The sequence below is a fragment of the Pedobacter sp. Bi126 genome (assembly GCF_918698245.1).
Classification (GTDB): Bacteria; Bacteroidota; Bacteroidia; order Sphingobacteriales; family Sphingobacteriaceae; genus Pedobacter.
Genome location: NZ_CAKKMS010000011.1, coordinates 1 through 57,671 on the forward strand (window position 1 = coordinate 1; position 57,671 = coordinate 57,671).

40 protein-coding genes (1 of these 40 running past the window's edge) are annotated in these 57,671 nt (G+C 38.2%); 22 read left to right on the forward strand and 18 right to left on the reverse strand.

What is annotated here, in order from left to right; genetic code table 11:
• Positions 1–743 precede the first annotated feature (743 nt).
• The 11 genes from LQ201_RS24755 (at position 744) to LQ201_RS24805 (ending at position 14,530) form a co-directional block, all read left to right on the forward strand.
• The gene (locus LQ201_RS24755; RefSeq protein WP_230146532.1) at positions 744–1,691 is read left to right on the forward strand and encodes an outer membrane protein assembly factor BamD; all 948 of its coding nucleotides are present in this window, start codon (positions 744–746) and stop codon (positions 1,689–1,691) included.
• A gap of 3 nt (positions 1,692–1,694) precedes the next feature.
• Complete coding sequence (locus LQ201_RS24760) at positions 1,695–2,021, forward strand: DNA-directed RNA polymerase subunit omega (RefSeq protein WP_025145617.1); 327 nt, start codon at positions 1,695–1,697, stop codon at positions 2,019–2,021.
• Positions 2,022–2,093: 72 nt separating this feature from the next.
• Positions 2,094–3,290, forward strand: a complete 1,197-nt coding sequence (gene coaBC, locus LQ201_RS24765; RefSeq protein ID WP_230146533.1) for a bifunctional phosphopantothenoylcysteine decarboxylase/phosphopantothenate--cysteine ligase CoaBC — start codon at positions 2,094–2,096, stop codon at positions 3,288–3,290.
• Positions 3,287–4,180, forward strand: coding sequence for a DUF4835 family protein (locus LQ201_RS24770; protein ID WP_057934614.1), 894 nt, complete (start codon positions 3,287–3,289; stop codon positions 4,178–4,180). The genes coaBC and LQ201_RS24770 overlap by 4 nt, the downstream gene beginning before the upstream one ends.
• A gap of 463 nt (positions 4,181–4,643) precedes the next feature.
• Positions 4,644–5,015: a BlaI/MecI/CopY family transcriptional regulator gene (locus LQ201_RS24775; RefSeq protein WP_029279745.1), complete on the forward strand. Its 372-nt coding sequence runs from the start codon at positions 4,644–4,646 to the stop codon at positions 5,013–5,015.
• Between the two features lie 97 nt (positions 5,016–5,112).
• A complete protein-coding gene (locus LQ201_RS24780) occupies positions 5,113–7,212 on the forward strand; it encodes a M56 family metallopeptidase (RefSeq protein ID WP_230146534.1) in 2,100 nt (699 codons plus the stop codon).
• A 100-nt stretch (positions 7,213–7,312) separates the two neighbouring features.
• Entirely contained in the window at positions 7,313–8,965 is a 1,653-nt protein-coding gene (recN, locus tag LQ201_RS24785) for a DNA repair protein RecN (protein ID WP_230146535.1), read from the forward strand.
• A gap of 392 nt (positions 8,966–9,357) precedes the next feature.
• Positions 9,358–10,599 carry a carboxypeptidase-like regulatory domain-containing protein gene (locus tag LQ201_RS24790; protein ID WP_230146536.1) on the forward strand — a complete coding sequence of 414 codons (1,242 nt, stop codon included), beginning with the start codon at positions 9,358–9,360 and terminating at the stop codon, positions 10,597–10,599.
• Positions 10,600–11,104: 505 nt separating this feature from the next.
• Positions 11,105–12,343, forward strand: a complete 1,239-nt coding sequence (locus LQ201_RS24795; RefSeq protein WP_230146537.1) for a carboxypeptidase-like regulatory domain-containing protein — start codon at positions 11,105–11,107, stop codon at positions 12,341–12,343.
• 103 nt (positions 12,344–12,446) lie between these two features.
• Positions 12,447–13,514: a PA0069 family radical SAM protein gene (locus LQ201_RS24800; protein WP_230146538.1), complete on the forward strand. Its 1,068-nt coding sequence runs from the start codon at positions 12,447–12,449 to the stop codon at positions 13,512–13,514.
• 143 nt (positions 13,515–13,657) lie between these two features.
• Positions 13,658–14,530, forward strand: coding sequence for a RimK family alpha-L-glutamate ligase (locus tag LQ201_RS24805; protein ID WP_230146539.1), 873 nt, complete (start codon positions 13,658–13,660; stop codon positions 14,528–14,530).
• 110 nt (positions 14,531–14,640) lie between these two features.
• Here the strand turns inward: LQ201_RS24805 and LQ201_RS24810 are convergent, their stop codons facing one another.
• Both LQ201_RS24810 and LQ201_RS24815 read right to left on the reverse strand, forming a co-directional pair.
• The gene (locus LQ201_RS24810) at positions 14,641–17,193 is read right to left on the reverse strand and encodes an ATP-dependent Clp protease ATP-binding subunit (RefSeq protein WP_057934605.1); all 2,553 of its coding nucleotides are present in this window, start codon (positions 17,191–17,193) and stop codon (positions 14,641–14,643) included.
• 676 nt (positions 17,194–17,869) lie between these two features.
• Positions 17,870–18,367: a BLUF domain-containing protein gene (locus LQ201_RS24815; protein ID WP_230146540.1), complete on the reverse strand. Its 498-nt coding sequence runs from the start codon at positions 18,365–18,367 to the stop codon at positions 17,870–17,872.
• A 526-nt stretch (positions 18,368–18,893) separates the two neighbouring features.
• Between LQ201_RS24815 and LQ201_RS24820 the strand changes: the two genes are divergently transcribed.
• From LQ201_RS24820 to ettA, 3 genes are all read left to right on the forward strand, one after another.
• Positions 18,894–21,818 (forward strand): TonB-dependent receptor, encoded by a 2,925-nt coding sequence (locus tag LQ201_RS24820; protein WP_230146541.1) that lies wholly within the window; start codon positions 18,894–18,896, stop codon positions 21,816–21,818.
• A 17-nt stretch (positions 21,819–21,835) separates the two neighbouring features.
• Positions 21,836–23,335, forward strand: coding sequence for a RagB/SusD family nutrient uptake outer membrane protein (locus LQ201_RS24825; RefSeq protein ID WP_230146542.1), 1,500 nt, complete (start codon positions 21,836–21,838; stop codon positions 23,333–23,335).
• Between the two features lie 450 nt (positions 23,336–23,785).
• Positions 23,786–25,465 carry an energy-dependent translational throttle protein EttA gene (gene ettA / locus LQ201_RS24830; RefSeq protein ID WP_057932811.1) on the forward strand — a complete coding sequence of 560 codons (1,680 nt, stop codon included), beginning with the start codon at positions 23,786–23,788 and terminating at the stop codon, positions 25,463–25,465.
• Positions 25,466–25,914: 449 nt separating this feature from the next.
• Here the strand turns inward: ettA and LQ201_RS24835 are convergent, their stop codons facing one another.
• From LQ201_RS24835 to LQ201_RS24855, 5 genes are all read right to left on the reverse strand, one after another.
• Positions 25,915–26,649 carry an SGNH/GDSL hydrolase family protein gene (locus tag LQ201_RS24835; protein ID WP_230146543.1) on the reverse strand — a complete coding sequence of 245 codons (735 nt, stop codon included), beginning with the start codon at positions 26,647–26,649 and terminating at the stop codon, positions 25,915–25,917.
• A gap of 45 nt (positions 26,650–26,694) precedes the next feature.
• The gene (locus tag LQ201_RS24840) at positions 26,695–29,391 is read right to left on the reverse strand and encodes an outer membrane beta-barrel protein (protein ID WP_230146544.1); all 2,697 of its coding nucleotides are present in this window, start codon (positions 29,389–29,391) and stop codon (positions 26,695–26,697) included.
• On the reverse strand, positions 29,375–29,608 hold the full coding sequence (locus LQ201_RS24845; RefSeq protein WP_029274124.1) for a DUF1456 family protein: 234 nt from the start codon (positions 29,606–29,608) through the stop codon (positions 29,375–29,377). The genes LQ201_RS24840 and LQ201_RS24845 overlap by 17 nt, the downstream gene beginning before the upstream one ends.
• A gap of 264 nt (positions 29,609–29,872) precedes the next feature.
• Positions 29,873–31,177 carry a DEAD/DEAH box helicase gene (locus LQ201_RS24850; protein ID WP_230146545.1) on the reverse strand — a complete coding sequence of 435 codons (1,305 nt, stop codon included), beginning with the start codon at positions 31,175–31,177 and terminating at the stop codon, positions 29,873–29,875.
• A gap of 50 nt (positions 31,178–31,227) precedes the next feature.
• Positions 31,228–31,446 carry a hypothetical protein gene (locus LQ201_RS24855; protein WP_230146546.1) on the reverse strand — a complete coding sequence of 73 codons (219 nt, stop codon included), beginning with the start codon at positions 31,444–31,446 and terminating at the stop codon, positions 31,228–31,230.
• 237 nt (positions 31,447–31,683) lie between these two features.
• Between LQ201_RS24855 and LQ201_RS24860 the strand changes: the two genes are divergently transcribed.
• The gene (locus LQ201_RS24860) at positions 31,684–32,157 is read left to right on the forward strand and encodes a ribonuclease H-like YkuK family protein (protein ID WP_057932807.1); all 474 of its coding nucleotides are present in this window, start codon (positions 31,684–31,686) and stop codon (positions 32,155–32,157) included.
• 656 nt (positions 32,158–32,813) lie between these two features.
• A complete protein-coding gene (locus LQ201_RS24865) occupies positions 32,814–33,281 on the forward strand; it encodes an SRPBCC family protein (protein WP_230146547.1) in 468 nt (155 codons plus the stop codon).
• Here the strand turns inward: LQ201_RS24865 and LQ201_RS24870 are convergent, their stop codons facing one another.
• From LQ201_RS24870 to LQ201_RS24890, 5 genes are all read right to left on the reverse strand, one after another.
• Entirely contained in the window at positions 33,282–33,860 is a 579-nt protein-coding gene (locus tag LQ201_RS24870; RefSeq protein ID WP_230146548.1) for a DUF4468 domain-containing protein, read from the reverse strand.
• A 96-nt stretch (positions 33,861–33,956) separates the two neighbouring features.
• Positions 33,957–34,982 (reverse strand): porin, encoded by a 1,026-nt coding sequence (locus LQ201_RS24875; RefSeq protein WP_230146549.1) that lies wholly within the window; start codon positions 34,980–34,982, stop codon positions 33,957–33,959.
• 36 nt (positions 34,983–35,018) lie between these two features.
• Entirely contained in the window at positions 35,019–36,425 is a 1,407-nt protein-coding gene (locus LQ201_RS24880) for an ammonium transporter (protein ID WP_230146550.1), read from the reverse strand.
• Positions 36,426–36,771: 346 nt separating this feature from the next.
• Positions 36,772–37,719: a TIGR01212 family radical SAM protein gene (locus LQ201_RS24885; protein WP_230146486.1), complete on the reverse strand. Its 948-nt coding sequence runs from the start codon at positions 37,717–37,719 to the stop codon at positions 36,772–36,774.
• Positions 37,720–38,646: 927 nt separating this feature from the next.
• Positions 38,647–40,089, reverse strand: a complete 1,443-nt coding sequence (locus LQ201_RS24890) for an APC family permease (protein ID WP_230146487.1) — start codon at positions 40,087–40,089, stop codon at positions 38,647–38,649.
• Between the two features lie 281 nt (positions 40,090–40,370).
• On the opposite strand from LQ201_RS24890, the gene LQ201_RS24895 reads away from it, so the two are divergent.
• From LQ201_RS24895 to LQ201_RS24910, 4 genes are all read left to right on the forward strand, one after another.
• Positions 40,371–42,617, forward strand: coding sequence for a sodium-translocating pyrophosphatase (locus tag LQ201_RS24895; RefSeq protein ID WP_230146488.1), 2,247 nt, complete (start codon positions 40,371–40,373; stop codon positions 42,615–42,617).
• A 130-nt stretch (positions 42,618–42,747) separates the two neighbouring features.
• Positions 42,748–44,205 (forward strand): amino acid permease, encoded by a 1,458-nt coding sequence (locus tag LQ201_RS24900; RefSeq protein ID WP_230146489.1) that lies wholly within the window; start codon positions 42,748–42,750, stop codon positions 44,203–44,205.
• 99 nt (positions 44,206–44,304) lie between these two features.
• Positions 44,305–45,636, forward strand: coding sequence for a porin (locus LQ201_RS24905; protein ID WP_230146490.1), 1,332 nt, complete (start codon positions 44,305–44,307; stop codon positions 45,634–45,636).
• A 78-nt stretch (positions 45,637–45,714) separates the two neighbouring features.
• Positions 45,715–46,281 (forward strand): MarC family protein, encoded by a 567-nt coding sequence (locus LQ201_RS24910; RefSeq protein ID WP_029274105.1) that lies wholly within the window; start codon positions 45,715–45,717, stop codon positions 46,279–46,281.
• 471 nt (positions 46,282–46,752) lie between these two features.
• Here LQ201_RS24910 and LQ201_RS24915 read toward each other — a convergent pair whose 3' ends face one another.
• The 5 genes from LQ201_RS24915 to LQ201_RS24935 all read right to left on the reverse strand — a co-directional run bounded on the left by LQ201_RS24915 (position 46,753) and on the right by LQ201_RS24935 (position 53,018).
• On the reverse strand, positions 46,753–47,922 hold the full coding sequence (locus tag LQ201_RS24915) for an RsmB/NOP family class I SAM-dependent RNA methyltransferase (RefSeq protein ID WP_230146491.1): 1,170 nt from the start codon (positions 47,920–47,922) through the stop codon (positions 46,753–46,755).
• 32 nt (positions 47,923–47,954) lie between these two features.
• Positions 47,955–49,166 (reverse strand): ABC transporter substrate-binding protein, encoded by a 1,212-nt coding sequence (locus LQ201_RS24920; RefSeq protein ID WP_230146492.1) that lies wholly within the window; start codon positions 49,164–49,166, stop codon positions 47,955–47,957.
• A 110-nt stretch (positions 49,167–49,276) separates the two neighbouring features.
• Complete coding sequence (guaA, locus tag LQ201_RS24925; RefSeq protein ID WP_230146493.1) at positions 49,277–50,806, reverse strand: glutamine-hydrolyzing GMP synthase; 1,530 nt, start codon at positions 50,804–50,806, stop codon at positions 49,277–49,279.
• A gap of 252 nt (positions 50,807–51,058) precedes the next feature.
• A complete protein-coding gene (locus LQ201_RS24930; protein ID WP_029274099.1) occupies positions 51,059–51,517 on the reverse strand; it encodes a dCMP deaminase family protein in 459 nt (152 codons plus the stop codon).
• Between the two features lie 64 nt (positions 51,518–51,581).
• The gene (locus LQ201_RS24935; protein WP_230146494.1) at positions 51,582–53,018 is read right to left on the reverse strand and encodes an MFS transporter; all 1,437 of its coding nucleotides are present in this window, start codon (positions 53,016–53,018) and stop codon (positions 51,582–51,584) included.
• A 143-nt stretch (positions 53,019–53,161) separates the two neighbouring features.
• Between LQ201_RS24935 and LQ201_RS24940 the strand changes: the two genes are divergently transcribed.
• On the forward strand, positions 53,162–53,788 hold the full coding sequence (locus LQ201_RS24940; protein WP_230146495.1) for a LysE family translocator: 627 nt from the start codon (positions 53,162–53,164) through the stop codon (positions 53,786–53,788).
• Between the two features lie 697 nt (positions 53,789–54,485).
• On the opposite strand, the gene LQ201_RS24945 is transcribed toward LQ201_RS24940, so the two are convergent.
• Positions 54,486–56,387: a class II glutamine amidotransferase gene (locus tag LQ201_RS24945; RefSeq protein ID WP_057932784.1), complete on the reverse strand. Its 1,902-nt coding sequence runs from the start codon at positions 56,385–56,387 to the stop codon at positions 54,486–54,488.
• Between the two features lie 222 nt (positions 56,388–56,609).
• Between LQ201_RS24945 and LQ201_RS24950 the strand changes: the two genes are divergently transcribed.
• Positions 56,610–57,671, forward strand: the 5' end (the start) of a protein-coding gene (locus tag LQ201_RS24950) for a carboxypeptidase-like regulatory domain-containing protein (protein ID WP_230146496.1). The gene runs 1,713 nt beyond the window's last position; 1,062 of the gene's 2,775 nt are visible here — the first part of the coding sequence; it begins with the start codon at positions 56,610–56,612; its stop codon lies beyond the right edge, outside the window.

The following is a 57,671-nucleotide window of genomic DNA, read 5'->3' on the forward strand; positions in this document are numbered from 1 at the left end:
AAAGGTAGCAATCTTTTCCGCTCCCGCAATATTTATTTTAAAATAAATCATGCCCTCCATCTCGCTCTGCCATCTTTTCAATCAAACCCTTCCTCCGAAGCGGGATGCAAAAGTAAGGATTTTTAATGCATATCCAAAGGTTTTCTGCCGATAACTGCAGGACTTGAGATAACAACATGGTTTTCAGACAGAAAAAGTTTTCCGCAGGGCAAAACTTTTTACAGGAACAGCTGTTTCTACCACCCGCCCCAACAAACCTATCAGTTTTTTAAACCCTGATAGGTTTAAATATGAAGCGCCCATTGCCTGAAACTTCCGAAGTTTTCCCTGCGCCCGGCCGTTTAAAACTTAGGAAACCCCTGCCAGCTAAACCCGACAGCAGCGGCAGCTCCCGATTCTTCATCGGGACTACAGCGTATGGCGGGAACATACCTATATAGTAGCACAGAACCTGCTTTGCTAAAAAACAAAAGCACTGTTAATATATAGTGTAAAAATAAATTCAGCGTGGCCTGAATAGACTTCCGAAGTTATCCAACGCCTATGCTTATTGAAACTTCGGAAGTCATCTACTGAAATCATACTATATATATAGTATAGGAATAAAAAAACTTTCAGATACATTGGGTATACCATATATATGTTAAAAATTGTTAACTGTTATATTGTACTGAATTGCTTTGCATAGCTTAGTGGCCAATTGTTTTTATTGATGTTATCGTATTATTAATTATCTTTGCAGAATGTTTAAAGTTAAACACTTAATTATTTTAGTATTTGTTGCCGCTCTGGGTATTGCGGGTTGTAAAAGTCGTTTCGAGAAATTGAGAGCGAGTAATGACGTTGCAAAAAAATATCAAGAGGCGCTTCGTTTGTATAATAAACGCGATTACAGTAAAGCATTGGTGCTTTTTGAGGATCTTTCTCAAAAATATCGTGGCCGTGCAGAGGCTGAGGATCTGAACTATTATTATGCTTATACTTTATATAGATTAAGTGATTACACAACTGCCAGATACCAGTTTAAAAGTTTCGCAGATACCTACCCAGCAAGTAAAAATGCCGAAGAAGCGAGATACATGGGTGCTTATTGTTTCTATTTAGAATCTCCAAATTTCTCTTTAGATCAGGAAAATACCTATAAAGCTATAGATGCACTACAATTATTCATCAACTTATACCCTACCAGCGATCGTGCTGCAGCCGCTGGCAAATATATTGCCACATTAAGGGGCAAGTTAGAAGATAAAGCTTTCGAAAACGCCAAGATGTACTTAACTACCGGGCCAAGCAACGTAGACAACTACAGGGCAGCGGTTATTGCTTTAAAAAATGCGCAAAGAGATTACCCAGATATAAAATATGCTGAGGAAATGGATTTCTTGATGATTAAAGCGCAATATTTATACGCAAAAAACAGTTATATCATCCGCCAGGAAGACCGTTATAATGAAGCACTTGCTTTATATACTGAGTTTACTGAAAACCATCCTGACAGTAAATACACTAAAGATGCAAAGCTACTTAAGGAAGATGTTGAAGCGGGGATTGCGGCTACAAAACAAGAATTGGCATTATATGCCGCTGATCAGGAAAAATACAAGCAGATGTTGATCAGAACTGGTAAATTAAAGGATACCGTTTCTACAAAACCAACTAATGCTGATAACACGAATATTAAAAACAAGTAATACATGAATACTAACAAACCTGCTGTACCAAATACTACAGTAACCAGAAACGTACACGATTTAGATAAAACTACAGATAACTTATACGAATCTTTAGTGGTAATTGCTAAAAGAGCAAATCAGATTTCGAACAACGTTAAAGAGGAGTTACACGGTAAATTGGCAGAATTTGCTTCAAGCAACGATAATTTAGAAGAAATTTTCGAAAATCGCGAGCAGATTGAAATCAGCAAACATTACGAGCGCATGCCGAAACCTGTTTTGGTTGCTATTGATGAGTTTTTGAACGAAAAAATTTATCACAGAAATCCTGCTAAAGAACAAAAGTAACTGGCAGAGGGCAAAGAGCATGGCGCAGTTTTATAAGCATATTAATGCTCTATGCCCCGTGCTCAACACGCTATGCTGAAACATAAAAATATAATCCTTGGCGTTTGCGGTAGCATTGCGGCATATAAGTCGGCTTTTTTAGTTCGGCTGCTTATAAAAGCTGGTGCAAACGTAAAGGTTATTCTTACCCCTGATGGTGCTAATTTCATTACACCACTTACCCTTGCTACGCTTTCTAAAAACCCTGTTTATACCCAATACTTCGAAGAAGAAACTGGCGTATGGAGCAACCATGTTGAGTTAGGCTTATGGGCCGATCTCATGATCATTGCCCCAATAACTGCCAACACACTGGCCAAACTGGCAACAGGCATCTGCGATAATTTATTAACGGCTGTTTATCTATCGGCCAAATGCCCGGTTTATGTTGCCCCGGCAATGGATCTGGACATGTGGAAGCATGAAACGACACAGGCTAATATCGAAAAGGTTATCAGTTTTGGCAATACAGTTATCGCACCTGCCAATGGCGAACTTGCCAGTGGACTTTGGGGCGAAGGCCGAATGGCAGAGCCTGAAGAAATTGTTTCCTTTCTAAATGATGCCATTAAAAGATCAATGCCTTTATTTGGCAAAAAGGTAATGGTTACTGCTGGTCCTACTTACGAGGCGATTGATCCGGTGCGTTTTATTGGCAATCACTCATCAGGCAAAATGGGTTTTGCCCTTGCTGATGAACTGGCCAGCCTGGGAGCTGATGTTACATTAGTTGCCGGACCAACTGCACAAAAATCTACTCAAATTTTAAAAAGAATCGATGTAGTAAGTGCCCAGGAAATGTTCGATGCCTGTTCATCGATATTCCCTGATATCGATATTACTGTAATGTGTGCCGCTGTGGCAGATTATCGCCCTAAACTGGTTGCCACAGAAAAAATCAAAAAGCAGGATAGCGGCCTGGCTCTGGAACTGGAAAAAACCACTGATATACTCGCTTCTTTAGGTACAACGAAAAAAGCGCACCAAATTTTGGTTGGTTTTGCTTTAGAAACCAATGATGAAGAGAATTATGCCAAAGGTAAACTAGAAAAGAAAAACCTAGATCTGGTGGTTTTAAATTCTTTAAATGATAAGGGTGCAGGTTTTAAATCAGATACCAATAAAATTACTATTTTTAACAAAGCTTTAGAACGGACTGTATTTGAAATGAAATCGAAAACAGAGGTTGCTAAAGATATTTGTGCGGCCATTTTAAAAATTGCAAAATGATAAAAAAGATTGTTTGGATATTGTTATTGGTTGGTTTCGGGAAACTGCATGCACAGGAGTTAAACGCGAGGATAACTTTGCTGGCTCCTCAGGTTTCGAACATCAGTAAGCCAACTTTAGATGCTCTGCAAAAAACAATCCGCGATTTTTTAAATAATAACAAGTTCAGCAACGAAAGTTATAAGCCGCAGGAACGGATTGAGTGTAGTTTTGTCATCACCATCAATTCCTGGGATGGTGGTTCCGGATACACTGCAGAAGCACAGATCCAAAGCAGCCGCCCGGTTTTTAACAGCTCTTACAATAGCACTTTGTTAAATATGAGCGATAAGAATTTCGATTTTAATTTCAATGATGGCGCTACAATCGATTTTTCTGATCAGAATTACATTTCCAATATCAGTGCCCTCCTCACCTACTACGCTTATACCATCATCGGAATGGATAAAGATAGTTTTAGCAAAATGGGCGGAACTCCATTTTACAAAAAAGCACAGAACATCATTAATCTGGCGCAAGCTTCGGGCAATACCGGCTGGCGTGCAGCTGATGGTTTACGCAATCGTTTTTGGTTTAATGAAAACGTTTTGAATCCTATTTTTAGCGAACTGCGCAATTTCATCTATAGCTACCATTTAAGCGGCCTCGATCAGCTAACCGATAATGATAAGGGTTTAACACAGATTGTTGCCGCCCTGCCTGCCCTTCAGCAAATGGATAAGCAGAAACTGGGTTCCATTTTCCCGAATGTTTATTTCGCATCAAAAGCCGAAGAAGTAACCAATGTACTTTCTAAACTAAACGGCCAGGAACGCATGAAAGCTTACAATATGTTGGCAGAAATCGATCCGGCGAATATTGGCAAGTACGAAGGACTGAAGAAAAATTAGTTCATTTGTCGATGGTTCATTGGTCAATAGTTTGATCGTTCGTCGTTCATTACTTAGGAATTGATTATTTTCTCGGCTAAACTACTTCGGACTCCGGACCGCCGACCTCGAACTATCCCATTAAGTAGTTTCTCCATTTGTCGTAATTAATTTTAAAAAAGCAGTCTCAGCGTTTCAATTAAAGCCAGTCCTGCTTTCGTTCATACGCCTGCAGGCCTTATCCACAGGCCGGTATCCACATCAATCAGGTTTAATAACCTAAGTCAGTTTCATATTTGGGGGTTTCCTTTCTAAAGCCAAGTAGGCATGCAACATTTGGCTTTCTCATGCGTCATATATCACAGTTAATTGGTTAACCAGTTTCCATAATTAACCAATAAAGTTAAAAATTTGTTAAAATATTTTGATCTTACGAATATCTTCGTACATTTGAATACGAAATAATTCGTACAACTTGTAACATATGACTAATCATAACATCAAACCAACAGAAGGTGAAATGGAAATCCTCCAGGTGCTTTGGCAAAAGGGGAATGCAACGGTAAGAGAAGTTCATGAGGCATTGAATAAAAAAGACTCTGGGTATACCACAACTTTAAAACTGATGCAGATTCTGCACGAGAAAGGAATGGTAGAAAGAGATACCAATCAAAAAACGCATATCTATAAAGCGCTTGTTAGTCAGGATAAAACCGAAAAACAATTGGTAAACAAAATGATCGATAACGTATTTAACGGATCGGCAGCGAGATTGGTAATGCAGGCTTTGGGTAACCACAGTGCAAGTGCAGATGAAATTGACGAAATAAAAAAGTATTTAGATAGCCTAAAGTAAGGTTAGCGTTGAAGGTTGAAAGGTGTAGGGTTTGGATCCCTAATTAGACATTAACATTTTCGGATTGTCCCCGGTATAAAGAATTAAAACCACCGTTATGGAAACTTTATTACAACAGTTCATCAAAGCATTTGGCTGGAGTATTTTAAACTCACTTTGGCAAAGCGCCATTATTTATGGCATCCTATTTATTGTAATGCTCAGCATTCCGAAGCTGGCGGCAAAACATAAGCACAACCTTGCTTTTGGCGCCATCATTTTAATGTTTATTGGCTTTGGCTATAATTTCATTCATCAGTTAACATTGAATGTAAATAATCAGGCTCCCACAATCAATGCGCAAAATATACAGGTTTACCAATACTTTAACAACCTACCGCCAAGTTTTAGCAGCAAGGCAGAGCAGTATTTCCCTGTTGTAGTCGTATTTTACATTATTGGTATTTTGCTTCAGTTATTCGTAATCATTAAAGGCTATGGTCAGCTTTCAAAACTAAAGAAAGAGAGTTTGAGTGCCATTCCAGATAGCTGGAAAGCCATTTTTGAGCAGGTAACGGCCCATCTTAAAATCAATAAAGTTATCCAGTTCCATCTGTCTTCTATTGTTAATGTGCCTTTGGTTATCGGTTATTTAAAACCCGTAGTATTATTTCCATTGGCCCTGGTAAACCAATTAGACAACGACCAGGTAGAAGCAATATTAATCCATGAGTTATCACACATCAGAAGAAACGATTTCTTATTGAACCTGATTAAAACAGCCATAGAAACCTTATTATTCTATAATCCGTTTGTGTGGATGGCGGGTAGATTTATACACATTGAGCGCGAGCATGCCTGTGATGATCTGGTATTAAAAATTACCGGAAAACCATTGAATTATGCCCATGCCCTACTCAAACTCGAATTATTAAAAGATAAAAACAGTCCGGCTTATGCACTGGCAGCAACCGGCAAGACCCAGAATTTGTATCAACGCATAAAAAGAATAACCAACATGAAAACAAATTATTTAAACGCCAAACAACAAATGGCAGCCCTAACTTTAGGAATAGCCTGCTTGTTTTCTATTGCCTGGATCAATCCAACAGAAAAGAAAAAAGAAAATAAAAAAACGCCTAAAATTGAGGTTTTAAGTGTGATCAACCACCATGATGTTAAAACGATTGTTTGCACTGATACCACTAAAAAACGTAAAATTAAAATTGTAACCATTGATGCGGATGGTAAAAAAACCGAATATAATTCAGTAAAAGAAATGCCTGATAGCCTGAGAAAAGATTTTTACAGGGATGAGCTTTTTGCAGGGAAAAATATCTACAGACTGCATACCGACAGTAATTTCAAATTTAAGTTCAGCGATTCGCTATTGCTTGCAAAAATAAATAAAGAGTATAATTCACCGGAAGCACAAGCTAAATGGAAAAAATTTGGAGAGGATATAGCCAAACAATATAGCTCGCCAGAAGCCCAGGCTAAGTGGAAAAAATTTGGAGAAGATATTGCCAAACAATACAACACACCAGAAGCACAAGCCAAATGGAAAAAATTTGGAGAGGAAATGCAAAAGAAAATGAATTCTCCTGAAGCCCAGGCAAAATGGAAAAAAATGGCTGAAGATATGAACAAAGAATTCGGTTCACCAGAAGCACAGGCCAAATGGAAAAAAATGGGCGAAGATATGGCTGCCAAAATGAATACGCCAGAATTTAGAGCACAAATAGAGAATATCAGGGTACATGCTTTAAAATCAGGAGAAATCGCTAGATTATCTGGCTTAAGCATATTACATGCTGATTCTCTATTTAAAGCCAAAGGTTATCAACGCTCTCCGGATGGTCTAATTTTTAAATACAATGATAACTCGAACAGCAAGGTTAGACAAACTGAAGAGTACAAGAAATTGAAAGAAAAATTCGACAACGAAGTGAAAGAGCTGAAAGAGAAAATAGAGAAGAAAGAGAAAAAGGAAAAGGTAGAAGGTGGTAACAAAAGTTCACAGGTAACTCCGGCAGTTATGTTATACAATAATCAAGATTTTACCAGTGCTGTTAAAGCCCTGAACACACTAAATGCTGTAGTAACGTATAAAAAATCTGATTTTACCAGTGCCGATCAAACAGCTATAAAAAGTTATGTTCAGGCAGCCAACTTAAAAATTGCTGAAGATAATGCAATTGGTATTTCGATAAAATAACAACACAAAAACCAAACAGATCATGAACAGCGAAGATTATTCTTCGCTGTTTTTGTTTTGTATTCACCCGTTGAATAAATTTTAATATTTTTGCTTAGCTATGCTACAAAAACTTTCTATACGTAATTACGCATTAATTGACAGTCTCGATATCGAATTTGATAAGGGCTTAAATATTATAACAGGTGAAACTGGCGCTGGTAAATCCATCATTTTAGGTGCATTGTCGCTAATTTTAGGCCAGCGCGCAGAAAGCAAATACTTTTTTAACCAGGATAAAAAATGTGTTATTGAAGGAAGTTTTGCACTGGCAGATGAAAACCTGAAAGAACTTTTTGAAGAAAACGATTTAGATTTCTCGAACGAAAGTATACTGCGTAGAGAAATATCTATAGACGGTAAAACCAGATCGTTTATTAACGATACACCGGTTAATTTATCAATCCTGAAACAAATTGGTGAAAAGTTGATCGACATCCACTCCCAGCATGCCACCCAAGAGATTAACGATGCCGATTTTCAACTGTTAATTGTCGATTCTTTAGCTAACCACCAATCGCTATTGTTTAATTACCGCAGCGGGTTTAAAAAACTAAGACAAGACACCAACTTGTTGAAGAAATTGGTTAGTGAGGCAGACGAAGCGAGAAACAAGCAAGATTATGAGCAATTTCTATTTAACGAACTCGAGCAGGCGAAATTACAGGAAGGTGAACAAGAAGATTTAGAGCAAGAGTTAGAACGTTTAACACATGCTGAAACCATAAAAAGGGCTTTACTTACCGCTTCCGGTTTAATTAACGAAAGTGAACCTTCTGCTCTCCAGATATTAAAAGAAGCTTCGTTACAACTTCAAAGTATAGAAAAGTTCGATCCTGCAATTAATGTGCTTTACGAACGTTTACGCTCGTCGATTATTGAAATAAAAGACATTACCGATGAAGTTTCTACAATAGAGGGAAATACCATACACAGTGTCGATCGGTTAGAAATTGTAAACCAAAGATTGGATCTGTTTTATACCCTGCAACAAAAACATAGGCTTGCCAATAATACAGAATTGCTGGCATTTCAAAATCAGTTGGAAGAAAACCTGAACAAGCTGTTATCTTCTGATGAGCATATCGAAAAACTGCAGAAAGAAATCGATCAGCTTAAAATAGAACTGCATAAACAGGCCGACCAATTGAGTGCCAACCGCAAGAAAGCAATTAAAGTGGTTGAGGAACAAACCGGTATTACCTTGAAAAAAGTAGGAATGCTAAATGCCAAATTGGTTTTAGACCAAAAAGTGTTGAACGAATTGAATAAAGATGGTTTAGATGAAATCAATCTGCTCTTTACAGCCAATGCAGGCCAAGCCCCTGCCCCGGTAAATAAAGTAGCATCTGGTGGTGAGCTATCGCGACTGATGCTGGCCATAAAAGCTTTATTGGCGAAACACACTTCGTTACCGACCATTATTTTCGACGAGATTGATACCGGAATTTCTGGTGAAACGGCATTAAAAGTTGGAGAAGTAATTGCCGATTTAGGACAGAACATGCAGGTAATTTCGATAACGCACCTACCCCAAATCGCGGCTAAAGGCATATCGCATTACTTTGTTCATAAAAATGAAGATCGCGGAAAAACCACAACAGGCATCCGTAAACTTAAACAAGAAGAACGTATTGGTGTAATCGCTGAAATGTTAAGTGGGAAAAACCCAGGTGCATCAGCAATTGAAAATGCACGGGAGCTGCTCGCTTAGTTTATCAATTGCTCGTCACCCTGACCTGTAGCGCAGCGGAAAGCTAGGCAGTAAACCGAGCCTTAGCGAGCTCAACGAAGGTAATTTATTTCAGGGTCTTGTCATTTGCAAATGTAATGTTAGATGTTATCATAGCGCTATTAAATAAATAGTTATTCGAACAAGTTGATCTCCCATAAAAAATTGAGTTCTGTGTCAGCTAGCAATAGCTGACACCACGATATAATTAACCCGCAATTCCTCAATTGATGTGTTGTCAGATGTTACCATCTAACTGATTGTAAATGGATTATTGTAAATTTGCATCATCCAATCTGACAGCTAAAAGGAACGCACCAATAATTTTACGTCAGGCATTAAACAAAACTAAATAATTAGTTTATATTTAATCAATGAAATCTTTTCTACTTCTACTTTCATTATTAACTATCGGTAAATTTTGTTCTGCACAACAAAGTTATATCCTTTCGGGTATGGTAAAAGATAAACGTGGTGAGCCTTTACCAGGAGCTGGTGTATATGTAAGCGGTTATAAAATTGCAACAGTTTCTAACAATGACGGCACCTACACACTACCGCTAAAACCTGGTAACTACGATATTTTAGTACAATTAATCGGCTATAAAGCTTTAAACAAAAATGTAGTGATTGCTGATAAAGCTGTAAAACTGGATCTTATCCTCGAAGAAAGTGTAACCCAATTGGCCGAAGTAACAATTAAACCCGATCCGAACAGAGAACAATATATTGCTATGTTTAAGGGGTATTTTATTGGCACAACCCCTAATGCAGAACAATGTAAACTCATCAATCCGAACGTACTGATTATTGATTACGATAAAGAGGAACATAAACTTACAGTCAAAACCACCCAATTTCTGATTATTGAAAACAAGGCGCTTGGATACCGCATTAAGTACCTGCTGAACAATTTTGAATACGATAGCAAAACCAGGATCATTTATTATGAAGGTTTTCCGTATTACGAAGATTTAAAAGGATCGGCACGCCGAAAGAAAATTTGGGAGCAAAAGCGGATTACTGCTTATTTAGGTTCTCCTCAACACTTTTTTAGATCCATTTATCATCACCACGCCACTGAAGAGGGGTTTATTATCAATAAACTGATAAGTATACCAAATCCGGATAAACCTTCAGACAGTATGATTAACGCCAACATTAAACGCTTAACAAAAGTACAGGATGGCTTAACACGCACATTAACTTTTACACTTGGAGATTCTTTGAACTATTGGATAAAAAAGAAAAATCTTCCAAATGGGATTTCTATTTTAAGCCGTGCTCCGGTAGCGCAGGATACATTGGTGCATATAAAGAATCAAAGTATCAAAAGCTTCAATTTTACTGATCAACTTTATGTTGTTTACACCAAAGAAAGGGAAGATCCTTCTTACGCCAACCGGATCGGCCTGTCTATTGCACGGCCATTAGACATGCCAGATTACCAAATTTCGACCATCACCTTACAAGTTGTTCCGGTGTATTTTTACGAAAACGGATCTATATACAACCCTCGTTCGATGATTTATTCTGGTTACTGGGGCTGGGAAAAAATTGCAGATAGTGTACCCATGGATTATTTGCCGCCCATTAATGTAGTGGAAAAAAAATAGAAATATCGTTAATACCTTAAGACAGTTAATTAGCAGAAGCCATTTTTTTGTTTTTTTGAAAAGCAAATACAGTGCTTTTTGGTTTCGAAAGTCCCGCCCTTCGTTACAAATCCTCGCCCTCATGCTTCGGGCTGTGGGTTTTTCACTTTGGTCGGGTTTAGCTGGCGAGGCCAGTAATACTATTGAGGGTTTTGGAACCACGCAGCACTTACCTTTGTTAAATAAACCCGACAGAGCGGGTAGCCCACAGTGAAGCGTAGCGCAACGAGGACTACAAGCGATGGCGGGACTGCGCTAGCCATGAAAAACAGACCTTTCGTTTCCAGAAAACAATATTTGTTATTCAACTGACTTATTTTGATCAAATTCTCTTCTTAAAGATCCTTCGCTCACTCAGGATGACAAATTCGTTGCATTCGAAATAACGATCACTATTAATGTTAAATTTGTTAAAAATCTTTTGCGTTTTTAATAAATATTACGCCTTTTGGTTACATTCGTCTCTATGATTAAAAGCCTTTTAGTAGCCCTTACGCTAATCTTGTTGGGTACTAATGCCATTGCTCAAAACACCTTCTCGATTAGTGGTTTGGTTAGGGATCAAAAAGATGGATTACCTGGCGCAAGTATCTATTTAAGTGGATATAAAATTGCTACAGTGGCTGATAACGACGGCCGATTTAAATTATCAAATTTAAAACCTGGCAGTTATGATCTACTCGTTCAGCTGGTTGGTTACCTCCCCTATTCTAAAAGTGTAATTATTTCCGATAAATCGGTGCAGGTAGAGCTGGTTTTGAAAGAAAATGTTGCGCAACTGGAAGAAGTTGTAATTAGGGCCGATCCAAACCGTCAGAAATATATTAACCAGTTTAAAGATTTTTTTATCGGTAAAACCCCAAATGCCTCACAGTGTAAGATATTAAATCCGCAGGTTTTAAATGTAGATTTCGACATAACCAAAAGTACCTTAACGGTTTCTACAACCGAGTTTCTGATTGTAGAAAATAAAGCTTTAGGTTATCGGCTAAAATATATGCTCGACCGTTTTGAGTATAATTCCAGAACGCACATTATTTACTATTCCGGGCATCCGTTTTTTGAGGAATTAAAAGCATCGGCAGCTAAAAAGAAGAAGTATATCGCCGCCAGAGAGGTCGCATATTATGGTTCTTCGCAACATTTTTTCCGTTCGCTTTATGCCAACAAAACAAATGAAGAAGGATTTATCATCAACAAGATGGTAAAAGTGCCTAACCCTAACCGCTATCCTGAATATTTAATTAATGCCAATTTAGAAAAAATTAAGGCCGTACCCGAGAAAACGGGCATCAGGCAGAATAAAGGTAAAATAGATACCGCACTGCTCGCCTTTTGGACCAAACAAAAAGAAATGCCGCGAACCATTGACAAATTTTCGAGAGCAGAGGTGCTTACCGATACCTTGGTGCACTATTTTAACCAGAACTTAAAATACCTTAGTTATACAGATGCATTGCTGATCCAGTACACCAAAGAAAAAGAATCTCTGGCTTATTCTAACACGGGATTTTGGATCTTCAGGCCTTTGGATGTACCCGAAAATGAAATTTCTGTTGCCAATTTAACCGGCGAAGGCGTGCGTTTCTATGAAAATGGCGGCATTTACGACTCCCGATCGCTTCTGTACGAAGGTTTCTGGGCTTATGAAAAAGTGGCCGATATGGTGCCGATGGATTATGTTCCGCTACCTAAGATTAAGTAATGTGAGATGGCTGAGGTGAAATGAGATTGATCTAAACTAAAAATGTTGAAAAGTAGCTAATCTGAGAAGTCAAAATTACTAATATTTTTAGTAATTTTAATCTATGATTGGCGAAGAAGAAAAACAATATTTTAAAGGACGAGGCGCTCAAGTTAATCCACATAATAAATTTTTAAAGGATGTTTATGTAAAGGAACATGATGAAGGAATAGACGATTGGGAGGAAAGCGATCGTAAAACCTCCTTTATTTTTGAAAATTCGAAAACCATTGTAAACAAAGTTGATAGCCCCGATGTAGGCATGGCTTATTCTTTAAATCCATACCAGGGCTGCGAACATGGCTGTACTTATTGTTATGCCCGTAACTCACATCAATATTGGGGTTATAGCGCAGGAATAGAGTTTGAGCGGAAAATAATTGTTAAAAAAGAAGCGCCTGCACTATTTAAAAAATTCTTAGAGAAAAAGGGCTGGGATGCCACCACCATTTCCCTTTCTGGTAATACCGATTGCTACCAACCTGCAGAAAGAAAATTTAAACTCACCAGGCAGTTGCTCGAAATTGCATTGGCCTATAAGCAACCCATTGGTTTGATTACCAAAAATTCGCTTATTCTTCGCGATCGGGATATTCTGCAGGAAATGGCGAAGTTAAATCTCTGCATGGTTTATGTTTCTATTAATAGCTTAAACGAAGATTTACGGCAGGTAATGGAACCCCGAACTACAACGGCCAAACAGCGGTTAAAGGTTGTAGAAGAACTGAGTAAAGATGGAATTCCTATGGGTGTTATGGTTGCCCCTCTTGTTCCTGGTTTAAGCGACCATGAAATTCCTAAAATTCTAAAAGCCGTAGCCAATGCCGGTGCGTTAAAGGCAGGCTATACCGTTGTACGACTAAATGGAGCTATTGGGCAGATATTTGAAGATTGGCTCCGCAAAAACTTTCCCGATCGTTTTGATAAAGTTTGGCACATGATTCAGAGTTGCCATGGTGGGCATGTTAACGATAGCAGATTTGGCGACCGGATGCGCGGAGATGGCAATATTTCGCAAATGATCAGGGATAATTTCAGGCTGCACTGTCGCTTAAATGGCTTAAATGTAAAGGATATAATTTTAGACCACTCTTTATTCAAGATTCCGAGTAATCAGGCAAGTCTGTTTTAAAAAGTTTTGAGGAGAAAGCCCTCAGCGCTCAGGGCCGTGGTTCTATCATCACGGCCATCTCAAAGGTTTTTTCACGTTTTGTAATCGCGACGCTTTGAACCTTAGATTTGTAATCCAGCTTGATAAAACTTAGTTTTAACGCCATGAACATTGCATTAGTAACTTATCTGGATAAAGGAGCTTATGATAGCACCACAGTTGAAAACGAAGATGATAAACTCCTAAATTTCCTGAAAAAAAAAGGACTGAACATTGAAAAAGTAATCTGGAACGATCAACAGATAAATTGGAAAGATTATTCGCTTGCCATTTTAAAATCGCCATGGGATTATTTTGACCTGATTGAGGAGTTTTACAGCTGGCTTAATCATTTGGAAGCAAAAAATATAAAATTGCTTAACCCCATTGGCGTAGTGAGGTGGAATGCAAACAAACAGTATCTGCAGGAGATTGAAGCTGCCGGATTAAAAATTACACCTAGTTTTTTCATTCAAAATAAAGAAAGTGTAAATCTTGAGCATTTCTTTGAGAAATTTAACACCAATAAGTTAATTGTAAAACCCTGCGTGAGTGGTGGTGCAAAAAATACATTTAAGGTAACTGTAGATAATGTAAACAAGGTTAATCAAAAATTAAACCTCCTTATTCAGGATGAAGATTTTATCATTCAGCCTTTTCTACCAGAGATTCTGAAAAACGGCGAATGGTCTTTCATTTTCTTTAATGGAGCATATAGCCATTCACTAATCAAACAGGCTAAACCTGGCGATTTTAGGGTACAGCCGGCGCATGGCGGATCTGTGCATCCGCAAAAACCGGGTGAAGAACTGATTGCTATAGCACAGCAATATGTAACGTTATTTGCTAAAGATTGCCTTTATGCACGAGTTGACGGCACTTTCGTTAATGGAGAATTTTTGTTGATGGAACTGGAATTGATAGAGCCTTTTTTGTTTTTGAATACCGAACCCGAAAGTTATGAGCGGTATTATAAGGCTTTAGCGGATTTGATGTAAAGTTGAAGTCGGATCATTAGCACACTCGTCATTGTCAAGCAAGTGAGAATTTAATCCACGGTACCTTAAATATTAAAAAAAACTCCCGATTTTCATCGGGAGTTTCTTATTTATTTACTTGAAGAATCTTCTTCTTTTTTCGGCTCTTCTTTTTTCTTTTCGCCTTTTTTGTGGTTGATTGAAATCAGTTCAGTAGTTTTATCGTAATCAATTTCTAAAACATCACCTTCGGCCAGTTCGCCTTTAAGGATCTCTTCAGCAATTGGATCTTCTAAATATTTCTGAATTGCTCTTTTTAACGGACGAGCACCAAAATTACTGTCAAAACCTTTATCAGCAATATATTCTTTAGCATTATCAGTTAATGCAATTTCATAACCAAGTGTATGAACGCGACCGAATAAAGCTTTTAACTCGATATCGATAATTCTGAAAATTTCATCTTTACCCAAGCTATTGAATACCACTACATCATCAACACGGTTTAAGAACTCAGGAGCAAAAGCACGTTTTAATGCACTTTCAATTACACCTCTACTGTGAGAATCGGCCTGGTTTGTTTTCGCTGCTGTAGAGAAACCAACACCCTGACCAAAATCTTTAAGTTGACGCGCACCAATATTAGAAGTCATGATGATGATTGTATTTCTAAAATCAACTTTACGGCCTAAACTATCGGTTAATTGTCCTTCATCCAAAACCTGCAATAAGATATTGAATACATCAGGGTGAGCTTTTTCAATCTCATCCAATAATATTACAGCATAAGGTTTTCTTCTAACTTTTTCAGTTAATTGTCCACCTTCTTCATAACCAACGTATCCTGGAGGCGCCCCCACTAAACGTGAAACCGCAAATTTCTCCATATACTCACTCATGTCGATCTGAATCAAAGAATCGTCACTATCGAACATGAAACGGGCCAATTCTTTCGCCAATTCTGTTTTACCTACACCTGTTGGACCTAAGAAAATAAATGAACCAATTGGTTTTTTAGGATCTTTTAATCCGGCTCTTGTACGTTGGATCGCTTTGGTTAATTTTTTGATCGCATCATCCTGACCAATAATTTTCTCGGCCACTTTATCGTACATATTCAACAGTTTTGCACTGTCTGTTTGTCCAACACGTTGTACCGGGATACCAGTCATCATCGAAACCACTTCGGCTACATTATCTTCTGATACCTCGTAACGTTTAGTTTTGGTTTCAGCTTCCCACTCTGCCTTAGCTTTATCTAATTCTTCAATTAAATTTTTCTCCGTATCGCGCAGTTTTGCAGCTTCTTCATACTTCTGGCTACGTACAACCTTGTTTTTCTCTAATTTGATATCTTCGATTTTAGCTTCGATATCAATAATATTCTGAGGAACGTGGATGTTGGTTAAGTGAACACGTGAACCTGCTTCATCTAAAGCATCAATGGCTTTATCTGGCAAGAAACGATCAGAAATATAACGCGATGTTAAAGTAACGCAAGCTAAAATAGCTTCATCAGTATAAGTTACACCGTGGTGTTCTTCGTACTTATCTTTAATACGTGTTAAAATCTCTACAGTTTCATCCGGTGTAGCTGGCTCTACCATTACTTTTTGGAAACGACGGTCTAAAGCACCATCTTTTTCAATGTACTGACGGTATTCATCTAATGTTGTGGCACCAATACATTGAATTTCGCCCCTTGCCAAAGCAGGTTTGAACATATTGGATGCGTCTAATGATCCCGATGCCCCACCAGCTCCAACAATGGTATGGATCTCATCAATAAATAAAATTACATCAGTAGATTTTTCAAGCTCGTTCATCACGGCTTTCATACGTTCCTCGAATTGGCCACGGTATTTTGTACCGGCCACCAATGATGCCAAATCTAATGTAACTACGCGTTTGCCAAAAAGCACACGCGAAACTTTACGTTGTACAATGCGTAGGGCAAGGCCTTCTGCAATTGCCGATTTACCAACACCTGGCTCTCCAATTAAAATCGGATTGTTCTTTTTTCTGCGGGATAAAATCTGCGATACACGCTCAATTTCTTTCTCGCGGCCTACAATAGGGTCTAAACGACCTTCTTCAGCAGCTTTTGTTAAATCACGACCAAAGTTATCCAAAACAGGGGTTTTAGATTTTATATCTGAAACCTTTTTAGGTGTACTAAAGCTTTCCTCTTCGCGATAATCGTCATCGCCTCCTGTAGAAGCACTGTTTGAGATATCATCTCTGAAACCATTTTTATTCACTTCAACCTCCTGTTTAAAAACATCGTAAGTAACACCATACTGCAATAAGATTTGTGAGGCGATGTTATCATCATCTCTCAAAACCGATAACAGCAAATGTTCGGTACCAATTAAATCGCTTTTAAATATTTTAGCTTCTAAGTAAGTGATTTTTAAAACTTTTTCTGCCTGTTTTGTTAATGGAATATTGCCTAAGTTTACTGTAACACTCGAAGTACCGCGAACGGCATCTTCAATTGAGCGGCGCAATTTACCGGTATCAACCCCTAACGATCGTAAAATTTTTATAGCCATGCCATCGCCTTCGCGGATGAGGCCCAATAATAAATGCTCGGTTCCGATGTAATCGTGCCCTAAGCGGAGCGCTTCCTCCCTACTAAAAGAGATTACATCTTTAACCTGTGGTGAAAATTTTGCTTCCATAATACCTTTCTTAACAGCTACGTCCCTAAACTATAAAATAACTTTATAAAAACGAGCGTACTGTTTTCTTTATTTTATCAACAATTGCGCCATATGGGTGGATAAAGAGGCTTTTGAATGCCTGAGAACCCAAAATTCAATGTAAGATTATCGTTTCGATAAATATTATTTTATTTATATCTATCTACGTAATAAGTATTCTAAAGGTTTTAAAGGGACATTTGCCAAAAACATCCGGTTGCAGATATTTTATTGTCGGTTTATTGTAAGGATTTTTTCGCAATTAAAAACTGACAATTTGTATCTTTTTACTTAGGCAATTTACAAGTTTTGACAGAAAAACAAAAAGAACGTGACATCATTTAACAATTTCATTAGATAAAAATCAACAAACTAATCCGATCAACCATACCTATTATAACCCTATTACGAAGTTAACTGTAATTAGGTTGTTTTTGTTTTCTAACATCGTAATTTATTGTAATCCATTTATCATAAATATTAAGCCTTGACTAGAGGCAACAACGCCCCCAGTTAAGCCATTCTGTAAAAACAATTTAACCATAGATAAAAAGGATGCGCACAGATATGAAAATCCGCGTTATCTGTGTGCATATGTGGGTTAAAACCCTTAACTTAACGACATGGACAATGCTTCAAAACTGTTTTAACAATTTCAGCCATAAAGCGCTTCGGCAAATTGCTGTTTATTATTTGAAGAAAACTTCTGTAAAAACTGTAACGGAACATCGGCAACACCAAGTTTATCGCATTTTGAAACTACATCATTTAAATCGAAATGACCAGATAACGATTGATAAAATTCTCCATCAGTCTGCTCAAACCCCATGCTCCAATCTGTAAAACAACGCTGCTCATATTTGCCAATTTGCAGTAAAACAACCGATTCATGACGTTCGTCATTTACGATTTTGTTAAAAAGTCTGCGGATGATACGTTCATCTCCTTCAAGCAATTGCATAAACCTCCCTTTACTCTTTGTAATCTGTAGCCTTCTTACATATAATAATACCCCGGTAATGTTATTCCGATTATTAAAATCTCTGCACTGATTAAGCAAGGCTTTAAGTTCATCATTGTTCAACAAACCGCTCTCTACGCTTGTATAAATTAAATAAAAAATGGGTTTTAAAATTTCAATCTCTAATTCCATAAGGTAATTAACGCTAATTTTTCTGTTTTTCCCTAAAACGCGCCTATTATCTGATTATTTTCACAACAATCCCCTGTAAAACACGATTTTAACAGCTCAAATTAAATAAAAAATCGCCTACAAATCTATTACTTGCCCTAATACACTAATAATCTTAAAAACAACAAACATAACTCTTGCTTTTATTTTAGTTACTAAAAAAACTTAGCTCTTTTTTTCATAATGTACTACCAAACTATAGAGAAGCAAACGTTTGCGCTTAATAATATCGCCAATATAAGCATACAATATTTATCACCCTTCAAAAAAGGCTTAAATGGTAAGCACTCCATCCATTATATACAATTTAAAGCAAACGTTTGCGCTGCATTCGCGGTTTGATCTTGACTTTTATGGTTATAGTTTAGTAATAATCATTTTACTAAAAAGTATTATTAATGAACCTAAGAATAACTTCTAGCCCTCCCTAATCTGGTTAATGCTCCTCAACAGATAACAAAACAGTAACTAATCTAACCTAAAAAACATGAAGAAAATTCTTTTAATGATTTCCTTTATTGCGTGTATTTTCGTGGTAAAGGCACAAAACCGTACTATTTCTGGTACGGTAACCGACAGTAAAAAACTCCCGCTTCCCGGAATTACCGTAACCGTGCTAGGCACAAAAACTGCCGTACAAACAGATGCAAACGGAAAATATGCTATTAGCGCTGATGATAAGAGTACCCTGGAGTTTAAAGCCTTAGGTTTTACCACACAAACCATTAAAGTGGGCACAAATACTGCTGTAAATGTTTCTTTAGTAGATCAATCTACTGAGTTAGACGCCGTAACCGTTGTGGGTTATACCACAAAGAAGAAATCAGAAATTTCGAGTGCAGTAACTACCGTAAGTGGCTCGCAGCTTAATGATGTAACTTCTGTAAACCTCGGCAACTTGCTACAAGGTAAAGCGCCTGGTGTGGTGGCGAGTTCTGCTTCTGGCGACCCTACTTCTGGCTCGAATGTAGTGGTACGTGGCGTAGGTAGCATTAATGCCGGTACCGGGCCACTAATTGTAGTTGATGGAAACATTGGTGGTACGTATAACCCGGCTGATGTGGATAACATTACCATATTGAGAGATGCCGCAGCGACAGGTTTATACGGATCGAGAGCTGCCAATGGGGTTATTATTGTAACTACAAAAAAAGGAAAAGCAGGAGAAACCAGATTCAGTCTGAACGCTACCATTGGTATCGCAAAGGCCACAACTGGTAACTTTAAGCTAATGGATGCCCAACAACTTTACGATTACCAAAAATCTTTCTTTACTACTCCGCCAGCTACTTCGGTACTCAATACCAATACCAATTGGTGGAATGAGGCTTTTAGAACAGCAATGGTAAATAACCACACGTTAACCGCATCAGGAGGGAGTGAGAAAACGCAATTTTATATCTCAGGCAACTATTTTAAAGAAGAAGGAACTTTAATCAACAACGATAAAACCCAATATAGTTTAAGGGCTAACCTAACTTCACAGTTGACAAAAAAACTAAAATTAACGGCCTTATTAAGCGGAATTGTAATTAATGATAATTATAATCCTGAAAGTGCCGTTTACCAGGCTTATTTAAATATGCCATACGATCCTGCTTTTAATGCAGATGGCAGCCCTACTGACCCACGGAGTATTCCTTCCTGGAAAGGTAGAGACCGCTCGAACTTTTTACAGAGCTTGCAATACAATTACTCAAAAGCAAGAAGTTATACCACAACGGGTGATGTAAACCTGGATTATGACTTACTCAAAAACCTAACGGTTTCTAGTTATAACAGGGCCACAATTGCCAATGGCAGATCGAATAGTTATTATGACAGAAGAAGTCAGAGTGGGGCAACAAACCTCGGGACAGTATCATTAGGCAATACTTTCTCTACTACACTTTTATCATCGAACAGAATTAAGTACAATGTAAATTTAGGTAGCCATAACCTGAGCGTTTTAGGTGTTGCAGAGATAGAAGGTTATAAATATGATGAAAGCGGAATTACTGCTAAAGGTTTGCCAGCCGGACTGGATGCCATAAATACAGCAACTGAAATCACCAATAAACCCACAGGCAGATATGATCAGTATCAAAATATAAAATACCTTGCCCAGGCAGACTATAGTTATCAAAGCAAGTATTACTTAGTAGCTTCAATTGTAAATGAATACTCCTCGCGGTTTGGGAAAAACAATCCTGCCGCAACTTTTTATCAGGCAGGCGCATCATGGATTCTTTCTAATGAAGATTTTCTAAAAAGCAATACCACACTTACCTTTCTAAAATTACGCGCCAGTTTTGGTACTACTGGTAATCAACGTTTTACCACGAACGATAGTCCTGATGGTTTTTATCAATCGTTGGGATTGTATAATTTAAATGCCGGAGCTTCATATAATGGTCAAACGGGTGCCTTCCCTACCCAAATTGCCAACCCTGATTTGACCTGGGAAAAATCGAGAGCCTACAATTTAGGCCTTGATTTTGGTTTATTTAAACGTATCGACATTACTATTGATGCCTACGACAAACGTAACGCTGATCTGTTATTCGCTGTGCCACTTCCTGCAACAGTTGGTTATCAGATTGTTAGAAGAAATGTTGGTGCAGTAAGAAACAGAGGTCTTGAATTAACCATCAATTCAAAAAATATCCAGCAAAAAGACTTTAGTTGGGAAACCAGCTTTAATATGTCTTTTAACCGCAACAAAGTTATGGAGTTAAATCAGGGCCTGTTGGTGGTAAACACCAGTACTCAACCCATAGCTTTAGGCCATGATATGGATGAATGGTACATGCAAAAATGGGCGGGCGTAAATCCGGCTGATGGCAAACCGCTTTGGGAAAAATTAGATGATCCTACCGGTGTAACCAGCACTTACAACCAGGCTACCAGACAATATACAGGCAAATCATCGGCACCAAAATTTAGTGGCGGATTAACCAATACACTGGAATATAAAAACTTTACCCTTTCGGCTTTCTTAAATTTTGTATATGGCAACTGGGTGTATAACGATAGCCGTTTCTATTTCGATAACGACGGCGTGTACGAAAGTTATAATCAACAAGTATTACCTAAAGGATCAGTGCGATGGACAACCCCTGGGCAAACCGATGCAACCCATCCACAAGCTAAATTTGGTGGCAATCTTCAATCGCACCAAACCTCTACCCGCTTTTTAGAAGATGGAAGTTATTTAAGATTGAGAAATGTAACTGTAGGGTACAATTTACCTACCAACTGGTTAAAAAAAGCCTCAATAAATGCAGCCCGCTTATATGTGAGCGGCGACAACCTATTTACTGCGACCAAGTTTTCAGGTGTAGATCCTGAGGTTGATTTAACAGGAGGTATATCGTCTTTCAGATATCCAACCAGCAGAAGATTTGTTTTTGGCGTTAACCTAACATTCTAACAATTAATAAGATTACCATGAAAATATATCATAATCACATCATAAAAATCGCCATTGCAGCTAGTGTTATTCTTACCGCATCTGCATGTCGTAAAACTTTCTTTCCATCTGATAAAGCAGACGATATTGATCTCTTAGCTACAATTGAGGGTAAACGAACAGCTACATTAGGTAATTATGCTACCCTAAAATCATTAAATTACGAAAACAACTACCATTGGCTTGCCGAGCTCCCCTCTGATGAAGTAGCCCAAGGGCAGAACTCATCAAGCGATGTAACCAATTTATATAAATATACTCACCTGGTAAATTCTGCCAATGCAACTGCTTATTTTCAGCAAGCCTATTATGTTGCATCTGCAACAAATAAAATTATTAAGCTTATTCCAGATGGTTCATCTGCAGATTTACTGCAGATTAAAGGAGAAAACCTATTCATAAGAGCAATGTTACATTTTAACCTGGTACGCATGTTCGGAAGGCCTTATGTACAGAACCCTACCGCCAATGCTGGAGTTCCAATTTTGAGCGAAACAGTAAGTGAAACTGACGCTGCAATAATCAAAAGAAGTACAGTAGCCCAGGTTTACGATTTTGTAATTGCTGATCTATTAAAAGCTGCGCAATGTATTACCGTGGAGAAAAGCAATAGCTTTGCTACAAAACTGGCTGCTTATGCACTCCTCTCAAGAGTTTATCTTTACATGGATAATAATGCCAAGTCGATAGAATATGCCAATTTGGTTATCAGTTCGAACAAATATCAATTGATGCAGGATGCCGCCTATCAAACCTATTTTAGAGGCGATCCGGAAAAAAATACCGAAAATATCTTTGCCATCAAACACACCAAAACCGAGAACTACGATTATTCAGCAATTGGCTCTTTATACTATAGCGGCGATGCCAATGGTAATGCCTTAGGCCAGGGAGAAAGCGGATGGGGAGAAATATATGCTTCGGTAAAGTATTATAATTTCCTTAATAAATATCCTCAGGATAAAAGAAAAAGCTTTATTTCACCTTTAATCGTAAATGGCGTACAGCAGTTAAATACAAAACTAACCCCTGCTGCACCTATTTATTATGTAAATAAAAATAACCTACAAGAAGGCGTGATTAATTTAACATCACCTGTTTACCTCCGTTTAGCAGAAATGTACCTAAACAGAGCGGAGGCCAATGCCAAGCTGAACCATACTCAACTGGCTTTAGATGATGTGAATGTAATTAGAACCCGTGCAGGAATTCCAGTTTATACCTTGACAGATGTTACGCCAACACACAGCATTTTAGATATTGTACTGGAAGAAAGATGGTTAGAACTGGCTTTTGAAGGTCAACGTGCTTACGACCTGTTTAGAAATAACCGCCCCGTGGTAAGAGATTACCCAGGTACACACTCTACCATTAATGGCTCAGTTAATCAAACCATTAACCCTACTGATGCGCGGGTAATTTATTTTATCCCACAAACCGAAAGAGATAAAAATCCTAATTTATCTCAAAACCCATAATAAAAGACAAATTTCCTATTACCAAAAAGCAAAAGCCTTTCAATCCTGAAAGGCTTTTGCTTTAACTAATGTTTACGGTATCTACTAAGAATTATCCGCTAGCTAAATGTAAAACTTTTGTATTGCGTTACCCAACAAGATATATTTTATGAACGAATTATGATAATTACATTAAAACAAAATTAGAATTGGGATTATTGGTTGATTAGTTCATTTGTCATTGGTTCATTAGTTACCATGGTGTAGAAAACCATTCCGTGTTAATCCGTGGCTAAAAGTTTATTAAAGTATAATCATAAAGCACTTTGTAATGGGCTTGTTGTTCTTATCTTTGTGAGCAATTTTGGCGTTGCCATTGTTTGGTTGGATAAGACAGTCTGTAAGAAAAACTGTTAACCTTCCTTTAATATCAATCTTAGCATTAAACTACTTTAAAAACAACACATTATAATGTCAGACGAGAAAATAATCTTTTCAATGGCAGGTGTAAACAAAATTTACCCTCCACAAAAACAGGTTTTAAAAAATATTTACCTTTCTTTCTTTTACGGTGCCAAAATCGGCGTTATTGGCTTAAACGGCTCTGGTAAGTCATCTCTTTTAAAAATCATTGCCGGTTTAGATAAATCTTACCAAGGTGAAGTGGTTTTCTCACCAGGTTATTCAGTGGGTTATTTAGCGCAGGAGCCGATCTTAGATCCTGAAAAAACCGTGCGCGAAGTGGTTGAAGAAGGCGTTGCCGAAGTAACTGCTATTTTAAAAGAGTATGAAGAAGTAAACGAAGCTTTCGGATTAGAGGAAAATTACTCTGATCCTGATGCCATGGATAAACTGATGGCCAGACAAGGCGAGCTTCAGGATAAAATTGATGCATTAGGTGCCTGGGAAATTGATTCGAAATTAGAAAGGGCTATGGATGCCTTGCGTTGTCCTGATCCTGACACTAAAATCGGTGTATTATCAGGCGGTGAGCGCCGTCGTGTGGCCATGTGCCGTTTATTGCTTCAACACCCTGATGTATTATTATTGGATGAGCCTACCAACCACTTGGATGCAGAAAGTATCGATTGGTTAGAGCAGTTCTTGCAAAATTACGAAGGAACCGTTATTGCAGTTACCCACGATAGGTATTTCTTAGATAACGTAGCCGGATGGATTTTAGAATTAGATCGCGGTGAGGGTATTCCATGGAAAGGAAACTACAGCAGCTGGTTAGATCAAAAAGCGAAACGTTTATCACAGGAAGAGAAAACAGAAAGCAAACGCCAGAAAACATTAGAACGCGAGTTAGAATGGGTACGTATGGCACCAAAAGCACGTCATGCAAAGTCTAAGGCACGTTTAGCCAACTACGATAAGTTAGCTTCAGAAGATGGCAGAGAAAGAGAAGATAAACTGGAACTTTTCATCCCTGCCGGGCCTCGTTTGGGTAATGTGGTAATTGAAGCAACGAATGTTACCAAAGCTTATGGAGATAAGGTATTGTTCGATAACTTAAACTTCTCCCTTCCGCCGGCAGGCATTGTGGGTATTATTGGTCCCAATGGTGCAGGTAAAACTACTTTGTTCCGTTTAATTACTGGTCAGGAAGAAGCAGATGCTGGTACTTTCCGTGTAGGCGAAACCGTTGAGTTGGGTTATGTAGATCAGATGCATAATGATTTAGATGCCGATAAAACCGTTTACGAAAACATTACCGATGGATTGGACAATATCCAATTGGGTACTAAAGCCGTTAACGGACGTGCCTACGTTTCAAAGTTCAACTTTAATGGTGGCGATCAACAGAAAAAAGTAGGCATCCTATCAGGAGGTGAGCGTAACCGTGTACACTTGGCCATTACCTTGAAAAAGGGAGCCAATGTATTGCTACTGGATGAGCCAACCAACGATATTGACGTAAACACTTTACGTGCACTGGAAGAAGCCTTAGAAAACTTTGGTGGTTGTGCCGTAGTAATCAGTCACGATAGGTGGTTCTTAGATAGGATCTGTACGCACATCCTTGCTTTCGAAGGTAATTCTGAAGTTTATTTCTTCGAAGGAAACTATTCGGATTATGAAGAAAACCGCAAGAAACGTTTGGGTGATGTTACCCCAAAACGCATCAGATATAAAAAATTAAATTAATACAAAGTCCCGATGAAAATCGGGACTTTTTTTGTTTTGAGAAGTGCAATTTGAAATGTCATAATGTTATTCTTTAAACCTGTCACGTTGAGCCTGTCGAAACGCTTACAATAAATCGATGTAGATCCTTCGACAGGCTCAGGATGACAAATTTTTCTTGCAACTTATAGAAAGATAAACCTCCTTTCGAGCGGAGTCGAAGTCCAATTTAATCTGCGTTTTTATCTTTTAAAATCTGCGGGAAAACTATCGCCCGTTTTTATTTCCCGCAGATTCCGCAGAAAAGGACTGTATATCGGATCAAGAAATTTTTAAACCTTTTCAGTAACACAGTTCAAAGATCTCTCCTCCGAAGGAGTTCCTTTGGAACATTCCGCGTTGCTCCGGTCGAGATGACGATTTTTCGGTCGGAGCCTGCAATGGTAGCGTACTCGGAAGGGCTTTATCAGTTAATGCCAGTTTTTTAAGGCTCTTTTGATTGCTGCATCTGTTACTTCTTCCATTATTTTATAACCTGCAAGGTTAGGGTGAACGCCGTCAACCGTTAGTTCGGCACGCTGTCCTTTTCGTTCATCTACCAGTGGTGTCCAATAATCTAAAATGGTATAATTTCTTTCTCTGGCGTAGGCCACAATCTTTTCATTTAAGTTCACAATGGAATCGGCAGCTTTAATGCCCTTATTCCATGGATATTCGTAAACAGGCAGGTATTTACAGAGTATCACTTTAATGTGATGCAGCCTCGCCAGTTCTGCCATCGATTTAATGTTATCCATAATTTTATCGTTGGTAACATGGCCTGTATTGCCGGCTATATCGTTGCTCCCCGCCAAAATGATCACTACCTTTGGTTTAAGGTTAATTACATCCTGCCGGAAACGGATGAGCAGTTGTGGCGAAATCTGTCCACTTATCCCCCTATCCAAGTAAGGTTTATCCTTAAAAAATTCAGGGTCTTTTTGCTTCCAGAATTCGAATATCGAACTCCCTAAAAAAACAACTCTTTTTTCTTTTCTGGTAGGTGGCGGTAAAAGTCCGTTTTCTTTCTGGTACTTGCTCAACGCAGCCCAATCATCGGCGAAATTCTCTTTTTCTGGTTTATTACTTAATAAATCTGTTTTCAGCTGTGCAAATGAACTGCTTGCAAAGACCAATAAAAAAAGGATTAGGATTTTACTTTTCATAGGATATTCGATTTGAAACAAAACGCTAAACTAATTAATTCCCGATTAATTAAATTCTACTCCGCTTAAATTTACATTCGTTCTGTTTCTTTTATTGCCAAACTGACTCAGGTTATAACCCAGTGTGGCCTGCACAAAACGGCTGATAAAGCGCGTCCTGTTTTCGGATATGGAATTGTTGCTAATACTGGTGCTAAAAAGTGAGCCTTGATTAAACAGGTCGTTCGCCTGGATAGAAAAAAGGAGTTTATTATCCTTTAAGAAAGAAGTGTTTAATCCCATGTTCACTAATAATGGATTACCAGCATATAGGTTATAACCAAAATTTAAGCTTTTAGATGCCGATGCATTTACCCTAAAACGTTTATTTGGAATCCAACTGGCACTGCCATTTAAAGCCAGAACCTGAATATTCTTAATGTTCTGGTTCATTACAGAATAAGTGTTTGAACTAAAACTATACGATACACTGCTATTGAAGGAATATTTTTTTTCATTCAGGTTAAACCTAAAAGCATTCGAAACGTTAATTCCACCACTCCGGTTTAATACATTCTCGGTATAAAAAACATTGCGGCTATAAGCAATATTTCCATTAACGGAAAGCGACAGTTTGTTGGTTAACAACCTCTTATTGAAGGAATAATTACCACCTATATTATAAACATCATTTACATTCTCGTAGGTGGTTTGTTGTTTTAAGCTGTTTAGCGTATCTCTCAGAAAAACCGTATTGCTTACTACACTGTTAAAAGCAAAGGTTCCTGATAAACCTGCCATAATACTCAATCCCGATTTGAGGTCAAATTGATTATAACTAAAATCAGCAGTGTGACTCGAAGTTGCTTTCAGATCTGGATTACCGATAATCAGATTCTGTACATCGTTATTGTTTCTAACGGGTTGTAGTTTATTAAAATCTGGCGAACTGGTGTAACCATTATAGCCAAAACTTAAATTCCCGTTGTCTTTAATCTGATAACTTAAATTGGCCGATGGCGAAAAGTTTAACTGATAGTTTTTTAGCTCCTGCCCTGTGTTCTGGTATTTACCGATAATAATACTGGGCGAAAAATTGAGCCCCAAATTATAACTGATCCGCTTTGCGTTGGTATTAAAACCGATACCAAAATTCTGATTGATAAAATTAGACACATAATCCTGCCCCAGCGAATCGACCACAAAACTGTTTCCCAGCGGATTGGTAACCGTTGTGGTTTGTAAATTGCGGCTCCTGCTAACTGAAAAACGGTAAGACAGGTTAATAAAACTATACCCTGTACTGTCGTTTGGCTTTTTTAATGAATTGGAAAATTGGAAATTGCCCCCAAAATTGGAGTTCGAAGTATTATTATCAACCAATCTGTTCAGTAAAGAATCTTTAACCAGGACGTTGGTGGTTTCGTTGTAGTACCTGATAATATCATTAATTGTACTGTTTGAGTTTCCTTCGCTTGTGCCGAAATTAAATCCCATAGATAACGACCGCTTATTATTAGCCAACCGCCTAGACCAATTGATACTTCCATTAACATTGGGATTACTGTTCTGTGAACCTGAATTAGACAGTAGATCCTGTTTGATAAAACCTGTTTTATTTGAAGTAGAAAACGCATCGTTACGGGTATTGGCCAAAGCCCCAGTCAGGGAAATATTAAAATAATTCTTTTTCGTGGCTCCGTTTAAGCCAAGATTGATGTTATTGTTTAGCGATCTGGAATTATTGGCACTTTCTCTTAAATCGAATATTGTTCCCTGCGGGTTAAACGTTTCGAGGTAATTACTCTGAATAGATTTATTAATTCCATTACTAAAATGATAGCCGCCATTAAAGCTAAATTCCTTCGAAATTTTGTCTCTGATATTACCATTTAAACCTCCATTGTTCATTTTGGTAAACTCATTATTCGTGATACCATAACGGCTTCCAAAACCAATTTGCTTCGTTTTTTTCCAGATACTACCATTACCGCCTAAATTATGTGCATTATTGGTGGCAGAACTCATATTCACGCCGCCAAAAACACCTTTGTCCATGCCAGGCTTAGTAACCAGGTTCAACATTTTTTGTGGCGTACCCACTTTAATGCCTGTAAAATTGGCTTCATCACCATAATCCTCAATTACCTGTAGTTTAGCAATAATATCGGCGGGCAACTGCCTGATGTAATCTTCTACGTTACTGGTAAAAAAATCTTCGCCATTTACCCGCAGCTTGGTCATCTTTTTGCCCATGGCGGTAACAGCGCCTTTTTCGTCAACCTCAATGCCTTGAAGCTGTTTTAACAGATCTTCCACTTTATCATTTTCTCTTACGGTATAGGCAGCAGCGTTATACTCAATCGTATCTTTCTTGATCTTAATGGGGTCTACCTTTACTTTAACCTCCACATCTTCGAGACGGATCGTTTCCATCTTGAGCATAATGGGTTCTAAAACAGAGTTTTTTTTCGAAGATTCGATTTCGTAGATAGAAGCAAACGGCTTGTAGCCCAATGCCGTAATGGTAAGGTAGAATTTATTTCGGGTTACTTTTGCGAATGCGAAGTTTCCCTTCACATCTGAATTTGAGCGGAGCGTATCTTTATCGGTAATCAATCGGATGCTTACGCCCTCAACAGGTTTCTTCAAAGAATCGATTACACTACCACTTATTTTAAACTGAGACTGAGCGAGAGCGTTAAAGGAAAGTGTGATCAGTATAAAAAATATTAAAAAGCATAAATTATTGCTTTTTTTCATCCCTCGGACCTCTTTTGTAAATCACAAGACCATTTAAAAAATTACGCAGAATCTGATCGCCGCAAGGTTTAAAATTCTCATGGTCTTCATTTCTGAAAATATCGCCCAGTTCTGCCTTGGTTACTTTAAATCCAACCAGGTCGCAAATGGTTATAATATCCTCTGTTTTTAATGATAGGGCTACTCTTAGTTTTTTTAATATATCGTTGTTGCTCATTTTTAATGTTTGAAATTAGAGAATGTCTGAATTAGTGAGTGATTGAGTTAGCGGATTATAGCGCGATTAAATTAGAAAATTTATGAATGAGTATATTGAACGATTGAGCTATTGAATAAACGGTTAAATAAATAAATTATTGAATGACTATAAAAATAAATCTAGAACTTTAATCCCTGTTTTTCCAATGAACCAATGAACCAATGAACCAATGAACCAATGAACCAATGAACCAATGAACCAATGAACCAATGAACCAATGAACTAACTCGCTACTTCTAATTTAAGTTTTTTTCCTTTAATTTTTTCGCCGCTTAATGCTTTCAATAATTGATCTACTTTGCTTCTTTTAACCGCCACATAACTGGTGGTATCTTTAACTTCGATCAGGCCAAGGTCTTCTTTTGTTAAATTACCTTTCTGCAAAAATAAACCTACAATATCAATTTTGTTAATTTTATCCTTCTTGCCATGTGCAATGTATAAAGTTACCCAATCGCTGGCTTCTGGTAATTTATACTTTTCGGATAAAACTTCCTCTTCAATATCTTCCGGTAAATACTTATAGTGTTCTTCTGAAGTTAAAATGGCATAGGCCGTTCCTTTTGCATGCATCCTTGCCGTTCTGCCATTGCGATGGATATAGGCATCTTCGGTATAAGGCAATTGATAATGTACAATATGTTCCACCTCAGGAATATCCAGACCACGGGCAGCCAGATCTGTTGTGATTAAAATCCGATGGCTACCATTTCTAAATTTAAGTAATGCCTTTTCACGATCGAACTGCTCCATCCCACCATGAAAAACATCATGACCTAGACCATTTTCGAAAAGTAAATCACTTATCCGATCTACCGTTTCCCTGTGGTTACAGAAAACCAATGTATTTTTACTGCCTATTTTACTCAGTAATCTGAAGAGGTAATCTAACTTATCGGCAGCAGGTGCTGTTATTTTTTTGAGCTTTAGATCTGGTTTTGCTTCGATATTTTTTGAAAAATCGACTTCAACCGGCACATTTAACTTTACAAAAGCCGGAACTTCTTCCATTTTGGTAGCAGAAGTAAGTATACGCTGTTTTAACGAAAGCAGTGAGCCAATGATATAAGACATGTCTTGCTCAAAGCCAAACTCCAGTGCTTTATCAAATTCATCTAAAACTAAGGTTTCGATAAAAGATTCGTCAAAGTTTTGATGCTCTAGATGGTAAGCTATCCTACCAGGTGTTCCGATCAGGACGGCAGGTGGATGTGCAAGATTATTCTTTTCTATCCGTACGGCATGACCACCGTAACAGCAGTTTACTTTGAATGAAGTACCCATTTGTTTAAAAACCTGCTCTATCTGTAAGGCGAGCTCTCTCGAAGGAACTAAAACCAAGGCCTGCACCCCTTTTACTCCGGTTTTTAGATTAGAAAGTAATGGCAATAAAAAGGCTAGCGTTTTCCCCGAACCCGTTGGCGCAATCAATATTACATCTTTACCAGTCTTGGCTGCTTTTACAGAAGACTCCTGCATCTCATTAAGTGCAGTAATATTTAATTTTTTTAAGGCATTTTCTATCATTCCGCTATAAAGGTAATCATTTCTCTTTACGCCCAGAACTACAGCCTTAGTTACGGTTTGAAAAATCTTTCCCTCAGTTTCCGCAGCGTAGAAAAATTTAATCTTTTCTCGAGCAACATTAACATGTTACCACGTTTAGACATTGATGATAGCACTTTTTCGTTAACGGCATCAACCGAAGATAAGATCTTGTCTGTCAGTTCATCTGCAAATTTATTCGCTCTGCTATTTTGCAATAACTGGAGCTCTTGAATTAATTCTGCTCTCATAATTAAGAATTTTTAATGAATGTACAAATATTAACGGACCGAATAATAATTTGTTTCAACAAATAATAAGTTCATCTAAACTATTATCACTAACTTGTTGATAACTAACTTTTTGTTAGCAAATAAACAACCTAACCTTAACACATATTTAATTTTTAGCACTTATTTTTATAAAAACCTGATTACCATTCGTCCCAAAGGGATTCCTTTGGAATTAACCTCAAAAAATACAAATGTATGACGTGGAAAAAATTTAGTGGTGAAATTATTCAATCTTCAATCCTCGAAGAAGTAGAAAACGCGATTATCAGAGAAAGCCAAAACGGCTTTAAGCTTAAAGTTTGCATCGGTACCGATTCGCAGGTAAAAGGCGCAGTAACCGATTTTGCAACCGTAATTGTGCTGTTAAGAGAACATCATGGCGGTTTTATGTACATCCATCAGGAAAAAAGCACACAACAGGTAAGCATTAAAGAAAGAATGTTAATGGAAGTGCAAAAATCAATCGAAACTGCCTATTCTATTTGTGATTTACTTGATATTTACGACGTGGCTTTAGAAGTACATGCCGATATCAACACCAGTCCGTCGTTTAAATCGAACAAAGCACTTAACGATGCCATGGGATATATTTTAAGCATGGGCTTTATTTTTAAGGCTAAACCGGAAGCATTTGCCAGTTCTACCTGTGCCGATAAAATGGTGCATTAGGTAGTCTGTCGGAAAGTCTGGAGCGAGAGGTCCGAAGCCGGTTACCGTCATTTCGAGGGTTAATTAATTGTTTAAAATCAACATGAGTGACGTATAATTAATTTCTTTGCCATACACCACGGTCTCGCCTCGGCTCACCGCCGCCGAAGGGCTCTTTCTTTTTGGCATCAAAAAGAAACAAAAAATGCCGGCTGAAAATTTTTCTTTCGAAGCTAGTGGGTTGGCTTGAGGAGTACGGCCCGAAAAATTTGCTAGGCCGGTTTAAGCAGAACGGGGATAAAGTGCTGCGGCCTAGTTGGGCGGAAATACAAAATCTGTTAAGAGGTTGATTAATAATACCTTGTAAAATAACATCAATGGTAGCACAGCCGAGAACCACGAAGTGCTCAGCGAAGCCAAATCTGTAAGTCATGTTGATGATCAATATTCTTAATGGATCCCTTCCATTGTGTTTCATTCGGGATGACAGAATTCGTTGCGCCCCAAAGCTATGATCGCCGTGCCTTCTCTTCGTGAACTTTGTGGTAAAAAAGATGTAAAATGGATTAGCACACCCAACTCTGCGATCTCTGCGCCTTCATTCTGCGAACTTTGCGGTTAAACCTAAATATCTCCAACAAAACCCCATCTTTGTTGTTGTGCTTTAAAACAAAAACTTGAAAACGTATAGATTAGAATTTACCCAAAAACTCCCTGTTGATCTGGATATCGCCTGGGACTTTTTTTCTTCGCCAATAAACCTGGCCGAAATCACCCCAAAGAATATGACCTTTGATGTAACCTCACCAAACATCGTCAATACTAAAATGTACCCTGGCCTGATTATCACCTATAAGGTTGCCCCATTGTTTGGCATTAAGTTAAACTGGGTAACGGAGATAACACATGTTATGGATAAGGAGTATTTTATCGACGAGCAACGGTTTGGTCCATTTGCTTTCTGGCACCACCAGCACCATTTCGAAAAAATAGATGGCGGTGTATTAATGCACGATACTTTACACTATGCCATTGGCTGGGGACCAATCGGTATTATTGTAAATACCATGGTAGTGAACAACAAAATCAACGAAATTTTTAAGTTCCGTTACCAAAAGGTTGAGGAATTATTTTCCATGCGCTAATTACCACTTTTTCGTTGAAATGGTTTCAGCTTTCTTTTTGGCTTTTTCAACCCTATTGGTTGCTAAATATTTCTTAAAATCATCGCCGAATTTTTCTATCTTATTATAAGCGCTATTTAAAATGTCTTTCCATGCGCCCGCACTCAATTTGCCAGGTGTACGCTCTAATGGTACGCCAATTTTAGTAGTCGCTACAAAATTCCCATAGCGGTCTCTCTGGTATGGGATAAACAGCATATCGGTTAACCAAAACCTATATTTGCCATTACGCGCCTCAAAAACGAAATTATAACTTACTTCCCCGCTTGGATGGCCAGCTACCAAGATTGTTTTATCAATTATCAAAGTTCCTTTAGCCAAAACAGAAGAATCGGTAGCACTTTCTTGCCTCATCGATTTTTTATAAGCCACATTAACAAAAGATTTAGCCCTTTGCAACAAGGTATCTTTACTTATCATTTGCGAATCTACCACCTGATAATAAATGAATTTACCATTATCATCTTTCGAAAACTGTTTTTGCTGCGCAGATAATTGAATTGAAAAAAGAACAAGAATAATAAAAAGAAGATGTTTCATTTGAAATCGGTTAACAGGCAAATGTAATGATTTAAAGGTATGAAAAAGCCGTCCCTATTTACATCGGGACGGCTTAATATTAACAATTTTATTTCCTTAAAAAGCGTAAACTGCTGCCAAAGAGAACTGGCCACCATTTGGTGCCGCAGCGCCACCTTCTTTAAAGAAAGGTTTATCACTGTTATGGTCTAATCTTACTTCTGGGATAAATGTTAAACCACCAGATTTAATATTTGCGGTAAGTGTTACTGCAGTAAAAGCAGTAGCCGGAACTGCACCCGCGGCTTTAAATTTAAAGTACTCACCTCTTAAACCTAAAGTTACTGCATCCAATACAGCAAATTGAGGGTATAACGCTGCACCTGCGTAACTTCCCGGTACCGAACTGTCTTTGATATCATAATTGGCTGCATTTAAACCCAATTTAAATTTCTCTGTAATTTGATATGAAGTGGTTAAATCGATAATGGTTCCGTACCCGCCAAAACCAGCACCAGATAAAGCATTGATGTAAGCAGTCCAACCTTCAACAGGAGCAACCATTAACTGGCCACCGATAGCCGAAACACCTCTCGAAGCGGAATAAACGTTCCAATCGTTAAATAAACCAGCCATTAAACTTACTTTATCGCTGAATTTATAAGTGGCTTTAATTCCAGCATTTTGGAAGGGGCCATTGGTAAACAGGTATGAAGTAGAATAGTTAAAGTTTCCAACCGGTGAGATTACCTCATACCCAATGAATGTACCCATGTAACCTGCTGTCATACTAAACTGATCAGTAAAATCGTAGTTAACATATAAGTTTTGAATATTAAAAGACGAACCTCCGGCTGCAGCATCAGGAATAGATTGCGATTGTCCTCTAGGGCCAAAAGAAAGCTCCCCAACAAATGACGCTTTACCTGTTTTTTTCTTCAAGGCGATATCGATCATACCTAACGATACCGAGTTGTGATCAGTTACAAAAGATGTTTTTCCGTTTAATGGATTTTTAGCAAAATCATATTTAAAATACGTATCTACCGACCCTGAAATTTCAAGTGGTGATGTAGCGGTCTCTTGAGCCAGGGCACACGTAGTGCTGGCCATTGCAAAAATAGCGGTTAAAAGTTTCTTCATGTTTGAGCTTATTTGGGTTTAGATATTATAAAATTCTTAAGAAATTGGTTCTGTTAATGGACTGTTTCTTTCGATATAGATCGCTCTTTCTTCAACTAGCAAGGTACCTTGAGAGTATTTCTCGTCATGTTGAGATGCATCAAGCCCCATTTCTTCTTCTTCATCTGACACCCTGATTGGGTTAATAAGATTTACCAGTTTGAAAATGATGAATGATACAACGAAACTGAATATGATTACAATTACAGCACCTTTTAATTGTGTTACAAAGAACGCCGGGTTGCCATAAAACAAACCATCGGCACCAGCAGCATTTACTGTTTTAGTAGCAAAAACACCTGTTAACAACATACCAACAATACCACCCACACCATGACAAGGGAAAACATCTAACGTATCATCTAAACTGGTTTTTTGTTTCCAAGAAACCACAAGGTTTGAGATAACTGCGGCAATAGCACCAATAAATATACTTGCTGAGATACTTACAAAACCTGCACCTGGTGTAATGGCTACCAAACCAACTACTGCACCGATACAAAAACCTAAAACCGAAGGTTTTTTACCTCTTGCAACATCAAAGAACATCCACGATAAACCTGCAGCACCTGCAGCGGTATTTGTAGTTAAGAATGCAGAAACAGCTAAACTACCTGCGCTCAATGCAGAACCTGCATTAAAACCGAACCAACCGAACCATAATAAACCTGTACCAATTAGTACGTAAGGGATATTCGCAGGTGGAACTTCTTTATGCTCTAAGTGAGATTTTCTACGTTTTAAAACCAATGCACCAGCTAATGCAGCCATACCAGCAGAAATGTGAACTACGGTACCTCCAGCAAAATCCAATACACCCATTTTAAACAAGAAACCTTGTGGATGCCATGTCCAGTGGGCTAACGGAGAATAAACGAATATTGCGAATAAAACAATAAATAAGATGTATGAGGTAAAACGGATACGTTCTGCTACGGCACCTACCACTAAACCCGGGGTAATAATGGCAAACATTAATTGAAACACAGCAAATAAAGATAGCGGAATAGTTAAGTCTGCTCCCCCCTGAAGGTGTGGCGCTCCAGAATTTACACCTTTAAAGAACAAAAACGTTGATGGATTTCCAATAAAGCCACCAATGGTATCTCCGAAGGCTAAACTAAAACCTACTACCGTCCATAAAACTGTAATTACTCCTGCGGCTACCACACTTTTAATCATGGTAGATAGTACATTTTTACGATGAACCATTCCACCATAAAAGAATGCAAGGCCTGGAGTCATTAAAAATACAAGCGCAGAAGCGATTAATATGAATGCAATGTCAGGCCCACTATACTTGCCTTCGTCAAAATTAGGAAGAAGTGGAATAAATAGAGCGAAAATTGCGACAATCATCAATATCGCAAAAGGCGCGTACTGTTTAAAGGAGAATTTACTCATAGTTTTTAGTTTAATTTGTTTGTATTGTTTAAATAATTGAAATATGCTTGATTTATTTTTCTAAAAATACGACATATTGCAGTTTTTACACCATTAAATTAAAATATTTTAATAAAAATGAGTGATTTTTATAAAACAAAACAAAAATTAACCTTAAAAATAAAAATACCAAAAAATACAGGTGATTTTAATACAAGTTTTTAATAAAAACAAAATCACATATTAACCATCATTTATATGATTTTACCTAAAATTTATAAAAAATCGACTCAAAAAAACATAAATAACAGAAAAAACCCATGAAATTTCATGGGTTTTTAAAAAAATCGTTAAAAAATTTAACTTTTTATGAAAAATAAGCAGATCCTTGAATCACTCCTCTTTTTTCGATTTCTTTATCCATATAGGTTTGAATTGCCGATTTGTTAAGCCCCCAGTTAGGCGCAATCAATAAATCCCAATCCGAAATACCAAAAAGCCGCTGAATAACAATATCCGGTCGTAATAAAGGGATTAATTCACAAAGTAAGTCGGTATATTCTTCGAGAGAAAACAATTTAAAGGGCTCCTTTTTATACTTAGCGCCCATTATAGATCCTTCTACAACATGGAGGTGATGGAACTTTACAAACTTGATTTGTGGGAAACGGTTAATTTCATGAATGTAACCGTGCATCTGCTCACGGGTTTCCCATGGGAAACCAAAAATGGTATGCACGCACAGATCGAGCTTACTATCTTTTAAAAGTTCTACCGCAGCAACAAATTCGCCATGATTGCAGCCCCTGTTGATCTGATCGAGCGTTTCATCATAAATCGATTCCATGCCCATTTCTAAATCCACATCGAAGCGGTCGGTATAACTTTCTAACAAAGCTACCTTTTCTGCATCGATACAATCAGGACGTGTACCTACAGCAAAACCAACAATATCTTCGGTATTAATCGATAGCGCTTCATCATACATCATCTTTAAATAATGTACTGGCGCATAGGTATTGGTATTAGGCTGAAAATAAACAATATACTTATCAGCTTTATAAGAAGTTTTAGCCCTTAACATGCCTTCGGCAAGCTGATCTTTAATATTTGGATTTTTACGCGAAGGCTCCGGCGTAAAAGAATCAACATTACAATACGTACAACCACCGTAACCTTTGCTCCCATCGCGGTTGGGGCAGGTAAAACCACCATCTACAATTACTTTAAATACACGCTGCCCTTTATACTTTTCGCGCAAATGCGTGCCGTAATTTTTATAACCCTTTATCCCTGAATCTACTAGTGTTCCCATTATTTGCAAAAATACGCTTTTTGTTCGAGACGAGTGATTAGGGAGGTAAGATTTGAGATATTAGACAAGAGATGTGAGATTTGGCGTACAATTAGGGTTTAGGGTTTAGGGTTTAGGGTTTAGGGTTTAGGAAAAACACGCTGCTACTCATCAGGATTTAAAAATTTAGTTCTTTTTTTTAGAAAAGCAAAGCCTGTGGTTCTTCGCAGTGCCAGTCCCGCCACATGCTCATACGCCTGCAGGCCTTGGGCGCAGGGCCGGTATCCGCCGTGTCGGGTTTAGAAAACTGAGTTTAAGCACAGGTTTAACTTACCTAAACCCGGTAGCAGCGAACACGATCCCGATTTTTTCTATCGGGAGAAGTAAAGCGGATAACGGGACTTTCGGAACCGATTGAAACAGAACCCTGCTTTTCAAAATGTGAAAATGGGATTTGGAGCGGTAAGATTTAGCATATATATAAGGTTTAGGGTTTAGGGTTTAGGGTTTAGGGTTTAGGGTTTAGGAAAAACACGCTGCTACTCATCAGGATTTAAAAATTTAGTTCTTTTTTTTGAAAAGCAAAACCTGTGGTTCTTCGCAATGTTAGTCCCGCCACATGCTCATACGCCTGCAGGCCTTAGGCACAGAGCCGGTATCCGCCGTGTCGGGTTTAGAAAACTGAGTTTACTACACAACCCCGGTAGCAGCGAACACGATCCCGATTTTTTTTATCGGGAGAAGTAAAGCAAATAACGGGTCTTCATGAACCGATTGAAACAGAACCCTGCTTTTCAAGAAGCAAAAACCTCGCAGTTTTTTAAATCTGCGAGGTTCCGTTGTTAATTCTCTTCTCGAACCGTCATCCTGAACTTGTTTCAGGATCTATTCTGCCATTAAGATGCTGAAATAAATTCAGCAGGACGATCTCAGAGATACCTGAATCGCCTAATCTTGCTGCTCTTTTTTATTAATAAAAAAGTAAACAGGCACCCCCAGCAAAACAATCACAAGCCCCGGCCAGGTATACTGCTGTTTATAAATAAGCAGCAAAATACAAAATGCCGCTCCTATCAATAAGTAAATAATTGGTGTAACTGGATATAACCAGGTTTTGTAAGGCCTTTCAAGGCCTGGCTGTTTTATCCTTAAATAAATAACGCCAAAAACAGTAATCATATAAAAGAGCACAATAACAAATGATATCATATCTAAAAGATTACCATATTGCCCACTTAAACATAGAGCAGATGCCCAAATGCCCTGCATCCAAAGTGATCTTTCAGGAACTCCATTTTTATTGTTTTTTAATGCCGCTTTAAAAAACATTCCATCTTTTGCCATGGTTTGAAAAACCCGGGCACCTGCCAATACGATTCCATTAACACAACCGAAAGTAGAAATCATTACCAACAATGCAATTACAATTGTACCGATTCCACTACCGAAAATCTGTTCTGAGGCTGCAACAGCAACCCGATCATTGAGGGCAAATGCAATACTTTCTCTGTTTAGGGTATTGAGATAGATAAAATTGACCAATAAATAAAGAATCATCACTGCTGAAGTACCTAAAACCATAGAACGTACAACATTTTTTTTAGGGTTTTCGATTTCTCCCGAAACAAAAGTTACATTCTCCCAGGCCACACTCGAAAATACCGAACCAACCATGGCCGCTGCAATCCCCCCCATTATTGCCATTCCGGAAATGGATTCCCATCCCGATTTCAGAAAATTGCCGCTTGGATCTGTTTTAAGATTATTGAAAGCATCCCAGCCAAAGCTCATATTTCCGGCCCAGAAACTGTTTTTCACCAAAAGAAAGCCCAAGATAATTAAGCCGATTAAAGCGACAATTTTAGAACCAGTAAAAATGTTCTGCAAAATTTTACCGCCTTCAACACCTTTTGTATTAATATAGGTTAAAAGCAGAATCACACCGATGGCTAAAATCTGTATCCAGGTAATTTTATAGCCGCCACTTTGAAAAATTGGAGCAGCATCGTTTAAAGCTGGTATTAGATAGGCCGTAAATTTACCAAAAGCAACAGCAACAGCTGCAATAGTGCCTGTTTGAATTACGGTAAATAAGCCCCAACCATACAGAAATCCCATCATTTTACCAAAAATCTCTTTCAGGTAAGTGTATTGCCCACCAGCTTTGGGAAACATGGAAGAAAGTTCTCCATAAGAAATTGCGGCGGCAACTGTCATTACCCCAGTGATCAACCAAACCACAATCAACCAATAACCAGAACCGAGATTCCGCATGATGTCGGCACTAACAATAAAGATACCGCTTCCGATCATCGAACCCATTACCAGCATGGTGGCATCAAAAAGGCTTAATTTTCTTTTAGAAGGTCCATCTTCTTTTTCAATATTCATTTTTAGTTTGGTTTAGTTTGTGGCTAATTTATTTAAAAAAAAGAAAATAGGAGTACTTCGCTTGTATTATTTTAATTGAGCGAAATTTTATTCTACTTGACAATGAAAAATTTAATCACAAGAAAAATATTTTATTATCTTGCTAGATATAAGTACGCAGTTCGGAGAGAAGCATTTGGCGCTGAACGTTTGAAATAGATTAAACAATTGACCAATTTAAACAGTTAACCAATTACACAACAACATAAACAACTAACCAAATATAAAACCAATTATTAACTATGGATTTTTTACAAAACAATTTAATTTACTGTATTCCGGCGCTGGGCCTTGTCGGGATTATAGTTATGATGATTAAAAGCGCCTGGGTGAACAAGCAAGATGCAGGTGATAAAAACATGCAGGAACTTGCGGGCTATATCGCCGATGGTGCAATGGCCTTTTTAAAAGCCGAATGGAGAGTATTGAGCATTTTCGCTGTTTTTACAGCCGCGCTCCTGGCCTACTCGGGTACAATTACCGAAATTAAAGGAGTACCTATGCATTCGAGTTGGATCATCTCTATTTCTTTTATTATAGGAGCGGTATTTTCTGCAACTGCGGGTTATATCGGAATGAAATCGGCCACAAAAGCAAATGTTAGAACCACACAGGCTGCCAGAACAAGTTTAAAACAAGCATTAAAAGTTTCTTTTACTGGCGGTACCGTAATGGGCTTAGGCGTAGCTGGTCTTGCTGTTTTAGGTTTAGGCGGTTTATTTATTGTTTTTTTACAGGTATTTCATGTAACCAGTGCCAATAGTGTAGAAATGAGAACCGCCATTGAGGTTTTAACCGGTTTCTCTTTAGGAGCGGAATCTATTGCTTTATTTGCCCGTGTTGGTGGCGGTATATATACTAAGGCTGCCGATGTTGGTGCCGATTTAGTGGGTAAAGTTGAGGCTGGAATTCCGGAAGATGATGTGCGTAACCCTGCAACCATTGCCGATAATGTAGGTGATAACGTGGGTGATGTTGCAGGCATGGGTGCCGATTTATTCGGCTCTTATGTAGCAACCATATTGGCAACCATGGTTTTAGGACAAGAAATTACCGTAACAGATAAATTTGGCGGCATGTCTCCCATCCTTTTGCCAATGGTAATCTGCGGATTGGGTATTTTATTTTCAATTGTAGGCACCTGGTTTGTAACCATTAAAGATGATAAATCAAATGTTCAGACGGCTTTAAATCTAGGCAACTGGTCATCAATTTTGATTACAGCAGTAGCTTCATTCTTTATCGTAAAATGGATGTTGCCCGAAACATTAAACTTACGTGGTTATGAGTTCTCCAGTATTAATGTGTTTTACGCCATTATTGTTGGTTTAGTAGTGGGTACGATTATGAGTATCGTTACCGAATATTTTACCGCGATGGGCAAAGGCCCTGTAAATTCTATTATCCAACAATCATCAACCGGACATGCCACCAATATTATTGCAGGTTTAGCGGTTGGAATGAAATCGACTGTTATTCCAATTTTGGTTTTAGCAGGCGGGATTATGTTATCGTACCACTTCGCTGGTTTATATGGTGTAGCCATTGCAGCAGCGGGTATGATGGCCACTACGGCTATGCAATTGGCCATTGATGCTTTCGGACCAATTGCTGATAATGCGGGCGGTATTGCAGAAATGAGTCAGTTACCTCCAGAAGTACGCGAACGTACCGATAATTTAGACGCTGTTGGAAATACCACTGCAGCTACCGGTAAAGGATTTGCCATTGCATCTGCAGCCTTAACCTCTTTAGCATTATTTGCAGCTTTTGTAGGCATTGCAGGTATTACGGCGATAGATATATATAAAGCGCCAGTATTAGCAGGATTATTTGTTGGCGGGATGATTCCTTTCATTTTCTCGGCCCTTTGCATCCAGGCGGTGGGTAAAGCGGCAATGGATATGGTTCAGGAAGTTCGTCGCCAGTTTAGGGAAATTCCTGGCATTATGGAGTACAAAGCCAAACCAGAGTACGAAAAATGTGTAGCCATTTCAACCAAAGCATCTATCCGTGAAATGATGATGCCTGGTGCTATCGCCTTAATCACGCCGATAATTATTGGTTTTACTTTTGGTCCTGAAGTTTTAGGTGGATTATTGGCCGGTGTAACCGTTACCGGTGTATTGATGGGGATTTTTCAAAGCAATGCAGGCGGCGCATGGGATAACGCCAAAAAATCTTTCGAACAAGGTGTAATGATCAATGGAGAAATGCACTACAAAAAATCAGAACCACATAAGGCTTCGGTAACCGGAGATACTGTAGGTGATCCTTTTAAAGATACTTCGGGTCCTTCAATGAACATTTTAATCAAATTAATGTCTATTGTTTCACTCGTTATTGCGCCATACATCGCAGTTAAGGCAATTGCCAGCGAACATAAGCAAGAAGTTCGAAAAGAAATCAGAATTGAGCAAAAAACCGATAGTTTAGGTAACACAATTACGGATACTTTAACAAATACTACCGACACTTTAAGGCGTTAGTTCTAAAATCACAGATATAATACAACTGAAAGGGGGATTTTAACAGAATCCCTTTTTCTTTTTGGTAATTTTTATTTAGGTTTACCGCTTATTATCATAAAATCAACAAACATAAAAGACTAAACAACTTATGAATCTAAAAAAGCCTATTGATGTGCTTATAGCAGAATCTGCTGAAAGTGGTGAAGGCACGCTGAAACGGACACTGAGTAGTACAAGCCTTGTTGCATTGGGCATTGGAGCTATTATTGGTGCAGGCTTATTCTCTTTAACCGGTATTGCTGCAGCGGACCACGCTGGACCTGCTGTAACCTTATCATTTGTATTGGCAGCTGTAGGCTGTGCTTTTGCAGGATTATGTTATGCAGAATTTGCATCTATGATTCCTGTTGCAGGAAGTGCCTACACCTATTCTTATGCTACCATGGGTGAGTTCATGGCATGGGTTATTGGCTGGGATCTTGTTCTGGAATATGCTTTAGGGGCCGCAACCGTTGGCGTTTCATGGTCTGGATATTTCAATAAACTATTGCACGAGTTTGGCCTCGAAATGCCGCTCTACTTAACCAAATCATTTGCAGAAGTAGATGGTGGTGGAATCAATCTACCTGCTGTGGTAATTGTTTCTCTACTTTCATTGATGTTAATCCGCGGTACAAAAGAATCTGCAAGCCTTAACAACGTTTTAGTAATTGTAAAAGTAGCTGTAGTAATCATTTTCATTGCATTGGGATGGAAATTTATCAACCCAGCTAATCATACACCTTATATTCCTGCAAACACTGGTGTTAAGGGAGAATTTGGTATTTCGGGAATCGCAGCTGGTGCAGCATTGGTATTCTTTGCATTTATCGGTTTCGATGCTGTTTCTACTGCAGCTCAGGAAGCTAAAAACCCACAAAAAGGTATGCCAATTGGTATATTGGGCTCTTTAGTAGTTTGTACGATATTATATGTTTTATTTGCGCATGTAATGACTGGCTTGGTACCTTATACTATTTTTAAAGGTGATGCCTCTCCTGCAGCTACCGCTTTTAAAGTTACAGGATACGGTTGGTTACAAATGGGTTTAATTATTGCCATTTTAGCTGGTTACACCTCGGTAATATTAGTAATGTTAATGGGCCAGTCGAGGGTATTTTATACCATGTCAAAAGATGGATTATTACCTAAGTTTTTCAGCACTATCCACTCTAAGTTTAGAACGCCTTTCAAAACTAATATCTTCTTTATGCTTTTTGTAAGCGTATTTGCAGGTTTTGTTCCTGTAACCGATCTAGGCCATATGGTTTCTATCGGTACGTTGTTCGCTTTCTCGCTAGTATGTATCGGTGTGATGTTACTGCGCAAAACAGATCCTGACAGGCCTCGTCCATTCAAAACACCATTGGTGCCTTTCGTTCCAATTATGGGTGTGATCGTTTGCGTTTATTTAATGTCATCATTACCTTTTGAAGCATGGATCAGGTTAGCCATTTGGATGGCGCTGGGTATAGCGATTTATTTCTTTTATGGCAAAGGAAATTCAGTATTAAGAAACAAAGGAAAAGTGGTTGGCGCAGTAGATCCACCAAAACCCGAGTTATAATAGCTAAATCATAAAAAAATTAAAGCCTCGACCGAAAAGTCGGGGCTTTTTTATGTTAAATAATTGTTAATAAAACTACCTTTGCAAAAAATCGATAACATGTACCGCTATTTTGCCAAATTTAAGATCACTTATTTCTTCTTAACGATTGTTTTGCTACTCATTTCCGCTGCAGGATATGCGCAGAGAACAATTAACGATGTAATGGACTCTACCACGGTTAACCATTTGCTCATTATCTCTAAGAAATACGGCTCATTATCTTTTAGCGGATACCTGCAGCCTCAATTCCAGGTTGCGCAGGCAAATGGTGCACAGGCAGAGTATCAAGGCGGAAACTTCGGCGAGTTTACCAATAACCGGTTTAGGTTAAGAAGAGGTCGTTTAAGGGCAGATTATATGATGCTAACAGATGATGGCAGTCCTTCTACCTATTTTGTACTTCAGTTTGACGGTACTGAACAAGGTGTTGCCATCCGTGATTTTTGGGGACGTTATTACGAAAATAAATGGAAAATACTGGCGGTTACTTTAGGGCTTTCAGGCCGTCCGTTTGGGAACGAACTGCAGTTATCTTCTTCAGTAAGGGAAGCGCCGGAGCGTGGCCGGATGTCGCAGATTCTAATGAAAACAGAACGAGATCTGGGGGTTACGTTTACCCTAAACCCACGATGGAAAGATGCCCGGTTGAAAAACTTTGTATTTGATTTTGGTATTTATAACGGACAAGGCTTAGCTGGTGCCGGAGAATTTGACAACAGTAAGGATTTTATCTTCAGGTTAAGCCACAAAACCTATGCATTTAATAAATTTACCATTGCGGGCGGTATAAGTACACTACAAGGTGGCTTAAACCATCGTTTGCCAGTAAGTTATAAGATGGATAGAATCAATGAGCAATGGCGAATGGTGAAGGATTCATCGGCCAATACCATCAATAAGGTTGCTCCAAGGAGATATTACGGTGCCGATATTCAGCTGGCTACAAAAACCAAGAGCTGGAAATCTGAGTTAAGGGCAGAAGTGGTATCAGGCCTACAAACAGGTACCTCAACTACCTCAACCACTCCTGGATCTTATCCTGTTGATAGTAAATCGGTAGCCTTGCCTTATTATACCCGAACCTTCAACGGTGCTTACTTTACCTTTGTACAAACTTTGAATAGCACCGACAATCAGCTTATTTTAAAATACGATTGGTATGATCCAAATTCAAAGGTAAAAGGGCTTGATATTTCAAGCGCCCAGGGGCTTTCTCCAGCGGATGTTCGTTTTGATACTTTTGGATTTGGTTTTTTACATCATTTTAATCCACATTTTAAGGCTGTACTTTATTATGATATCATTAAAAACGAATCAACCCAAATTCAAGGCTATACAGCAGACAGAAAAGACAATGTGCTTACGTTAAGAACACAGTTCTATTTCTAATAAATAAAGTACAATTGAGGAATTGAGACAAATTCCGCTACCTTTGCTTAAAATTGCGCCGCTATGAAATTCGATTTTATGACGTTCAACTTAAGCCAGATCCTATCCACAACGATGGTGCTCTTCGCTATTATCGATATTTTGGGCGCCATTCCCGTTGTAATCGAATTACGTAGAAAAGCAGGCCATATCGAATCAGAAAAAGCATCTTTAGTCGCTACAGGCTTAATGATCCTCTTTTTGTTTGTTGGTGAATCTTTATTGAAAGTAATTGGATTAGATGTAGAATCTTTCGCCATTGCGGGTTCTTTCGTGATCTTTTTTATTGCCATGGAGATGGTATTGGGATTAACGATTTTTAAAGAAGAAGCGCCAGAAACAGTCTCCATCGTTCCATTGGCCTTCCCTTTAATTGCCGGAGCAGGAACAATGACTACCCTACTTTCGCTTAAAACAGAATACCATACCCAGAATATATTGGTGGGTATTATACTCAATATGCTGTTTGTTTACTTTGTATTGAAAAATACCAACAGACTGGAAAAACTTTTCGGAAAATCGGGCTTAAACATTCTGCGTAAGGCCTTTGGGGTAATTTTATTGGCTATAGCCATTAAATTGTTCAGAAATAATACGGGGCTTTAAAGATTGAAGGCGTAGCTTCGTTTTTAAAACGCTAGGTCGTCATTGCGATGAGGAACGACGAAGCAATCTTAAAGCGATCGTTACCTGCTATAGTTGTAGGATTGCTTCGTGCCTCGCAATGACGATCACGCTATTAAATGACAATCCTCCAATCAATCTGTAACAATAATTGCGTATATTCATCTAAACATAAAGCTTACACCATGAACAGCTTTGAAGAATATACCTTAATTATTGGAGCAATAGCCGTTTTAATCGAAGCGGTAAAATACTTCAAAAAGAATTTCAAATCCTGGTTTGAACATACGTAGTATGCATTGAATCGATTTCTATTTTTAAATAGATTCGTAATTTCCAACTTGATAGCTATCGGGTTGATTGGGAATCTTAAAGCATTAAGATTCCCGCCTGCGCGGGAATGACGGTTAAAGAGCCAAAAAGAACCCTGATCTTAAAATCCTTTAATCCTAATTAATCCTGGCTCTTCTTAATCAACCTCGCCACAAACATCGTATCGGCATTGTTTTCATAACCCCTTATCAGTTCCATTTTTTCCAGCTCTAATGGCAAAGTATCAATCATATGCTGAACAATGGCTTCGTTTTCTTCGGCAAAGGCAGAGCAGGTAATATAAATAAGCGGCTTACCCGGCTTTAAATATTTTACAATATTTTGGACAATCCCCTTCTGAATGCTGGCAAATTGATTAATTTTCCGTTCCTCGAAAAATGTAACCATTTCGGGTGTTCTGCCCCATGTTCCGGAACCAGTGCAGGGCGCATCCAAAATGATCCCATCAAACTGATAGTGGTGTAAAACCTGATCGTTGTTCTGTAAAAGATCCAGTTCCTTTTTATGGTACTTTTTGATCCCGGCTAAGCGGAAACGTTCGTCTAAATTTAAGAGTACACTTTCTCTCAGATCAGAAACCAAAAGCTCGATCACAGGCTCCAAACTATGCAACAGCAGCGTTTTTCCACCAGATGCCGCACAGCAATCCCACCATTTATCCCATTTGTTCGGTTTAAAATAATTGCCCGTATGCTGAGAAGATAAATCTTGAACCTGGTAACTGCCTTCCTTTAAAACGGTTTCGAGCTTAGTTCCGTTAGGTAAAGCCAAAGCAGTATCAGAAATCGCTTTAACCGCAATGTTTTCATCTTCTAATTTTGCAATAATAGCTGCTGATTCTTCTGCTGCCACCCTGATAAACAGATCTGGCTGTTTGAAGAATGAGGTACAAAACGCTTCCCGGTCTAATCCATCAGATAGATTTGCGTGAAACGGATATACCTCCTGCAAATCAAAATCCGGATACCTGGTTTTAATGATGGATATTTTTTCCCCCAGCGGCAGTATAATACTTTCCTTTAATTCCGGCAGATTTTTCTCTACAATAAGGCTAAGTGTATCGTGGCACAAGAAATCGGCAATACTCAAACGTTCTTCCTGTGGAATTGCCGATAAAGCCTTACCTAATCTAAAAAAGCTATACATATGACGTGTAGCCCATCTCCTATCGGATGAACCCATTTGCTTATGCTGCTTAAAATAGGTTGGCAGAAAACGATGCAAGGGCAAACTTCCATCATAATTACTTAAAATCTGTTCAAAGGCTCTTAACTGATGGTCTGCTCTCATGCAATAATTAAAATGGAAGAAAAATTATAGAATTACTCAACTAGGTTTAATGCAAAGTTTTTAAACTTCAGTAACATTAAACTGGTGTTAATATAGCCTAATTTTTCATCATGGATAAATGAAAAGTTATTATGGAGGCCTTTATATTTATCTTTTACCAGATAATCTCTATAATCCTCTCCATATGTAGTTAACAGTTTACCGAAATAATAGCCAACATCGAAACCTTTAAAGGCATATTCTCCAGGCTCAAATCCATACCTGTAGCGATATTTTTTAATAAAGGCAACAACTGCGCTATTTTTGTAATCTATTTTATAAGACGAGCTGATAATCGTATTTAGATCTTGTAATTTATCAGTAGGATAATTCTGTTTTACCCAATTAGGATGACCAAATAGATTAATATTATAACCACCTGTGGCTAGATGCTTTAATTTATACAGTTTTTCTACTGTCGGTAATACAAAAGCCCTGTCAGATGAGGTAAGCACCACGGCATACTCTTTACCTTTGATCATTTTTGTTTCAAAAGCATAGGCCGAAGCATACTCTTGTACCACAAACTTGGTACTGGTTTGAAAATAGTTCCTTATTGGTGCTGCAAACTGTTCGTCTTCTGTTTTCTTAGGGTTAATCAGTACCACTATCGTATTGGCAGGATTATAATTTTTAGCAATGTATGTGGCTATCTTTTTTCCATGTAAACCAATATTATTTACAATGGACACCAGATTTGGATTATTAAATTCAGCAGGTTCGGAAGCAGCCAAAGGAGATACGATGATTGCATTGTTTTCTTTGGCATAATTGGAGATAAACTTTAACCCATCAGGAAAAACAGGACCAATAATTAAATTGCTTTGTTTAAAACGCTCATTTTTGTACAAAACCGATATATGTGCATTATCATCCTGCGTATCGAAAACATTGAGTTTAAAATTTAAACCCTGCGCGGCGGCAGAATCCAATCCCAATTTAAAGCCCTGGTAAAAATCGATAGGCATAGCATATTTTTCGATATCGGCTTTTGTTGCTGTTTTTAAATTCAGTTCATCCAGTTTAAAGGGAACAAGCAAGGAAACACTTGCCTGCGAAAACTTTTTGATAGGCTTTTTATCTGCTGGTTTTTCTTTTTCAACGGGTTTACTCGTCTCTGGTTTAGGTGTTCTCACTTTTGGCGAACAAGCACCCAAAATCAACATAAACAAAACTGGTAACCAGTAAACCTTTTTATAAATCATACCTGTTGTTTTTAACAAAATATGCTAGCAAAGTTTATTCCACCTTGCTAGCATAACATTTATTTTATGCAGTTTGGACTGAAAAACCAAACTGAAAACTCATAACTGAATTATTCCCACTCGATAGTTGCAGGTGGTTTTGAGCTGATATCGTATACCACCCTATTGATTCCTTTAACTTTATTGATAATCTCGTTTGAGATTTTAGCCAATACCGGATAAGGTAAATGGCACCAATCTGCAGTCATGCCATCAAGTGATTCAACCGCTCTTAATGCAATTACATTTTCGTAAGTACGCTCATCGCCCATCACTCCAACAGATCTTACCGGTAAGAAGATTGCGCCTGCCTGCCATACTTTGTCGTAAAGGCCTGCTTCTTTTAAATTATCGATATAAATTTTATCGGCATCTTGTAAAATGGCAACTTTTTCTGGAGTAACTTCTCCGATAATGCGGATACCTAAGCCTGGGCCTGGAAATGGGTGGCGGCCTAAAATAAACGATTCTAATCCTAAAGTGGTGCCTACTCTTCTTACTTCATCTTTAAACAAAGTTTTAAGTGGCTCTACTACTTTAAGTTTCATAAAATCTGGCAAACCACCTACATTATGGTGCGATTTTATGGTTGCCGACGGCCCTTTAACTGAAACCGATTCAATAATATCAGGATAGATTGTACCTTGGGCCAACCACTTTACATCTTGGATCAGGTGAGATTCTTCGTCGAAAACTTCGATAAATACACGGCCAATAATTTTACGTTTTGTTTCCGGATCTTCAACTCCGGCCAACTGGCCCAAGAATTTGTCTTTAGCATCAACGCCTTTAATATTTAAGCCAAAATCTTTATACTGCTCTAAAACACTTTCATATTCGTTTTTACGCAATAAACCATTATCAACAAATATACAGTGTAGGTTTGTACCGATGGCTTTATGTAAAAGTACCGCAGCAACACTACTGTCAACGCCACCTGAAAGTGCCAAAACAACTTTATCGTTACCTACAGTAGCTTTAATATCAGCAATTGTGGTTTCAACAAAAGCAGCAGAAGTCCAGTCCTGGCTGCATCCGCAAATATCAACCAAGAAGTTTTCTAACAGGATTTTCCCATCAATACTGTGCGTTACCTCAGGGTGAAACTGGATGGCATAAGTATCTGAATCTTTAAGATGGTAAGCTGCCACTTTTACGCTATCGGTACTGGCAATCAGTTCAAAATTTTCCGGAATATCGGTAATGGTATCGCCATGACTCATCCAAACTTGTGAACCGATGTTAATGCCTTTAAATAATTTATTCTCCTGGTTTACAAAATTCAGGTTAGCACGACCATATTCCCGTGTTGAAGATGGCTGAACTGCACCGCCAGAATGTTGGGCAATATATTGTGCACCATAACAAACAGCCAATAAAGGAAATTTTAAATGGTATTTCGATAAATCGATCTGAGGTGCATCTTCCTGACGAACAGAGAATGGACTACCCGAAAAAATAACCCCTTTTACATCAGGCGTAACCTCAGGAAGATTGTTGTATGGATATATTTCACAGTAAATATTTAGTTCGCGAACCCTACGAGCGATGAGTTGTGTAAATTGCGAACCAAAATCGACGATAATGATTTTTTCTTGCATCCGCAAAGGTACCAATTAGATATGAGATTTGAGGCTGCAGATTTGAGATTTTTAGCTTAAAAAAGTCCGAAGTCGGCAGCCAGGAGCCCGAAGTCAGTTTGGAGTCAATTAACCGCTTCAAACAGTTAACCGATTAACCAGCATAACTAAAAGTCGGTAGTTAGAAGTCCAAAGTCGATTAACTGATTAACAATTAACCAGTAAACTACTTGCCGTTACCAATAAACTACTGACAAATGAACCAATGAACCTTTACGATTCCATCAAAACCACCTCAACTCCAAATTTCCGCAAAAAGTCTACTCCTTCGTCGCTAGGCAAACCTTTGTAAGCCGCATACGATTTAGAATAATAAACCAATTTAATTCCTGAAGATAAAATCAACCTTGCGCAAGCAATACAAGGCGATAAGGTGGTATACAAAGTACAACCTTCAATTTTCGAACCGTTTTTAGAAGCATACAGGATTGCATTCTCCTCAGCGTGTAAGGCTAAAGAACAACTGCCCTTACTATCACGCGCACAGCCATGCTCTGGCCATTCCTCATCGCAATTGTGCGTACCAGCTGGCGGGCCATTGTAGCCGATAGAAATAATACGGGTATCTTTTGTTAACACTGCACCTACATGGGCACGCACGCAATGCGAACGGGCTGCCAAATCGGTGGCAAGGTTCATAAATATCGAATCGAAACTTGGTTTATCTGCCATTATAAAAATCAAAAAAGCCACAAAGAACTAAATCTCTGTGGCTGCAAAATTACTTTATTAAAAATTAATGTCCGCCAGAAATTTTTTGATCAAAGTTTATTCCTTGTGATCTTAATATTCCAGCCACTTTCCAGGCATAGAATGCCAAGTAAGCAAAACAGATAATCCCTACAATATAACTGTATTGAATACCTGTAAATTCTGATACCGCACCTTGTGCCCAGCTAATAATACCACCGCCCATAATCATCATAATTAAGAAGCTACTTCCCTGACTGGTGTGTTTGCCTAAACCGCTTACTGCCAAGGTAAAAATACAAGGCCATAAAGTGCTACAGAATAAACCTACACTGGTAATGGCATAAACACTTACCATCCCCTTAGTAAACATTCCGATTAATAACGCAGTAATACCTATTGCCGAAAAGATTAGCAACATACGGGCCGGGTTACCTTTACTCGCCATATCAGCAGCAATTAATACTAAGATAATCAAACCGTATACATAAAATGGAGCAAGATCATGTTTTGCTATAGCATTTACAGCTAAGAAAATACCAAAAGCTAAATATGGCGCAATAAAACGTAATACTTTTTGTGTGCCGATATTATCAGTAAAAGCTTCAACAGCACCTGTCCAACGACCGATCATCATACTTGCCCAATATAAAGAGATATAAGGGGCAATATCTTTAATGGCAAAGCCTAAATCTTTCTCCATATAAGCTGGTAGATTACTTGCGGTAGATACCTCGACACCCACATAAACAAATATGGCAATCATACCCAAAACCAATTGCGGATATTGCAAAGCTGATCCCTTAATCGATTTAGTATCCTCAACCACAGCTTCAACCAAAGCAGGTCTATCAGGCAAAGACGACATTTTTAAGAAAACAGCAACGGCAATAAAAGCAACACCCAAAATTAGATATGGAATTTTAACGCTTTCTATACTAATATTTGTAGTTGCATTTGCCGCAGAACCAAAAATAGCGAAACTTACAATAAGTGGTCCAATGGTTGTACCAAAGTTATTAATACCACCGGCAAGCGTTAAACGTTGCGAACCTGTTTTAATTGGCCCTAATGCAATAGCTAATGGATTTGCAACAGTTTGCTGTAAGGAGAAACCTAATGCTACAATAAATAAGCCTGAAAGCATTAAAGGAAATGAATGCATGTTTGCTGCAGGATAAAACAATAAGGTTCCAAGTGCCGAAATAACCAGACCAAGCGCAAGCGAATTTTTATAACCCAGTTTGTTTACAATATCTTGTCCTATTACAACAGAAATACCGTTATAAATTAAAGCACCCACTGTATAAGCAATATAAAATGCTAATGAAACCAATTGACTTTCGGCTTGCGATAAATCAAAAGCTTTTTTAAATACCGGTATTAAAATGTCATTACTGGCGGCTACAAAGCCCCAGAAAAAGAATACCGTAACCAAAGGAATAAACTGCCCCCACTTGGTTTGTGTTTGTTCTGAACTCATTTTTTAAATCTAGTTTTAGTGGCTCTAAACATAAATAAAAAAAAATGAAAACCAGTAAATTTTATGCAACCTATGCAACAAAAATAAATGTTAAATGTTTAGGTATAAAGTTGCATATTCGCATATTATAAACAATACAATGCATGTTTGAAGCCATATTACTAGGTATAGGAGCAGGGATTATTTCGTCGTTTTTAACAGGGCCGGTATTTTTTGCAATGATCAAAACCAGCATTGAGAGGGGTTTCAAAGCTGGGTTTTCTTTAGCTGTTGGCGTAATTATTAGTGATGTGGTCTTAATTGGCCTGGTTCTTTTTGGCAGCCAGTTTTTGGATTATCAAGCAGAGTTTGATAAATATGTAGGGACCATTGGGGGCCTATTCTTGTTAGCAGTAGGCATATATTACCTGGTTTCTAAAATAACAGTGCACTATAATAGTTCAACCCTTCAAAAAGTAAGTAAACGTGGTTATGTAATAAAAGGATTTTTAATGTGCATCCTTACCCCCTCTACCTTAATGTTCTGGATCATTGTAAGCGGGATTATCTCGGTTAAATTGAATAACATGCTGAACGAAAAGCTAGTCTGCTTTTTTATTGCCATGGCTACCCAATTGAGTATAGATGGTGCAAAGAGTTTCTACTCGAGTAAACTCCGTTATAAAATAAAAGAAGATGCGCTTAAAAAGCTGAATAAAATCGCAGGGGTGGTCATCATCTTTTTTGCCATTTGGCTGATCGTTAAAACTTACCTGAAGTTCTACGTATAGGTTTTCACCACAAAGACTATAAAGAAAACGCAATACACATCTTATCGTTAGCCACGGAAACACAGAACACACGGAATTTCTCACGTTTTGTCATCCTGAGCCGAGTCGAGGGGCCGACAAAAATTACTAAACAGTTTTTTATTTTTTGAAAAACAGGTGCAATGCTTCTTCCGCCGTAGTCCGTATCCCCACGAACCGCTAAAATCATTAACTTCTGTTCTCCAATATCAGTAATAACACTAAAACAGATCCTGAAATAAATCCGATAGCTATCGGATCAGGATGACACACTGTTGGGAAACAATTGAACCTTCACGAAGTTAATTAAGTTGTGCCTTTGTGTCTTGGTTGGTTAAAAGTTTTGAAAACTAGGCTCAGTGCTACTATTACTGTTAGTCCTGCCAATGCTGCAAGTCCTCGGCAAATGAAGAATTTGCCTCCGGGCTTTTCGCGAATGTCAGGTTTAGGTAGGAAAAGATTGTTACCTTTTTTGATGGTCACCTTGAGCGGAGTCGAAGGACTCTTCTCTGCATAGGAAGCTACAATTTGTGTCTTCGTGCTCAGTGCTAAACAGGGGCTCGGAACTCTTCTTTTCTCTGTGCAAACTCGTTGTTCTCAGGTGGTAAAAAACAAAAAAATAGCCCATATAAAATATGAGCTATTTGTTATTCAAGTCCTCTTTAGGAGGTTTAGGGGTCTAATAAGCCCTTTGGTTATTTCCTTCTTTCCAGTTAACGAAAGCTTTATTTACCACTTTGTTACCACCTGGGGTAGGATAATTTCCTGAGAAATACCAGTCACCTTTGTTTTTCGGACAAGCTTCGTGCAAGTTCTCTAAACTTTGATAAATTACTTCAACCTCAGCAACAGTACCTTTTGGCGTAATAATTTGTGCAATTTTAGCCGAAATTTCTTCAGGCGTAAACGGTTTATAAATTTCCTTAACGTGATTTACAATTTCTTCTTTAGGTAAAAGTAACGAAGCTTTACATTTGGTGTAAACGTCTTCGATCACCTGCCACATACCACGCTCCGTTAACAACTGAATGGCCGCATCGAAAGCCACGAACTGTCCCATTCTACTCATATCGATACCATAACAATCAGGGTAACGGATCTGAGGTGCAGAAGAAACAATAATAATTTTCTTAGGGTGTAAACGGTCAACGATTTTAATGATACTCTGTTTTAAGGTTGTACCACGTACAATCGAATCATCAAGCGCCACTAAAGTATCCTGGTGGTTATTGATAATCCCATAGGTAGTATCGTAAACGTGTGCCACCATTTCGCTCCGGTCTGCATCCTGTGTAATAAAAGTTCTCAGTTTTACATCTTTAACCGCAAGCTTTTCTACACGGGGTGCTAAAGATAACAGGTCTTCAAGCTGCTGATCTGTTAATGTTTCTTTTTTATGTAAAAGTATATCTTTCTGGTGCCTGCGTACATATTGCTGAACACCATCAACCATTCCAAAAAAGGCTACTTCTGCCGTATTTGGAATAAATGAGAATACTGTATTTTTTAAATCGTAATTAACGGCCTGAAGAATTTTATCGCTTAATAAACGACCTAACTGCTTGCGCTCGCGGTAAATTTCTACATCACTTCCTTTTGAGAAATAGATGCGCTCGAACGAGCACGATAATCTTTCGGTAGGCTCGCGGAACTGCTCCATGCTTACCTCGCCGTTTTTCTTGATGATTAAAGCATGACCAGGATCAATCTCTTTAACATCTTTGAACTGGATATTAAATGCAGTTTGTAAAGCAGGCCTTTCAGATGCCGCTACAACGATCTCGTCATCATAATAGTAATACGCCGGACGGATACCTGCCGGATCGCGCATAATGAACGAATCGCCATTACCCACCATACCACAGATTGAATAACCTCCATCCCATGTTTTGGCTGAGCGGCGAAGAATATTCGCGATATCTAAATTATCAGATATTTTGTGTGTAATCGCAACGTTATCATGTCCTTCTTTTTTGTATTGATCGAAAAGCTCCTGGTTTTCATCATCTAAAAAGTGACCGATTTTTTCCAATACCGTTACGGTATCTGCTTTTTCTTTTGGATGCTGACCTAACTCGTACAATTGCTCCAATAACTCATCAACATTCGTCATGTTGAAATTACCTGCAATTACCAGGTTACGTGTCATCCAGTTGTTTTGCCTTAAAAAAGGGTGGCAATTTTCGATGCTGTTTTTACCATGTGTACCATAACGCAAATGGCCCATTAACACCTCGCCGATAAAGCTTACGTTGTTTTTGAGCCATTCTGTATCCTGCATTAATTCAGGGGTGTTTTCCTGGATATCGACAAATTTGTTCTGTACATATTCGAAGATATCTGCTACCGCATTAGATGCCATGCTCCGATATCGGCTAATGTACCTACTGCCCGGTTTCATATCCAGTTTAATGGTGGCAATACCTGCGCCATCCTGGCCCCGGTTATGCTGTTTTTCCATTAAAAGGTATAATTTGTTAAGGCCGTAAAGTGCTGTACCGTACTTTTGCTGGTAGTAAGAAAGTGGTTTTAACAGGCGAATAAAAGCGATTCCGCATTCGTGTTTTATCTGATCACTCATTGTGTGGGTTTGAAGCCGCAAAGTTATCCTTTTAACTTGTTACAACCTAAAGAAAAATGTTTTCTTTTAAGATGATGAGTTTTAGCTGACAGATGTTCCAAATGTATGGTAACATGCATTTCTCATTAAAAATTCTGTATTATTAATTAGAATCTTTCTAAATAATTTGCATGGTTAGTGTAAATTTCACACTTTTGCCTCATTATTAAGATTTAGTCTAAATTGAAGAAGCTATACACATCCTTATTATTCTTTTTTATTTGCTTCACTGCGCTGGCGCAAGTAAGAAATGTGGTTACCGGAAAAGTGGTCGACCCTCAGAACAAGCCTTTAGAACTTGTTAACATCAAAATTGTAGAAACCAACCAGTACGCAATAACTGATAAGAATGGTTTATTCAGGATAAATGGAACAGAAACCAACAACATTTTAACGTTGGAATTTTCGTACATCGGTTACCAGAAGTTAAGATTGCCTATAACAATCAAAGCGGGTGTAACCAATCTGGGCAACATTACTTTAAAGGTTTTGGATTTAAGTCTCGAAAATATCGAGATCAATGCTAAAAGGAATTACTCGGGTTCTACAAACTCCTCGTTGATTATTACCAGAGATTTGATTGAACAGACGCCTGCATTGAGTGTTAACGATTTGCTGAATCAAATTCCGAATAGAAAAATTCAGCCACCATCGTTACAGAATATTCAGAATTTAACCCTTCGATCTGTTTTTGAGCCTACTACATCGGGAAGAGATCCCTTTACGCTGAATAACTCATTCGGTGTTGCTATAATAATAGATGGAAATAACATTTCTAATAATGCCAATATGCAGGGTTACAATCCCGGTTTAAGAGGGCTTGGCAGTACAAGCGTTAGTAGCAATTCATTTGGGTTAACAGGTACAACATCTACAAGTTCTTACAGTGGAGATTTTGCTTATGGTGGTACCGATTTAAGGCAAATTCCAGCAGATAATATTGAGAGTATCGAAGTTATTGCAGGAGTACCCTCCGTAAAATATGGCGATCTATCTGATGGAGCCGTTATAATTGAAAGGCAGGCAGGTAAATCGCCGGCCTATGTACGTATGCAGGTTCGGGATAATGCAACATCTTATAATTTTTCTAAAGGATTTGTACTCAGTCCTAAATTGGGAAGTTTTAATGTAGGCGTAAACTATGTTAATTCTTACGCAGATAACAGAGATAAGATTAAAGCTTATAAGCGTATCAATACCAATGCAATGTGGACTAATAGCTTTGGAAAAGAAAAAAGGTTAAAG

Bases quoted from the DNA above. Each gene is read 5' to 3' on its own strand.
- LQ201_RS24755 (WP_230146532.1), top strand. From the start codon at position 744: ATGTTTAAAGTTAAACACTTAATTATTTTAGTATTTGTTGCCGCTCTG.
- LQ201_RS24760 (WP_025145617.1), top strand. From the start codon at position 1,695: ATGAATACTAACAAACCTGCTGTACCAAATACTACAGTAACCAGAAAC.
- coaBC (WP_230146533.1), top strand. From the start codon at position 2,094: ATGCTGAAACATAAAAATATAATCCTTGGCGTTTGCGGTAGCATTGCG.
- LQ201_RS24770 (WP_057934614.1), top strand. From the start codon at position 3,287: ATGATAAAAAAGATTGTTTGGATATTGTTATTGGTTGGTTTCGGGAAA.
- LQ201_RS24775 (WP_029279745.1), top strand. From the start codon at position 4,644: ATGACTAATCATAACATCAAACCAACAGAAGGTGAAATGGAAATCCTC.
- LQ201_RS24780 (WP_230146534.1), top strand. From the start codon at position 5,113: ATGGAAACTTTATTACAACAGTTCATCAAAGCATTTGGCTGGAGTATT.
- recN (WP_230146535.1), top strand. From the start codon at position 7,313: ATGCTACAAAAACTTTCTATACGTAATTACGCATTAATTGACAGTCTC.
- LQ201_RS24790 (WP_230146536.1), top strand. From the start codon at position 9,358: ATGAAATCTTTTCTACTTCTACTTTCATTATTAACTATCGGTAAATTT.
- LQ201_RS24795 (WP_230146537.1), top strand. From the start codon at position 11,105: ATGATTAAAAGCCTTTTAGTAGCCCTTACGCTAATCTTGTTGGGTACT.
- LQ201_RS24800 (WP_230146538.1), top strand. From the start codon at position 12,447: ATGATTGGCGAAGAAGAAAAACAATATTTTAAAGGACGAGGCGCTCAA.
- LQ201_RS24805 (WP_230146539.1), top strand. From the start codon at position 13,658: ATGAACATTGCATTAGTAACTTATCTGGATAAAGGAGCTTATGATAGC.
- LQ201_RS24810 (WP_057934605.1), bottom strand. From the start codon at position 17,193: ATGGAAGCAAAATTTTCACCACAGGTTAAAGATGTAATCTCTTTTAGT.
- LQ201_RS24815 (WP_230146540.1), bottom strand. From the start codon at position 18,367: ATGGAATTAGAGATTGAAATTTTAAAACCCATTTTTTATTTAATTTAT.
- LQ201_RS24820 (WP_230146541.1), top strand. From the start codon at position 18,894: ATGAAGAAAATTCTTTTAATGATTTCCTTTATTGCGTGTATTTTCGTG.
- LQ201_RS24825 (WP_230146542.1), top strand. From the start codon at position 21,836: ATGAAAATATATCATAATCACATCATAAAAATCGCCATTGCAGCTAGT.
- ettA (WP_057932811.1), top strand. From the start codon at position 23,786: ATGTCAGACGAGAAAATAATCTTTTCAATGGCAGGTGTAAACAAAATT.
- LQ201_RS24835 (WP_230146543.1), bottom strand. From the start codon at position 26,649: ATGAAAAGTAAAATCCTAATCCTTTTTTTATTGGTCTTTGCAAGCAGT.
- LQ201_RS24840 (WP_230146544.1), bottom strand. From the start codon at position 29,391: ATGAAAAAAAGCAATAATTTATGCTTTTTAATATTTTTTATACTGATC.
- LQ201_RS24845 (WP_029274124.1), bottom strand. From the start codon at position 29,608: ATGAGCAACAACGATATATTAAAAAAACTAAGAGTAGCCCTATCATTA.
- LQ201_RS24850 (WP_230146545.1), bottom strand. From the start codon at position 31,177: ATGATAGAAAATGCCTTAAAAAAATTAAATATTACTGCACTTAATGAG.
- LQ201_RS24855 (WP_230146546.1), bottom strand. From the start codon at position 31,446: ATGAGAGCAGAATTAATTCAAGAGCTCCAGTTATTGCAAAATAGCAGA.
- LQ201_RS24860 (WP_057932807.1), top strand. From the start codon at position 31,684: ATGACGTGGAAAAAATTTAGTGGTGAAATTATTCAATCTTCAATCCTC.
- LQ201_RS24870 (WP_230146548.1), bottom strand. From the start codon at position 33,860: ATGAAACATCTTCTTTTTATTATTCTTGTTCTTTTTTCAATTCAATTA.
- LQ201_RS24875 (WP_230146549.1), bottom strand. From the start codon at position 34,982: ATGAAGAAACTTTTAACCGCTATTTTTGCAATGGCCAGCACTACGTGT.
- LQ201_RS24880 (WP_230146550.1), bottom strand. From the start codon at position 36,425: ATGAGTAAATTCTCCTTTAAACAGTACGCGCCTTTTGCGATATTGATG.
- LQ201_RS24885 (WP_230146486.1), bottom strand. From the start codon at position 37,719: ATGGGAACACTAGTAGATTCAGGGATAAAGGGTTATAAAAATTACGGC.
- LQ201_RS24890 (WP_230146487.1), bottom strand. From the start codon at position 40,089: ATGAATATTGAAAAAGAAGATGGACCTTCTAAAAGAAAATTAAGCCTT.
- LQ201_RS24895 (WP_230146488.1), top strand. From the start codon at position 40,371: ATGGATTTTTTACAAAACAATTTAATTTACTGTATTCCGGCGCTGGGC.
- LQ201_RS24900 (WP_230146489.1), top strand. From the start codon at position 42,748: ATGAATCTAAAAAAGCCTATTGATGTGCTTATAGCAGAATCTGCTGAA.
- LQ201_RS24905 (WP_230146490.1), top strand. From the start codon at position 44,305: ATGTACCGCTATTTTGCCAAATTTAAGATCACTTATTTCTTCTTAACG.
- LQ201_RS24910 (WP_029274105.1), top strand. From the start codon at position 45,715: ATGACGTTCAACTTAAGCCAGATCCTATCCACAACGATGGTGCTCTTC.
- LQ201_RS24915 (WP_230146491.1), bottom strand. From the start codon at position 47,922: ATGAGAGCAGACCATCAGTTAAGAGCCTTTGAACAGATTTTAAGTAAT.
- LQ201_RS24920 (WP_230146492.1), bottom strand. From the start codon at position 49,166: ATGATTTATAAAAAGGTTTACTGGTTACCAGTTTTGTTTATGTTGATT.
- guaA (WP_230146493.1), bottom strand. From the start codon at position 50,806: ATGCAAGAAAAAATCATTATCGTCGATTTTGGTTCGCAATTTACACAA.
- LQ201_RS24930 (WP_029274099.1), bottom strand. From the start codon at position 51,517: ATGGCAGATAAACCAAGTTTCGATTCGATATTTATGAACCTTGCCACC.
- LQ201_RS24935 (WP_230146494.1), bottom strand. From the start codon at position 53,018: ATGAGTTCAGAACAAACACAAACCAAGTGGGGGCAGTTTATTCCTTTG.
- LQ201_RS24940 (WP_230146495.1), top strand. From the start codon at position 53,162: ATGTTTGAAGCCATATTACTAGGTATAGGAGCAGGGATTATTTCGTCG.
- LQ201_RS24945 (WP_057932784.1), bottom strand. From the start codon at position 56,387: ATGAGTGATCAGATAAAACACGAATGCGGAATCGCTTTTATTCGCCTG.